This is a genomic window from Streptomyces lucensis JCM 4490 (assembly GCF_014650035.1).
Taxonomy (GTDB): Bacteria; Actinomycetota; Actinomycetes; order Streptomycetales; family Streptomycetaceae; genus Streptomyces; species Streptomyces lucensis.
In genome coordinates this window covers 1-56,001 of sequence record NZ_BMUE01000001.1, presented here as the reverse complement: position 1 = coordinate 56,001, position 56,001 = coordinate 1, and the positions used below count along the sequence as shown (strand labels likewise).

General features: G+C 71.8%; 54 protein-coding genes, 1 tRNA gene and 2 pseudogenes (1 of these 57 only partly in view). 23 read left to right on the top strand and 34 right to left on the bottom strand.

From position 1 onward, the window contains the following. From IE177_RS00290 to IE177_RS00280, 3 genes are all read right to left on the bottom strand, one after another. Positions 1-294 carry the beginning of an nSTAND1 domain-containing NTPase gene (locus tag IE177_RS00290; protein WP_229815836.1) on the bottom strand. The gene continues 3,840 nt to the left of window position 1, outside the view, so only the first 294 of its 4,134 coding nucleotides appear in the window; it begins with the start codon at positions 292-294; its stop codon lies beyond the left edge, outside the window. Next, the gene (locus IE177_RS00285; protein ID WP_190012617.1) at positions 287-604 is read right to left on the bottom strand and encodes a CU044_2847 family protein; all 318 of its coding nucleotides are present in this window, start codon (positions 602-604) and stop codon (positions 287-289) included. Before IE177_RS00285 ends, IE177_RS00290 begins: the two co-directional genes overlap by 8 nt. A gap of 330 nt (positions 605-934) precedes the next feature. Beyond that, positions 935-1,111, bottom strand: a complete 177-nt coding sequence (locus IE177_RS00280) for a hypothetical protein (RefSeq protein ID WP_190012616.1) — start codon at positions 1,109-1,111, stop codon at positions 935-937. Between the two features lie 42 nt (positions 1,112-1,153). Between IE177_RS00280 and IE177_RS00275 the strand changes: the two genes are divergently transcribed. The 3 genes from IE177_RS00275 to IE177_RS00265 all read left to right on the top strand — a co-directional run bounded on the left by IE177_RS00275 (position 1,154) and on the right by IE177_RS00265 (position 4,475). After that, entirely contained in the window at positions 1,154-2,176 is a 1,023-nt protein-coding gene (locus IE177_RS00275) for a P1 family peptidase (RefSeq protein ID WP_190012615.1), read from the top strand. Positions 2,177-2,359: 183 nt separating this feature from the next. Beyond that, entirely contained in the window at positions 2,360-3,571 is a 1,212-nt protein-coding gene (locus tag IE177_RS00270; RefSeq protein WP_229815835.1) for a L,D-transpeptidase, read from the top strand. A 157-nt stretch (positions 3,572-3,728) separates the two neighbouring features. Next, positions 3,729-4,475, top strand: coding sequence for a DUF6227 family protein (locus IE177_RS00265; protein WP_190012613.1), 747 nt, complete (start codon positions 3,729-3,731; stop codon positions 4,473-4,475). A 62-nt stretch (positions 4,476-4,537) separates the two neighbouring features. Here IE177_RS00265 and IE177_RS00260 read toward each other — a convergent pair whose 3' ends face one another. From IE177_RS00260 to IE177_RS00240, 5 genes are all read right to left on the bottom strand, one after another. Then, complete coding sequence (locus tag IE177_RS00260) at positions 4,538-4,789, bottom strand: hypothetical protein (protein ID WP_190012612.1); 252 nt, start codon at positions 4,787-4,789, stop codon at positions 4,538-4,540. 124 nt (positions 4,790-4,913) lie between these two features. After that, on the bottom strand, positions 4,914-7,067 hold the full coding sequence (locus IE177_RS00255; RefSeq protein WP_190012611.1) for a PTS fructose transporter subunit IIABC: 2,154 nt from the start codon (positions 7,065-7,067) through the stop codon (positions 4,914-4,916). A gap of 160 nt (positions 7,068-7,227) precedes the next feature. Next, entirely contained in the window at positions 7,228-8,175 is a 948-nt protein-coding gene (gene pfkB / locus IE177_RS00250; RefSeq protein WP_190012610.1) for a 1-phosphofructokinase, read from the bottom strand. Next, complete coding sequence (locus IE177_RS00245) at positions 8,172-8,933, bottom strand: DeoR/GlpR family DNA-binding transcription regulator (protein ID WP_190012609.1); 762 nt, start codon at positions 8,931-8,933, stop codon at positions 8,172-8,174. The genes pfkB and IE177_RS00245 overlap by 4 nt, the downstream gene beginning before the upstream one ends. A gap of 196 nt (positions 8,934-9,129) precedes the next feature. Beyond that, positions 9,130-10,674, bottom strand: coding sequence for an MFS transporter (locus IE177_RS00240; protein WP_373304981.1), 1,545 nt, complete (start codon positions 10,672-10,674; stop codon positions 9,130-9,132). 62 nt (positions 10,675-10,736) lie between these two features. Between IE177_RS00240 and IE177_RS00235 the strand changes: the two genes are divergently transcribed. Then, positions 10,737-11,714 (top strand): helix-turn-helix transcriptional regulator, encoded by a 978-nt coding sequence (locus IE177_RS00235; RefSeq protein WP_190012608.1) that lies wholly within the window; start codon positions 10,737-10,739, stop codon positions 11,712-11,714. Between the two features lie 173 nt (positions 11,715-11,887). Here IE177_RS00235 and IE177_RS34690 read toward each other — a convergent pair whose 3' ends face one another. Beyond that, a complete protein-coding gene (locus IE177_RS34690; RefSeq protein ID WP_444545613.1) occupies positions 11,888-12,766 on the bottom strand; it encodes a TetR/AcrR family transcriptional regulator in 879 nt (292 codons plus the stop codon). Positions 12,767-13,421: 655 nt separating this feature from the next. Then, a complete protein-coding gene (locus IE177_RS00220; RefSeq protein ID WP_190012607.1) occupies positions 13,422-14,420 on the bottom strand; it encodes a sigma-70 family RNA polymerase sigma factor in 999 nt (332 codons plus the stop codon). Positions 14,421-14,608: 188 nt separating this feature from the next. Here IE177_RS00220 and IE177_RS00215 point away from each other — a divergent pair, with 188 nt between their 5' ends. Then, complete coding sequence (locus tag IE177_RS00215) at positions 14,609-15,139, top strand: GNAT family N-acetyltransferase (RefSeq protein ID WP_190012606.1); 531 nt, start codon at positions 14,609-14,611, stop codon at positions 15,137-15,139. Positions 15,140-15,159: 20 nt separating this feature from the next. On the opposite strand, the gene IE177_RS00210 is transcribed toward IE177_RS00215, so the two are convergent. Beyond that, on the bottom strand, positions 15,160-15,927 hold the full coding sequence (locus IE177_RS00210) for a dioxygenase family protein (protein WP_190013315.1): 768 nt from the start codon (positions 15,925-15,927) through the stop codon (positions 15,160-15,162). A gap of 155 nt (positions 15,928-16,082) precedes the next feature. Here IE177_RS00210 and IE177_RS00205 point away from each other — a divergent pair, with 155 nt between their 5' ends. Further along, positions 16,083-16,592 carry a MarR family winged helix-turn-helix transcriptional regulator gene (locus IE177_RS00205; protein ID WP_190012605.1) on the top strand — a complete coding sequence of 170 codons (510 nt, stop codon included), beginning with the start codon at positions 16,083-16,085 and terminating at the stop codon, positions 16,590-16,592. Between the two features lie 75 nt (positions 16,593-16,667). Here the strand turns inward: IE177_RS00205 and IE177_RS00200 are convergent, their stop codons facing one another. Further along, positions 16,668-18,212 (bottom strand): MFS transporter, encoded by a 1,545-nt coding sequence (locus IE177_RS00200; protein WP_190012604.1) that lies wholly within the window; start codon positions 18,210-18,212, stop codon positions 16,668-16,670. 194 nt (positions 18,213-18,406) lie between these two features. Next, a complete protein-coding gene (locus IE177_RS00195) occupies positions 18,407-19,054 on the bottom strand; it encodes a TetR/AcrR family transcriptional regulator (protein ID WP_190012603.1) in 648 nt (215 codons plus the stop codon). A gap of 515 nt (positions 19,055-19,569) precedes the next feature. On the opposite strand from IE177_RS00195, the gene IE177_RS00190 reads away from it, so the two are divergent. Further along, entirely contained in the window at positions 19,570-20,787 is a 1,218-nt protein-coding gene (locus IE177_RS00190; RefSeq protein WP_373304980.1) for a M6 family metalloprotease domain-containing protein, read from the top strand. Positions 20,788-20,821: 34 nt separating this feature from the next. Here the strand turns inward: IE177_RS00190 and IE177_RS00185 are convergent, their stop codons facing one another. The 7 genes from IE177_RS00185 to IE177_RS00155 all read right to left on the bottom strand — a co-directional run bounded on the left by IE177_RS00185 (position 20,822) and on the right by IE177_RS00155 (position 29,167). After that, positions 20,822-22,072: a DUF711 family protein gene (locus IE177_RS00185; RefSeq protein WP_190012602.1), complete on the bottom strand. Its 1,251-nt coding sequence runs from the start codon at positions 22,070-22,072 to the stop codon at positions 20,822-20,824. Beyond that, positions 22,069-23,253, bottom strand: coding sequence for a cytochrome P450 (locus IE177_RS00180; RefSeq protein ID WP_190012601.1), 1,185 nt, complete (start codon positions 23,251-23,253; stop codon positions 22,069-22,071). The genes IE177_RS00185 and IE177_RS00180 overlap by 4 nt, the downstream gene beginning before the upstream one ends. Next, the gene (locus IE177_RS00175; RefSeq protein ID WP_190012600.1) at positions 23,250-23,984 is read right to left on the bottom strand and encodes a thioesterase II family protein; all 735 of its coding nucleotides are present in this window, start codon (positions 23,982-23,984) and stop codon (positions 23,250-23,252) included. The genes IE177_RS00180 and IE177_RS00175 overlap by 4 nt, the downstream gene beginning before the upstream one ends. Then, the gene (locus IE177_RS00170; protein ID WP_190012599.1) at positions 23,981-25,906 is read right to left on the bottom strand and encodes a non-ribosomal peptide synthetase; all 1,926 of its coding nucleotides are present in this window, start codon (positions 25,904-25,906) and stop codon (positions 23,981-23,983) included. The genes IE177_RS00175 and IE177_RS00170 overlap by 4 nt, the downstream gene beginning before the upstream one ends. Before the next feature lie 132 nt (positions 25,907-26,038). Beyond that, a complete protein-coding gene (locus IE177_RS00165; protein WP_190012598.1) occupies positions 26,039-26,746 on the bottom strand; it encodes a ubiquinone/menaquinone biosynthesis methyltransferase in 708 nt (235 codons plus the stop codon). Next, entirely contained in the window at positions 26,743-27,723 is a 981-nt protein-coding gene (locus tag IE177_RS00160) for a UbiA family prenyltransferase (RefSeq protein WP_190012597.1), read from the bottom strand. The genes IE177_RS00165 and IE177_RS00160 overlap by 4 nt, the downstream gene beginning before the upstream one ends. A gap of 100 nt (positions 27,724-27,823) precedes the next feature. Then, positions 27,824-29,167: a cytochrome P450 gene (locus tag IE177_RS00155; protein WP_190012596.1), complete on the bottom strand. Its 1,344-nt coding sequence runs from the start codon at positions 29,165-29,167 to the stop codon at positions 27,824-27,826. An 886-nt stretch (positions 29,168-30,053) separates the two neighbouring features. Here IE177_RS00155 and IE177_RS00150 point away from each other — a divergent pair. Further along, positions 30,054-30,126, top strand: a tRNA-Arg gene (locus IE177_RS00150). 538 nt (positions 30,127-30,664) lie between these two features. On the opposite strand, the gene IE177_RS00145 is transcribed toward IE177_RS00150, so the two are convergent. After that, complete coding sequence (locus IE177_RS00145; RefSeq protein WP_190012595.1) at positions 30,665-31,063, bottom strand: YunG family protein; 399 nt, start codon at positions 31,061-31,063, stop codon at positions 30,665-30,667. A 270-nt stretch (positions 31,064-31,333) separates the two neighbouring features. Then, a pseudogene (locus IE177_RS34685) lies at positions 31,334-31,432 on the bottom strand (tyrosine-type recombinase/integrase); the annotation flags it as partial. 156 nt (positions 31,433-31,588) lie between these two features. Here IE177_RS34685 and IE177_RS00140 point away from each other — a divergent pair. Together IE177_RS00140 and IE177_RS00135 are read left to right on the top strand one after the other, a co-directional pair. Continuing rightward, positions 31,589-31,870, top strand: coding sequence for a hypothetical protein (locus tag IE177_RS00140; RefSeq protein WP_190012594.1), 282 nt, complete (start codon positions 31,589-31,591; stop codon positions 31,868-31,870). A gap of 441 nt (positions 31,871-32,311) precedes the next feature. Then, positions 32,312-32,878, top strand: a complete 567-nt coding sequence (locus IE177_RS00135; protein ID WP_190012593.1) for a Uma2 family endonuclease — start codon at positions 32,312-32,314, stop codon at positions 32,876-32,878. A gap of 97 nt (positions 32,879-32,975) precedes the next feature. On the opposite strand, the gene IE177_RS00130 is transcribed toward IE177_RS00135, so the two are convergent. The 3 genes from IE177_RS00130 to IE177_RS00120 form a co-directional block, all read right to left on the bottom strand. Then, the gene (locus IE177_RS00130; protein WP_190012592.1) at positions 32,976-33,635 is read right to left on the bottom strand and encodes an MSMEG_1061 family FMN-dependent PPOX-type flavoprotein; all 660 of its coding nucleotides are present in this window, start codon (positions 33,633-33,635) and stop codon (positions 32,976-32,978) included. 109 nt (positions 33,636-33,744) lie between these two features. Beyond that, positions 33,745-34,506, bottom strand: coding sequence for a DUF2182 domain-containing protein (locus IE177_RS00125; RefSeq protein WP_190012591.1), 762 nt, complete (start codon positions 34,504-34,506; stop codon positions 33,745-33,747). Further along, entirely contained in the window at positions 34,503-35,117 is a 615-nt protein-coding gene (locus IE177_RS00120) for a DUF1326 domain-containing protein (RefSeq protein ID WP_190012590.1), read from the bottom strand. Before IE177_RS00120 ends, IE177_RS00125 begins: the two co-directional genes overlap by 4 nt. Before the next feature lie 212 nt (positions 35,118-35,329). Between IE177_RS00120 and IE177_RS00115 the strand changes: the two genes are divergently transcribed. Beyond that, complete coding sequence (locus tag IE177_RS00115) at positions 35,330-35,770, top strand: hypothetical protein (RefSeq protein ID WP_190012589.1); 441 nt, start codon at positions 35,330-35,332, stop codon at positions 35,768-35,770. A 490-nt stretch (positions 35,771-36,260) separates the two neighbouring features. Continuing rightward, positions 36,261-36,878 (top strand): SUKH-4 family immunity protein, encoded by a 618-nt coding sequence (locus tag IE177_RS00110; protein ID WP_190012588.1) that lies wholly within the window; start codon positions 36,261-36,263, stop codon positions 36,876-36,878. A 70-nt stretch (positions 36,879-36,948) separates the two neighbouring features. Here IE177_RS00110 and IE177_RS00105 read toward each other — a convergent pair whose 3' ends face one another. Together IE177_RS00105 and IE177_RS00100 are read right to left on the bottom strand one after the other, a co-directional pair. Beyond that, on the bottom strand, positions 36,949-38,361 hold the full coding sequence (locus IE177_RS00105) for an FG-GAP and VCBS repeat-containing protein (RefSeq protein ID WP_229815833.1): 1,413 nt from the start codon (positions 38,359-38,361) through the stop codon (positions 36,949-36,951). A 159-nt stretch (positions 38,362-38,520) separates the two neighbouring features. Then, complete coding sequence (locus IE177_RS00100; protein WP_190012586.1) at positions 38,521-39,387, bottom strand: AraC family transcriptional regulator; 867 nt, start codon at positions 39,385-39,387, stop codon at positions 38,521-38,523. 190 nt (positions 39,388-39,577) lie between these two features. On the opposite strand from IE177_RS00100, the gene IE177_RS00095 reads away from it, so the two are divergent. Then, positions 39,578-40,378, top strand: coding sequence for a CDP-diacylglycerol diphosphatase (locus IE177_RS00095; protein WP_308431534.1), 801 nt, complete (start codon positions 39,578-39,580; stop codon positions 40,376-40,378). Positions 40,379-40,503: 125 nt separating this feature from the next. On the opposite strand, the gene arsM is transcribed toward IE177_RS00095, so the two are convergent. Further along, a complete protein-coding gene (gene arsM, locus IE177_RS00090; RefSeq protein ID WP_190012584.1) occupies positions 40,504-41,403 on the bottom strand; it encodes an arsenite methyltransferase in 900 nt (299 codons plus the stop codon). A gap of 97 nt (positions 41,404-41,500) precedes the next feature. On the opposite strand from arsM, the gene IE177_RS00085 reads away from it, so the two are divergent. The 4 genes from IE177_RS00085 to IE177_RS00070 all read left to right on the top strand — a co-directional run bounded on the left by IE177_RS00085 (position 41,501) and on the right by IE177_RS00070 (position 43,614). Continuing rightward, complete coding sequence (locus IE177_RS00085) at positions 41,501-41,884, top strand: ArsR/SmtB family transcription factor (protein ID WP_190012583.1); 384 nt, start codon at positions 41,501-41,503, stop codon at positions 41,882-41,884. Beyond that, the gene (locus IE177_RS00080) at positions 41,881-42,621 is read left to right on the top strand and encodes an aquaporin (RefSeq protein WP_190012582.1); all 741 of its coding nucleotides are present in this window, start codon (positions 41,881-41,883) and stop codon (positions 42,619-42,621) included. The genes IE177_RS00085 and IE177_RS00080 overlap by 4 nt, the downstream gene beginning before the upstream one ends. 30 nt (positions 42,622-42,651) lie before the next feature. Next, positions 42,652-43,077, top strand: a complete 426-nt coding sequence (locus IE177_RS00075; protein ID WP_190012581.1) for an arsenate reductase ArsC — start codon at positions 42,652-42,654, stop codon at positions 43,075-43,077. 105 nt (positions 43,078-43,182) lie between these two features. Beyond that, positions 43,183-43,614 (top strand): hypothetical protein, encoded by a 432-nt coding sequence (locus tag IE177_RS00070; protein ID WP_190012580.1) that lies wholly within the window; start codon positions 43,183-43,185, stop codon positions 43,612-43,614. Positions 43,615-43,642: 28 nt separating this feature from the next. Here the strand turns inward: IE177_RS00070 and IE177_RS00065 are convergent, their stop codons facing one another. Further along, positions 43,643-44,053 (bottom strand): hypothetical protein, encoded by a 411-nt coding sequence (locus IE177_RS00065; RefSeq protein WP_190012579.1) that lies wholly within the window; start codon positions 44,051-44,053, stop codon positions 43,643-43,645. A 137-nt stretch (positions 44,054-44,190) separates the two neighbouring features. After that, positions 44,191-45,054 (bottom strand): hypothetical protein, encoded by an 864-nt coding sequence (locus IE177_RS00060; protein WP_190012578.1) that lies wholly within the window; start codon positions 45,052-45,054, stop codon positions 44,191-44,193. 560 nt (positions 45,055-45,614) lie between these two features. On the opposite strand from IE177_RS00060, the gene IE177_RS00055 reads away from it, so the two are divergent. After that, the gene (locus IE177_RS00055) at positions 45,615-47,837 is read left to right on the top strand and encodes a serine/threonine-protein kinase (protein ID WP_229815880.1); all 2,223 of its coding nucleotides are present in this window, start codon (positions 45,615-45,617) and stop codon (positions 47,835-47,837) included. A gap of 124 nt (positions 47,838-47,961) precedes the next feature. Then, the gene (locus IE177_RS00050; protein ID WP_190012576.1) at positions 47,962-48,849 is read left to right on the top strand and encodes a slipin family protein; all 888 of its coding nucleotides are present in this window, start codon (positions 47,962-47,964) and stop codon (positions 48,847-48,849) included. Here the strand turns inward: IE177_RS00050 and IE177_RS34680 are convergent. Continuing rightward, positions 48,734-50,128 carry an MFS transporter gene (locus tag IE177_RS34680; RefSeq protein WP_229815831.1) on the bottom strand — a complete coding sequence of 465 codons (1,395 nt, stop codon included), beginning with the start codon at positions 50,126-50,128 and terminating at the stop codon, positions 48,734-48,736. The two genes, IE177_RS00050 and IE177_RS34680, sit on opposite strands and share 116 nt — an antisense overlap. A gap of 103 nt (positions 50,129-50,231) precedes the next feature. On the opposite strand from IE177_RS34680, the gene IE177_RS00035 reads away from it, so the two are divergent. From IE177_RS00035 to IE177_RS00025, 3 genes are all read left to right on the top strand, one after another. Then, positions 50,232-51,221 carry an ArsR/SmtB family transcription factor gene (locus IE177_RS00035; protein WP_190012575.1) on the top strand — a complete coding sequence of 330 codons (990 nt, stop codon included), beginning with the start codon at positions 50,232-50,234 and terminating at the stop codon, positions 51,219-51,221. A 9-nt stretch (positions 51,222-51,230) separates the two neighbouring features. Then, positions 51,231-51,731, top strand: a complete 501-nt coding sequence (locus IE177_RS00030) for a glutathione peroxidase (RefSeq protein WP_190012574.1) — start codon at positions 51,231-51,233, stop codon at positions 51,729-51,731. 67 nt (positions 51,732-51,798) lie between these two features. After that, a complete protein-coding gene (locus tag IE177_RS00025) occupies positions 51,799-52,665 on the top strand; it encodes a MerR family transcriptional regulator (RefSeq protein ID WP_190012573.1) in 867 nt (288 codons plus the stop codon). Positions 52,666-52,784: 119 nt separating this feature from the next. Here IE177_RS00025 and IE177_RS00020 read toward each other — a convergent pair whose 3' ends face one another. The 3 genes from IE177_RS00020 to IE177_RS00010 all read right to left on the bottom strand — a co-directional run bounded on the left by IE177_RS00020 (position 52,785) and on the right by IE177_RS00010 (position 55,057). Then, complete coding sequence (locus tag IE177_RS00020; protein ID WP_190012572.1) at positions 52,785-52,976, bottom strand: DUF397 domain-containing protein; 192 nt, start codon at positions 52,974-52,976, stop codon at positions 52,785-52,787. Positions 52,977-53,165: 189 nt separating this feature from the next. Next, positions 53,166-54,023: a helix-turn-helix domain-containing protein gene (locus IE177_RS00015; RefSeq protein ID WP_190012571.1), complete on the bottom strand. Its 858-nt coding sequence runs from the start codon at positions 54,021-54,023 to the stop codon at positions 53,166-53,168. A gap of 278 nt (positions 54,024-54,301) precedes the next feature. After that, the gene (locus tag IE177_RS00010) at positions 54,302-55,057 is read right to left on the bottom strand and encodes a GOLPH3/VPS74 family protein (protein WP_190012570.1); all 756 of its coding nucleotides are present in this window, start codon (positions 55,055-55,057) and stop codon (positions 54,302-54,304) included. Between the two features lie 195 nt (positions 55,058-55,252). Here IE177_RS00010 and IE177_RS00005 point away from each other — a divergent pair. Next, positions 55,253-56,001, top strand: a pseudogene (locus IE177_RS00005) (hypothetical protein); the annotation flags it as partial.

Sequence of the window (56,001 nt, the reverse complement as noted above, 5' to 3'; positions counted from 1 at the left end):
GGTCGGCGTCTGCGGCAGCCGGACGAAGGCGACGTCCTCCTCCTCGGGCTCCCGCCACTGCTCGACGTGCCCCTCCAGCAGGTCGGCACCCGTCACACGGGGGAAGGCCACCAGTACCCGGTCCCGGTACCCGGAGCCGGCGGCCCGGACCACGTGCGCGCAGGTGACGAGGAGGTTCTCGGCCACCAGGAATCCGGCTCCCGTCACCGTCCCGTCCGGCGCGACGATCTGCGCCACCGCCATGGGCAGGTCCGACGGGGTCGCCCCCTCCAGCCAGCGCGCGGCGCTAGCCACCGTCGCCCTTCCACGACACCGTCACCTGTAGATGACAGCCGACCGTACCCTTGGTGAGCACCGCGCCCGCCGCGACCGAGAGGTCCACGCCGAACTCGACCGTGATCGCGTCGGGCCGAGCCTTCCGCAGCTGGTCGAGGGCCACCTGTGCCGCCTGCGTCACCGGCTCCAGAGCGTCCTGCAGCGTGGTCGGCGCCTGCTGGACGAAATCGCCCAGGCGCCCGGCCTTCACCGGCCCCTCCGCCCCGGCCGGCGACTCGACCAGGACGGAGCCCCCGCCCTCCAGCGGAATCCGGGTCAGGACGGTCACGACTCCTCCTCGGGTACGCGCGTGTCCATCAGGGATCCCGGCCAGCATCCGGCACCCGCGGCACATGCCGCAGTCCGGAGTGGGCCGCACGAGCACACCTCCACCCGCCCGGCGCAGCCCCCGGTCACGGAGCACGGGGTACGGGGCACGGGGCGTGGCTTGGGCGGACACCGGCCCGGCGACCGAGAGCTCGGCCGAGCCGGAGCACCGCTTCGAACCCCTACGGGCTGACCACGAAGATCTGCCGGGCCGAACTCCACGTGGCAGGCGGTTTCCCTGGTCCACCCGTCGATCCGACCGAAACCGTCAGGCCGCGCTCCACCGGAGTGCTCACAGGTGGTGGGGCGGCTTCTCGTCGAGGAAGCGCCTTAGGTCGGCGGCGCTGTCGCCGTCGGGGCGCTCGCCCCACCCGCGGTCGGTGTCGTCCGGGGACTGCCGGTCCAGCGGGTCGTCGAAGACCAGCGCGGGCTTCGGGTCACACGGCTCGGATTCGGGGGTGGCGCTCATACCCACAAGGGTACGAGAGCGCCGTGCGGTCAGACTGGCCCCATGACAGTCGACGCGCTGACGGACGTCACCGGGCTGCGGGTGGGTCACGCCACCCGCGCCGGGGACGGCTGGCTCACCGGTACCACCGTGGTCCTCGCTCCCGAGGGCGGCGCCGTCGCCGCCGTCGACGTCCGCGGCGGCGGTCCGGGCACGAAGGAGACCGACGCGCTCGACCCGCGCAACGTGGTGGGGACGGTCGACGCGGTGGTGCTGACCGGAGGCAGCGCGTACGGGCTCGACGCGGCGTCGGGCGTGATGGCCTGGCTGGAGGAACGGGGGCGGGGCGTCCCGGTCGGCACGGACCCGGCGCACGTCGTGCCGGTCGTGCCCGCCGCGTGCGTCTTCGACCTGGGGCGCGGCGGGGACTTCCGCGCGCGGCCGGACGCGGCCACGGGACGCGCGGCGGTGGAGGCCGCGGCGGCGACCCCGGCCGGCGCCCGGGTCCCCGAAGGCTGCGTGGGCGCCGGCACGGGCGCCGCGGCGGGACGGCTCAAGGGCGGCGTGGGTACCGCCAGTACGGTGCTCGCCTCCGGCATCACGGTGGCCGCGCTGGTGGTGGCGAACGCCGCGGGATCGGTGATGGACCCGGAAACCGGCGTGCTGTACGGGGAGTTGTTCCAGGGACGGGTGGACTACCCGGCGGCGCACGTGCACGAGGCCGCCCGCCGGCGCCTCGACGGATACGCCTCGCGCAACGCGCCTCCCCCGCTCAACACGACTCTCGCGGTGGTCGCGACCGACGCCGACCTCTCCAGGGCGCAGGCGCAGAAGCTCGCCGGCACGGCGCACGACGGCATCGCACGCGCCGTGCGCCCGGTGCACCTGCTGCACGACGGCGACACGGTGTTCGCGCTGGCCACCCGGGCACGTCCGCTGGACGCGCACCCCCTGGCCCTCAACGCCGTCCTCGCCGCCGGCGCGGACCTCGTGACGCGCGCGATCGTACGGGCCGTGCGCGCCGCCGAGCCGGTCGACGGACCGGGAGGGGCGTGGCCGTCGTACGGGGAGCTGTACGGCGGGTAGCGGCCGGGCCCGGCCGTGGTGCGGTGATTGTCGCGGTTCCGTCACGCGCGGGGTGTTCCGGGCAGCCTCATGTCGCAGTTCTGTCACGCGGGGGGAGCTCCAGGGAACCCCGCCGGGCGCCGGGGCCCTCTTCCCCCACGCAGCGGAACGGATCACCCACTCTTCACGAACCTGGAGCAGCCCGTGACAAGGCCGGACATTGCAGCGCGGCGCGCACTGGGGGCCTGTGCCGCCCTGATGGTCGGCGCCCTCACCCTCACCGCCTGCGGCGGCAGCGCCGACGCCGACGACGGCAAGGGCGGCGGCAACCCGAGGACTTCCACGGCGAAGATCGTGATCTCGTCCAAGGACGGCGCGACGGACGCGTCCATCAACGCGACCGGGGTGAAGGTCAGCGACGGCAGGCTGACCGACGTGAAGATGACCGTGGCCGGGTCGGGGCAGGCCGTGCCCGGGACCACGTCGGCGGACGGGCACAACTGGAAGCCGAAGGAGCAGCTGGAGCGCGGGACGAAGTACCGGATAGCCGCGACCGCGAAGGACTCCGCAGGGCGCACGGCGGCGGCCAACTCCATCTTCACCACCGTCACCACGGCCAACAGTTTCATCGGCACCTACACGCCGGACGACGGCACGACGGTCGGGGCCGGCATGCCGGTGTCCTTCACCTTCGACAAGTCGATCACCGACAAGAAGGCCGTGCAGTCGCACATCAAGGTCGCCTCCAGCAGCGGCCAGCAGGTGGCCGGGCACTGGTTCGGGGACCGGCGGCTGGACTTCCGGCCGCAGGAGTACTGGAAGGCCGGGTCCAAGGTCACGATGCGGATCGACCTGGACGGGGTCGAGGGCGCGAAGGGCGTCTTCGGAGTGCAGAAGAAGACCGTGTCCTTCACGGTCGGGCGGTCGCAGGTCTCCACGGTCGACGTCAGCACGCAGACCATGACGGTGGTGCGGGACGGCAAGACGCTCAAGTCGGTGCCGATCTCGGCGGGCAGCCCGGAGCACACCACGTACAACGGGCAGATGGTGATCTCCGAGAAGTTCGTGCAGACCCGGATGAACGGCTCGACGGTCGGCTTCGGCGGTGAGTACGACATCTCGGACGTGCCGCACGCGATGCGGCTGACGTCGTCGGGAACGTTCATCCACGGCAACTACTGGTACAGGAAGGACAACCCGCCCTTCGGCCGGGAGGGCACGAGCCACGGCTGTGTGGGCCTCTCCGACGTGCAGGGCGCCCAGGGCGCCACGTCGGCCAAGTGGTTCTTCGACAACTCGCTCGTCGGTGACGTCGTGGTCGTGAAGAACTCGCCCGACAAGACGGTGGCGCCGGACAACGGCCTCAACGGCTGGAACATGTCCTGGAGCGCCTGGACCGCGGGAAGTGCCGTCTGACCGGCGGCTTTTGACGGAACGCCGGGCCGCGCGGGAACTTCTCGCGCGGCCCGCGCGTTTTCCCGCCATACGTTTTCCCGGTTCCCGGGCATGATGTCCGACCGAGGGGCTACGGTATGCACCCACTAGGTGACATGCAGCAACGCCGGGAGAAGCCTTGAGCGTTCCGTACGAGACGGCAGCGTACGAATCGGCCCAGTCGCCCGAGTCTCCGGAGGAGCATCTCGCGCGACTCCTCGGCCGTGCCCTGAACTCCTTCGAGCTGCCCGACGACGTGGTGCGGCGGCTCGATCGCGCGCTGGCGCACACCAGTTCGCTGCACTCCGCACACCACAGCGCGGGGCTGCACCGCGAGACGTACCGGCACACCTGGCTGCTCGCCGACGGATCGGCGGTCACGCTGTGGGAGCTCGTGCACAACACCACGCCGGACGGCCCCCCGGAGCACGAGGTGTACGTCGACGAGGAGGAGGTGCAGGCCGCCACTGCACGGCTCGGGCTGCCGCCGGAGACGCCGGACTTCGAGCTGCCCGCGCTGATGCGGCTGTGGGCGATACCCGAGCCCCGGCACGTGTTCGCCTCCGACGACTCCGCCGACCACGCGCGCCGGCTGCTGCGCCGCGCGGAGAACCCCGACCGGCCCGGCGCGGAGACGGCGGCGCTGCTGGCGACGGCGACCGCGCACGGGATAACCCAGGCGTTCGGGCGGCCGGGGCGGGCCGGACGCGTGGGCCTGAGCTACGCGTTGTACGAGCACGCGTTCCTGCTGCCGGACGGCGGTGAGGTCTCCCTGTGGGAGGTCGAGCACACGGCGACACCGGACGGACGGCACATGTGCGAGGTGTACATGTCGGAGGTCGCGGCTCGGGATGCCATGGAACGGCGGGCGGCCCGGCACGGCTAGCGCGGCGGGCGGCCGGTCCCGTCCCCGTCAGCAGTCAGCCACCAGCCGTCAGCCACCGGCTGTCAGCCGTTGGCGAGTCGCCGGACCAGGCCAGCGAACGCGTCCTGTTCCGCGGGCGTCAGCTCGACGGACTCCAGGGCCGGACCCGACCGGCCCTGGCGCGGCAGGGCCGACAGGGGCCTCGCGCCGCGCCGGAGGGCGGCCCGCAGGCCGCTGCGGCGCAGCAGGCGCAGTACGACGGCGGCCCAGACGGCGGCCGCCACGGCGAGGACGACCACGCCGATCAGCTGGAGAACCGGGGCGTACGCAGGCATGCACCCAGTACACACCACGGTCCGGGACTTCGGTCCCGGACCGTGACGTATCTCGCAGGTGCCGTGAACAACTCACAGCGAACCAAAGGGACAAGGCGCCGGTGATGCGGTGCGGCGGCGCCGGTCAGGCCGCTATCGGCTGCTGCGTCTCCTTCCGCGGAGCGGGCGCGCCACCGGCGGGGTCGGTGGCCGTGGTCCCGGGGGCCCGCCTGCGCATCCCCTTGAGGAGGACCACCAGGGCCGTGGTGACGCAGACGCCGGCCGCGATGGCGACCAGGTACAGGAACGGGTTGCCGATCAGCGGGACGACGAAGACGCCGCCGTGCGGGGCGCGCAGGGTGGCGCCGAAGGTCATGGACAGGGCGCCGGTGAGCGCGCCGCCCACCATCGCGGACGGGATGACCCGCAGCGGGTCCGCCGCCGCGAACGGGATGGCGCCCTCCGAGATGAAGGAGGCGCCCAGGACCCAGGCGGCCTTGCCGTTCTCGCGCTCGGCCCGGGTGAAGAGGCTGCCGCGCACGGTAGTGGCCAGGGCCATCGCCAGTGGCGGGACCATGCCGGCGGCCATCACCGCGGCCATGATCTTCATGGCGGAGTCGCCGGGGTCGGAGACCGCGATGCCGGCGGTGGCGAAGGTGTAGGCCACCTTGTTGACCGGGCCGCCGAGGTCGAAGCACATCATCAGGCCGAGCAGCGCGCCGAGCAGGACGGCGTTGGTGCCGGTGAGCCCGTTCAGCCAGTCGGTGAGGCCCTTCTGCGCGGTGGCGATGGGCTTGCCGATGACGACGAACATCAGGAACCCGACGATCGCCGAGGAGATCAGCGGGATCACCACCACCGGCATGATGCCGCGCAGCGGGGCCGGGATCCGCACCTTCTGAATGCCCATCACGACGCCGCCGGCGACCAGACCGGCCGCGAGGCCGCCGAGGAAGCCCGCGTTGATGTCGAGCGCGATCGCGCCGCCGACGAAGCCGGGGACGAGGCCCGGCCGGTCGGCCATGCCGTAGGCGATGTAGCCGGCCAGCACGGGGACGAGGAACTTGAACGCCACGCCCCCGATCTGGAAGAGCAGGGCTCCCCAGCTGCCGGACTGCGTCCACACGAAGTGGTCCATGACGGACGGCGCCTTGTTGACCTGCCAGCCGCCGATCGCGAAGCCGAGGGCGATGAGCAGGCCGCCCGCGGCGACGAACGGGACCATGTAGCTGACGCCGGACATCAGCCAGGTGCGCAGCTTGGTGCCGTAGCCCTCGCCGGCGTCGCCCGCACGCTCGACCGGCGTGCCGCCCGGTGTCTCGGACGCGGCGGTGGCCGGTGCGGCGGTCTCGCCGCGGGCCGCCTTCTCGCGGACCTCGGTGATGAGGTCGGCGGGGCGGTTGATGCCGGCCTTCACCCCGACGTCGACGGTCGGCTTGCCCGCGAAGCGCTCCTTGTCGCGCACGGGGACGTCGTGGGCCAGGATCACGCCGTCCGCCGCCGCGATCACGGCCGGGTCCAGCCGGGTGAACCCGGCCGAGCCCTGCGTCTCGGCGACCAGCTCGACGCCCGCCTCGCGGGCCGCGTTCTCCAGGGACTCGGCCGCCATGTAGGTGTGCGCGATGCCGGTGGGGCAGGAGGTGACGGCGACGACGCGGAAGGGGCGCCCGCCGGAGCCGGCGCCCGGCGTCTCCCGGCCGTCGACGGCGGTGTCCGGCGTCTTCCGATCGTCGGCGGCGGTGTCCGGCGTGGGCGCCGTGCTGTCCGCCGCGGCGCCGGCGGAGGCCGCCACCGGTGCCGCGGCGGAGTCCTGGGAGGCGTCGGCGGAGGGTTCCCGCGCGTCCTCCCCCGGCGGCGCCTCGTCCCCCCGGATCAGCGCGGCGGCCGTCTCCGGGGTGCTGGACGCGCGCAGCTCCGAGGTGAACCCGGCGTCCATCAGCTGGCGGGCCAGCGAGGAGAGGATCGTCAGGTGGGCGTCGTCGGCGCCGGCCGGGGCCGCGATCAGGAAGACCAGGTCGGCGGGGCCGTCCGCGGCGCCGAAGTCGATGCCGGCCGCGCTGCGTCCGAAGGCGAGGGTCGGCTCGGTGACGTGGGCGCTGCGGCAGTGCGGGATGCCGATGCCGCCGTCGAGGCCGGTCGGCATCTGCGCCTCGCGGGCGGCGACGTCGGCGAGGAAGCCCTCCAGGTCGGTCACCCGGCCCTGGGTCACCATGCGCTCGGCGAGGGCGCGCGCCGCCGCTTCCTTGGTGTCGGCGGACAGGTCGAGGTCGACCAGGTCCGCGGTGATCATTTCGCTCATCGCGGGCTCCTCTGCGCGCGTATCGCCCGGGGGGAGGGGTGGGCGGGGGTGGGGACGGGGGTGCGGCGGGGGAAAGCGGTGGGTGTGGAAAGGCGCCGCCGCTTCCGGTGCGCGTGGGCCATGCGGCACCGGAGGCCACGACCGCGCCGGTTCAAGGCGTTCATGACACCGGCTCCTTCAGCGCGCGCTCCAGCGGGATCTCCGCGGTGACCGTGACCGCGGCCGCGTCCAGGTCGGCCGGGGCCGGCATCACGCTGCCGGGAAGCCGGACGGCGGCGGCGCCGTGGGCGACGGCACAGGCGAGGGCGTCCGGGCCGCTGCCCCCGGCGATCAGGAAGCCGGCCAGCGTCGCGTCACCGGCGCCCACGTTGCTGCGGACGGCGTCCACGGGTGCGCTGCCGTACCAGGCGCCGGTGTCCTCCACCAGGATCTGGCCGTCGGCGCCCAGGCTCGCGAGCACGGCTCCCGCGCCCATTCCGCGCACCTCCTCGGCCGCCTTGAGCGCGTCGCCCACGGTCGCCAGGGAGCGCCCGACCGCCTGCGCGAGCTCCTCGGCGTTGGGCTTCACCACGTCGGGTCGCGCGCGCAGCGCCTCCAGGAGCGGACGCCCCGAGGTGTCCAGGGCGATGCGCGCGCCACCGGCGTGCGCCCGGGTGACGACGTCGGCGTACCACGAGGGCGCGAGGCCCCCGGGGAGGCTGCCGCAGCACGCGATCCAGTCGGCGTCGCGGGAGTGCTCGCGCACCGTCTCCAGGAGCAGTTCCTGCTCCCGTGCGGTCAGTTCGGGCCCCGGCGCGTTGATCTTCGTGAGCACCCCGTCGGCCTCGGCGAGCGCGATGTTGGAGCGGGTGGCGCCCGCGATGGGCACCGGCGCGACCTCGATGCCCTGCGCGTCGAGCAGGTCGGCGACGAACACGCCCGGCGCACCGCCCAGGGGCAGGACGGCGACCGTGCGCCGTCCGGCGGCGGCGACGGCGCGCGAGACGTTCACGCCCTTGCCGCCGGGATCCATGCGCTCGGTCTCGGCCCGGACGACCTCGCCGCGCTCCAGGGCGAGGACCTCGTAGGTGCGGTCGAGGGAGGGGTTGGGGGTGACGGTGAGGATCATGCGCGCACCACTTCCGTGCCGCCGGCCTCGACGGCGGCGGTGTCCTCGGGGCTCAGCCCGCTGTCGGTGATCAGCAGGTCCACGTCGTCCAGAGAACCGAAGCGGGCGAAGTGTTCCTGGCCGTGTTTGGAGGAGTCGGCGAGCAGGACGACTCGGCGGGCGGCGGCGACGGCCGCCCGCTTGACCGCGGCCTCGGCGAGGTCGGGGGTGGTCAGGCCGTGCCCGGCGGAGAAGCCGTTGGCGGCGACGAACAGGACGTCGGCGCGGATCTCGCCGTACGCGCGCAGCGCCCAGGCGTCCACGGCGGCGCGCGTGCGGTGCCGTACGCGCCCCCCGACCAGGTGGAGCTGGATCCCCGGGTGGTCGGCGAGGCGGGCGGCGATGGGCAGGCTGTGGGTGACGACGGTGAGGGAGGCCTCAAGGGGTATCGCGGCGGCGACCCGTGCCACCGTCGTGCCGGCGTCGAGGATCACCGTGCCTTCGGCCGGCAGTTCGGCGAGGGCCGCCTTGGCGATGCGGTCCTTCTCGTCGGCGGCGGTGGACTCGCGTTCGGCGAGGTCGGGCTCGAAGTCGAGGCGGCCGACCGGGATGGCGCCGCCGTGCACCCGGCGGACGAGGCCGGCGCGGTCGAGGGCCTTGAGATCGCGGCGGATCGTCTCCGCCGTGACCTGGAACTCCTCGGCCAGCGACAGCACGTCCACCCGGCCGCCGTCCCGCGCGAGCCGGAGGATCTGCTGCTGCCGTTCCGGTGCGTACATGTCCGTTCGCCTCCGCCTCGACGCCCGACCGATTCCGGACGATGCCCGAACGTGTGGTTTCACTGGCGAGGCTACGCCGCGAGTTCCGGAAAGTAAACGGGTTCGGGCATGAACGGGCACGAACGGGCATTCGGTGCTGTCCGGACGGCACAAGGGCCCGGTACCTGTCGGTACCGGGCCCCGGGGACACACCCGGTCAGGACGCCAGCGCGGGCTCCTTCTCCGCCTCCGGCAACTCCGCCCCGGCCGCGCCCTCCACATGCTGCGCCGGCCACTTCGGCAGGGCCGCCATCAGCAGGAAGATCACGCCCATGATCCCGGCGACCCACCACAGCGCGTGCTGGAAGGCGTGCACGAAGGCCGGGCCGACCTGGGCCCGGGTCAGCCGGTCGCCGATCTCCCCGTAGAACACCACCGACACCAGTCCGAGCCCGAGCGCGTTGCCCATCTGCTGCACGGTGTTGATCAGGCCGGACGCGGATCCGGCGTGCTCGCGCGGCGCCTCCGAGAGCACCGCGTCGGTCAGCGGGGCGACGATGAGACCCATGCCGGCGCCCATCACGACCAGCGGCAGGGCCATCTGCCAGGGGGCGATGCCGAGGCCGTAGCGGTGCGCCTCCCACAGGTAGACCAGCACGCCCGCGCCCATGATCAGCGCGCCCGCCTGGAGGACCTTGCGGCCGTAGCGCGGGACCAGCTTCTGCACCGACATGCCGGCGGCCGTCGACACGGCGAGCGAGAACGGCACCCCGGTCAGTCCGGCCCGCAGTGGGCTCCAGCCCAGGCCGATCTGCATGTAGAGCGTCCAGACCAGGAAGAAGATGCCGAGCGCGATGCCGAACACGGTCTGCACGGCGATACCGGCGGCGAAGCTCTTGACCCGGAACAGGGACAGCTCGATCAGCGGCGAGCCGTCCCGGGCCGCCTTGCGCCGCTCGTACGCCACCAGCGCCGCGAACACGCCGAACGCGCCCGCCATCGAGAGGTGTCCCCACAGCGGCCAGCCCAGCTCGCGGCCGCGGGTGAGCGGATAGAGCAGCATCAGCAGGCCCAACGTGACCAGCGCGACGCCGACCAGGTCCAGCTTCAGTGCCCGCGGCGCGCGGGACTCGGTGATGAAGCGGCGGCCGAGCAGCCAGGAGACGACGCCGACCGGCAGGTTGATGAGGAAGATCGGCCGCCACTCCAGGCCGAACAGGTTCCACTCCGTCAGCAGCGCGCCGAGCAGCGGGCCGCAGACCGCGCCCAGGCCGACGATCGCGCCGAACAGGCCGAAGACCTTGCCGCGTTCGTGGGCCGGGAAGGTGGCGTGCACGATCGACAGCACCTGCGGCACCATCATCGCCGCCATGCCGCCCTGCAGGATGCGCGAGGCGACCAGCATCTCCGGGTTCACGGCGAAGCCGCACAGGGCGGAGGCGAGGGTGAAGCCGCCGATGCCGAGCAGGAACAGCCGCTTGCGGCCGTGGATGTCGCCGAGCCGCCCGCCGGTGATCAGGCCGGCGGCGAAGGCGAGGGCGTAGCCGGCCGTTATCCACTGGATCTGGCTGACGGACGCGTGGTCGGTCCGCTCGATCGACGGGATGGCGATGTTGACGATCGTGACGTCGACCAGGTCCATGAAGGCGGCGGTCATCACGATCGCCAGGGCGAACCAGCGGCGGCGGTCCGCCGGGGCGGCCCCGGTGCCGCCGGTGTCCGTGGCGGGCCGGACGGAGTGGGTCTGTTCCGTGGAGGTCATGCGTCCACGCTAGGACCCGATTAGGTCAGATCATGTCCTAGTTCTCCGGCATCCTCGTACGCATGACGACGGACACCCCGGCCCGGCTCCTGCAGCTGCTCTCCCTCCTCCAGACCCCGCGCGAGTGGCCCGGCGGCGAGCTGGCCGACCGGCTGGGGGTGTCGCGCCGTACCGTGCGGCGGGACATCGACCGGCTGCGGGAACTTGGCTACCCGGTGCAGGCCACGAAGGGCGCGGACGGCGGGTACCGGCTCGCCGCGGGCAAGGCCATGCCGCCGTTGGTGCTGGACGACGAGGAGGCGGTCGCCATCGCGGTGGGCCTGCGCGCCGGCGCCGGGCACGCGCTGGAGGGCGTGGACGAGGCGTCGGTGCGGGCGCTGGCCAAGCTGGAGCAGGTGCTGCCGGCCCGGCTGCGGCACCGGGTGGCCACGCTGCAGGCCGCGACCACTGCGCTGACCAGCGGGGACGGGCCGAGCATCGCGCCGGAGACGCTGACCGTGATGGCCTCGACGGTGGCGGGGCGGGAACGGCTGCGGTTCGCCTACCGGGACAAGGACGGCAGCGAGTCGCGCCGCCTGACCGAGCCGCACCGGCTGGTGTCGACCGGGCGGCGGTGGTACCTGGTCGCGTACGACCTCGACCGCGCGGACTGGAGGACGTTCCGGGTGGACCGGGTGAGCGCGCCGTTCCCCACCGGAGTCCGTTTCGCACCACGGGAGTTGCCGACGGGAAGCGCGGCCGAGTACCTGCGGCGGTCCATCCACCAGCGGCAGGAGACGTACGAGTTCGAGGTGCGGTTCGCCGCACCGGCGGAGCGGGTCGCCGCGCGGCTGCCGGCGTGGGTGGGGCCCCCGCGGGACGACGGCCAGGGCGGCTGTGTCCTGCGCGGCACCACCGGCGACCCCATGGAGTGGCTGGCGGTACGGCTGGTGATGGCCGGTCACGAGTTCACCGTACGGGCGCCGGAGGAACTGGCCAGGTGCGTCCGGGAGTTGGGCGGTCGGCTGAGCCGAGCCGGGGCTGAACCAGGCGGGGGCTGAGCCGGTCGGGCCGGTCAGCCAGGCCGGGGGCTCAGCCAGGCGGGGGCTGAACCAAGCCAGGGCTGAACCAGGCGGGGGCTGAACCAAGCCGGGGCTGAGCCGGTCGGGCCGGTCAGCCGGGCCGGGGGCTCAGCCAGGCGGATGAGGCAGGCCGGGGGCCGAGCCGGGCGGGGTCAGTCCCCGGCCCAGCCGAAGTCCCGCAGCGCGCGCAGGTTCCGCAGCGCCAGGGCCGCCGGGCCCTCCGGTCCGGTGGGCGGGGACGCGCCTGCGGCCCAGGACTGTACGGCGACGCGGACGGCGGCGTCGGCCACGGCCGCGGCGAAGCGCAGGCGGGGGGCTACCGGCGCGGCGGGCGGGGGCGACGGGGACGGTGGCGGTGGCGGTGGCGGTGGCGGTGGCGGTGGCGGTGGCGGTGGCGGTGGCGGTGGCGGTGGCGGTGGCGGTGGCGGTGGCGGTGGCGGTGGCGGGGAAACGTTGTCGTCCCTCTCGCCGGCGCCCTCACCGGCGCCGGAAACGGCGGCCGCGCCGGCACCGTGGGGTCCGGCGGTCCGGGTCTCCCCGGCGGAGGCCAGCCGGGCCGCGAGGACCTCCCCCAGCGTTCCTTCCGAGGCCTGGCACACCTCCGCCCAGACCCTGCCGAGCGCGGGGCTGGTGCCCGCGAGGCGGATCAGGGTGCGCACCCATTCCCAGGACGCGGCGGAGATCCCGGCCCCGGCTCCGACGGTCTGGTGGACGGCGTGCTCCAGCGCCTCCAGGACGGTGAGGTGGGCCGGGGCGGACCGGACCGCGTCCGCCCAGCGCTGGGCGCCTGCCGCGTACAGCGGCGCCACCGCCTCCTCCTTGGTGGCGAAGTAGCGGTAGAACGTGCGCGGCGCGATGCCGGCGGCCTGGGCGATGTCCTCGGCGCGGGTCGCCTTGAGCCCCCGGTGGACGAAGAGTCCGGCCGCCGCCCGGGCGATCTCCATCCGGGTCTCTGCCTTTCGGCGTTCGGTGAGGGAGAGCTGCGCCGAGGCTGGAAACGACTGGTGTGCGGAGCGGCGGGTGGAGCTCATCCCGGCAGGCTATGCCCATGTGGCAGAATCTGCCATCCGGCGGTTCACCCCGTGGTTCAGGTACGGGGTGGGCCGCCGCTGCCGTGTGTCCGCTCACGTGCTCAGGGCCTGACTGTCCCCCGGCCACCGTCGTCCCGCGGCCGGACGCAAACAAGCCGGGCCCCGGCGCCTGGGGGGGTAGGCGCCGAAGCCCGGCTCTGGAAGGTCCCGGCGCCGGGGGGGATTGCGCCGGGACGTGGCTCACGTGGGCCGGCCGGTGTTGTCGGCCGGTGGGGTCGGCCTGGTGGGATCGGCCTGGTGGTGCGATGGTGCGGTCCGGCGGTGGTGCGGTGCCGTCGACGGCGGCCGGTCGTGGGGTGGTGTGACCGGTGGTGCGCTGTGGTGGCCGTTGGTGACGGCGAGTACTGCGTGAGGTGGGGAGTGCGGTCCCGGGGCCCCGATCCTGGGCCCGGAAGGGTTGTTCCCTGCGGCCAGGGACTTGAAGCGACCGGACAGCGCCGTGTTTGCGCCGTCTTTCGCCACAGGCGTGCGCACCGCGCGGACTCCCTCGGCCGACCGCGCGTCCGCGCGTCCGCGCCGCGGGGGCCCGTCTCACGGGCCCCCGAGTCACGGTCGCCGTCGCGGCCCCGCGCCGCGCCCCCTCATCCCCGGCCCGTCACGCCGCCGCGTCGAAGCCGGTGTCGCGGGCCAGCTTCTTCAGTTCGAGGAGGGCGTGCTTCTCGATCTGGCGGATGCGCTCGCGGGTCAGGCCGTGCTCCTTGCCGACCTCGGTCAGGGTGCGCTCGCGGCCGTCGTCTATGCCGTACCGCATCTTGATGATGGATGCCGTGCGCTGGTCCAGGCGGCCGATCAGGTCGTCCAGTTCCTCGCTGCGCAGCAGGGTCATGACGGACTGTTCGGGGGACACCGCCGAGGTGTCCTCCAGCAGGTCGCCGAACTGGGTCTCGCCCTCGTCGTCCACCGACATGTTCAGCGAGACCGGGTCGCGGGCCCAGTCGAGGACGTCGGTGACGCGCTCCGGGGTGGAGCCCAGTTCCGCGGCGATCTCCGCGGGCTCCGGGTCGCGGCCGTTCTCGCGGTTGAACTCGCGCTGTACCCGGCGGATACGGCCCAGTTCCTCCACCAGGTGGACGGGGAGCCGGATCGTACGGGACTGGTCGGCGATGGAACGGGTGATGGCCTGACGGATCCACCAGGTCGCGTACGTCGAGAACTTGAAGCCCTTGCGGTAGTCGAACTTCTCCACGGCGCGCACCAGGCCGGCGTTGCCCTCCTGGATCAGGTCGAGCAGGGGCAGGCCGCTGCGGGGGTAGCGCCGGGCCACCGCGACGACCAGTCGGAGGTTGGAGCGGATGAAGACGTCCTTGGCCCGCTCGCCGGCGGCGACCAGCGCCTCCAGCTCGTCCCGGGTGGCGTCCGTCTTGCTCTCCTCGTACCCGTCGAGAACCTGTCGCGCGAACACACCCGCCTCGATGGTCTGCGACAGCTCGACCTCCTTGGCGGCGTCGAGCAGCGGTGTGCGCGCGATCTCGTCGAGGTACATGCCGACCAGGTCGCGGTCGGCGATCTCGCCGCCGTGGGCGCGAACACTGCTTGCCGAGTCGACCGTCTCGCCGGTGGCGGACTGACGACGGGCGACGGCACGGGTTGCCATGCGTGCTCCCTTGCGATGGTGGGCTGACGGGTGGTCCTGAACGCTCGGCACTTCGGGACTGTCTTCGGACTCTCTCCGAGTGCCCTGCATCCGAGGGAAACAACGACTGGAATCCGGACAGAATTCCCAACCCGCCCCCCAATTTTTCTGATCATGCAGTACCCTGTTCCGCCACACGGGGAGGACCAATGCCGCTCGGACATACGGAAGTGCAGGTCAGGCCAGGAGTCGAGGGGGATCTCGGCGCCCTCACGGCCCTCTACAACCACTACGTACGTGAGACGGCCATCACATTCGATACGGCGGTCTTCGGTACGGAAGAGCGCCGCCCTTGGCTGCTCTCCCACCCGGAAGACGGCCCCCACCGCCTGATGGTTGCCACGGAGACGGGCCCGGACGGCGACTCACAGCGAATCCTCGGGTACGCCACATCCAGCCCTTACCGGCCGAAGCCCGCGTACGCCACCTCCGTGGAGACCTCGGTGTACGTCGCCCCGGACGCCGGCCGCCGCGGGATCGGCACCCTGCTCTACGGCGCCCTCTTCGCGGCGCTGGCCGACGAGGACCTGCACCGGGCCTACGCCGGGATCGCCCAGCCCAACGAGGCCTCCGAGCGACTGCACGCCCGTTTCGGCTTCCGGTACATCGGCACCCACCGGGAGGTGGGCCGCAAGTTCGGGCGCTACTGGGACGTGGCCTGGTACGAGAAGAGCCTCTGAGCCGGGCCGGGCCCGGCCGGTCAGCCGAACTGCAGCGACCGCTTCGCCAGCCCCATCCAGAACCCGTCGATCACCGACCGCTGGGCGTCCAGCTCGCCGCCCGCCTCGGCCGCGCCCATCGTGACGAAGAGCGGGGCGAAGTGCTCGGTGCGCGGGTGGGCGTAGCGGCCGGCCGGGGCCTTGTGCAGGAAGTCCAGCAGGAGGTCCCAGTCGCGGGCCGCCAGGGCGCGGCGGCCCCAGTCGTCGAACTCGGCGGACCAGCTGGGCACGCCGCCGCCGGTGTGCCGCAGGGCGGCCAGGTTGTGGGTGAAGAAGCCGGAGCCGACGATGAGCACACCCTCGTCCCGCAGCGGGGCGAGCTTGCGGCCGATGTCCATCAGGCGGACCGGGTCGAGGGTGGGCATGGAGATCTGCAGGACGGGGATGTCGGCGGCCGGGAACATCTCGACGAGGGGGACGTACGCGCCGTGGTCGAGGCCGCGGTCGGGGATGTCCTGGACGGGGGTGCCGGGGGCGCGCAGCAGCTTGCGGACGGAGTCGGCCAGCTCGGGGGCGCCGGGAGCGGCGTACCGGACCCGGTAGTAGTGCTCGGGGAAGCCCCAGAAGTCGAACACGAGCGGGACGGTCTCGACGGCGCCGAGGGCGAGCGGGGCCTCCTCCCAGTGGGCGGAGACCATGAGAACGGCCTTGGGGCGGGGCAGGCCGGCCGACCAGGCGGCGAGCTGCCCGGGCCAGACCGGGTCGTCGGCGAGCGGCGGGGCGCCGTGGCTGAGGTACAGGGCGGGCATGCGCTCCGGCAGGGCGTCCTGGGAAGGGTCCACGGGGGTGACGGAGGACATGTCGTGGCTCCAGACGATCAGATTGCTTTAACTCTCAAGCTCTCACCACGAGCGTACGCCCGACTTGTTCAAGTTTCAAGGAGATGGCTCGTACAGTGGAACGCATGAACACCGCACCGGACTCCGCCGCGGGGCACCGCTGGCTCACCGACGAGGAACAGCGCGTCTGGCGCGCCTACCTGCACGCCACCACCCTGCTGGAGGACCACCTGGACCGGCAGCTGCAGCGCGACGCGGGCATGCCGCACATCTACTACGGCCTTCTCGTCGGTCTCGCCGAGGCGCCGCGCCGCCGGCTGCGGATGACCGAGCTGGCGATGCGGGCGAAGATCACCCGCTCTCGGCTGTCCCACGCGATCGCCCGGCTGGAGAAGAACGGCTGGGTGCGCCGCGAGGACTGCCCCTCCGACAAGCGCGGCCAGTTCGCGGTGCTCACCGACGAGGGCGTGGAGGTGCTGCGGCGCACCGCGCCGGGCCATGTCACCGCCGTGCGGCAGGCGCTGTTCGACCGGCTCTCCCCGGAACAGCAGAAGGCCCTCGGCGAGATCATGGAGATCGTCGCCGAGGGCCTCCAGCCCGACGAAGCGGGTGCGGATCTGCCCTGGCTCCGCTGACGGGGGACGGTCGCCCGGCTCCGACCCGTCACCTGCGGCCGGTCAGTGCGCCACCACCGGCACCGGCTCGGCCGGTCAGTGCGCCACCACCGGCACCGGCACCTCGTCCTCGACGCCGTCGCCGTCGCCGGAGATCACCGCGGTGAGGTCCGGCCGGCCCGCGTTGACGAAGGTGAAGGCGATCAGGGAGGCGAGACCCAGGATGCCGACGGCGAACCAGATGGCCGCGCTGTAGCCGTGGACCATGCCCTGGAGGTGGACCAGCTGCTGCTGCGGCTTGGCGGCCGCCCCGGCGATGTGGTCCTTGATGTACGACGTCTGCGCGGACGCGGCGATGGTGTTCAGCAGGGCGGTGCCGATCGCACCGCCCACCTGCTGCGAGGTGTTGACCATCGCGGAGGCGACACCGGCGTCCCGGGGCTCGACGCCCTGGGTGGCCAGGGACATGGCCGGCATGAACGCCGTACCCATGCCGAGGCCGAGCAGCACCATCGCGGGCAGCAGCAGCGCCAGGTAGGAGGAACCGATCTCCAGCTGGGTCAGCAGCAGCATGCCGAGGCCGGCGACCAGGAAGCCGGGGCCCATCAGCAGCCGGGCCGGGACCCGGGTCATCAGCCGGGTGCCGATCTGGGTGGAGCCGGTGATCATGCCCGCCACCATCGGCAGGAAGGCGAAACCGGTCTTGACCGGCGAGTAGCCCTTCACGACCTGCAGGTAGTAGGTCAGGAAGAGGAACAGTCCGAACATGCCGATGATCGCGAGGCCGAGGGAGAGGTAGATGCCGCCGCGGTTGCGGTCGGTCACGACGCGCAGCGGCAGCAGCGGGGCCTTGACCCGGGACTCCACCAGGGCGAAGGCGGTCAGCAGCACCGCGGAGGCGATGAACATCGACACTGTCACGCCGTCGCCCCAGCCGTCGGACTCGGCGCGGGTGAAGCCGTAGACGAGCGCGACCAGGCCGAGCGTGGAGAGGATCACGCCGGGGATGTCGAGCGGGGAGCGGTTGCGGCCGCCCTCCGGCTCACGGATGACGAAGTAGGCGCCGGCCGCGGCGACGACGGCGAACGGGACGTTCACGAAGAAGGTCCAGCGCCAGTCCAGGTACTCGGTGAGGAACCCGCCGAGGATCAGACCGACGGCACCGCCACCGCCGGCGATCGCGCCGTAGATGCCGAACGCCTTGGCGCGCTCCTTGGCGTCGGTGAACATCACCGCCAGCAGGGACAGGGCGGCCGGGGCGAGCAGGGCGCCGAAGACGCCCTGGAGGGCGCGGGCGCCGAACATCATCGCGCCGGTGGTGGCGGCGCCGCCGAGCGCGGAGGCCGCGGCGAAACCGGCCAGCCCCGTCACGAAGGCGCGCTTGCGGCCCCACAGGTCGGCGATGCGGCCGCCGAACAGCAGCAGACCGCCGAAGGCGAGGGCGTAGGCGGTGACGACCCACTGCCGGTTGCCGTCGGATATGCCGAGGTCCTGCTGGGCGGAGGGCAGGGCGATGTTCACGATGGTGGCGTCGAGGACGACCATCAGCTGGGCGAGCGCGATGAAGACGAGCGCTTTCCAGCGGTTGGCGTCGGCGCTCGGAACGGCGGCGCCGCGAGCCTTGAGGGATGTTTCGGACATGGAGGTACCCACTTCGGGACTTCGTGACGGAAAAATGCCGAGAAATCGTTGGAGAACGGAAGGTGGAGCGAAGGCGAGGAGTCGGGGAGATCGGAAGGTCGGAAGGTCTGGAGGTCGGAAGGTCGAAAGGTCGAAAGTGGAGGTCAGGAAGGGCGGGCCGGTCGCCGGTCATCGCTCCGGCCGGCCGCCGCCGGTCAGCAGGCGCGCAGCTCCTCGATCGTCACGGCCGTGCCCGGCAGGGCGGAGCGGGCGGGCGCCCGCAGACCGTCGAGGAACAGCTGGAGGTGGCGGTGGACGAAGCGGTCGCCGCGGCCGCAGTCCGTGCCGGCCGGGGGCCGGCTCAGCTGGGACACGACGATCAGCAGGTCGCCGACGCCGACGTCGGAACGCAGCTGGCCGGCCGCCTTCGCCCGGCCCATGACCTCCTCGACGAGCTGCTCGACACGCTCGCGGGAGGCCTCCAGGTCGGGGTGGTGCTGGTCGAAGGTGTCGGAGATCATCGGGCACAGCGCGCTGATCCGCTCGTCGGCGGCGGTGTGGACGAAGTGCTCCAGGGCGGTGAACGCGTCCCCGGTCTCCGTGAGGGCCGCCTCGGCCGCCTCGGCCGTCCGGTCCATGACGGAGCAGACGACCTCACGGACGAGGGCCTCACGGTCGGGGAAGTTGCGGTACACCGTGGCGTTGCCGACGCCCGCCCGGCGGGCGACCTCGTCGAGCGGCACGTCCGGGCCGTGCTCGACGAACATCTCCCGGGCGGCGGTCACGATCCGCTCCCGGTTGCGCACGGCGTCGGCTCGCGGCCTGGGCGCCTTGCGCGGTGCGGGGGTGGTCGCGGTCGACACGGCGTACTCCTCGAGGTGTTGGGGGCGATCCGGGGACTGACTCCCCGTTTCGCTCGGACACAGGGCTAAACGGGGAAGTCGTCCCCGGTTATTTCCCGCACCCGGTGAGAACCGTTGTGATCTGAGCCACACTCACCGGCGTCTTCGATTCACCCCTTCGCGGACCACCGTTCCCACGTTCGGTCTCCGTCAGCGCGCGCCCGCCACCCCACCGACCCAGGGTGATCGCAAGGGTGCAGCCAGGAACCGGCGGCTGCCGTGGAGCGAAGGGTCCATGCATGCAGCCGCAGCCGCCCCGCCGCCGCATACGCTCCCGCCGCACAGCGCGCCGCACCCCCCTGAGTGGCATACGCCCGGACGGCATACGCCGGGACGGCACGGACTCGGACGGCATACTCCAGGACCTCCCTGACCCGGACCGCTCGCGCCTTCACCGCATACGCCTTCACCGCATACACCCTCACCGCATACGCCCTCACCGCGTACGCCTGCGCCGCGCGACCGCACTCGCCTCCGTGACGGCACTGATCCTCACGGTCGGCACCTCGGCCGGATCCGGACACCTGAGGGCGCCGGCCGCCGCCGGCCCCACCGGCCTGGCGCGCTCCCCCCTCGTCTCCCCGTGCCTGGTCCGCGGCGTCCGGGAGGTGCAGATGACCGAGGGCCTCCCCACCCCCCGCGGCTACTCCCGCTCCACGGGCACGGTCCACGCCCTCACCCTGATGGTCGACTTCGCCGACGCGCCCGGGCAGGGCAGCGCCATGGACCGCTTCCACGAGTTCTTCCCGCAGACGCAGGAGTGGTTCCACGCCGCGTCGTACGGCCGGCTCGACTACCGGCCCGAGACACCCGTCACGAACTGGCTGCGCATGCCGAAGACCTTCCGGGAGTACGGCATAGAGCGCGGAGCCCCCTTCGACCCCGGCTACCGGCAACTGGTCCAGGACATCGTGGCCGCGGCCGACCCGAAGGTGGACTTCCGCTCGTACGACCTGCTCAACGTGCTCGTCACCCCGAACGCCGGCCCCTCCGCCCTCGACACGGTGCTGTCCGTGACCTTCGCCGGGAACGACGACGCCCCGGTCGCCGACGGCGTGCCCGTCGCCAACGCCTCCTTCGTCTACTCCCGCCAGGACGACGGCTCCGGCTCCTACGCCCGCACGGGTTACCGCGTCCTGCCGCACGAGAACGGCCACACCTTCGGCCTGCCCGACCTGTACACCCAGGAGGGCGGGGGCACGGTCGGCCACTGGGACATCATGAGCGAGGACTGGGGCGCCAACAACGACCTGCTCGGCTGGCACAAGTGGAAGCTGGGCTGGCTGGACGTCACCCAGGTCGGTTGCGCGGCGACCCGGGGCAGCGTCGAGTTCGTGCTGACGCCGCTGTACAAGCCGGGCGGCGGGAAGCTGATCCTCCTGCCCATCGACGCCGAGAGCTCGTACGCGCTGGAGCTGCGCACGCAGGGCGGTAACGACGAGGACGTGTGCCGGCCGGGCGTCCTCATCTACAAGATCGACGCGTCCGTCGACACCGGCCGCGGCCCGATCACGGTCTACGACAGCCACCGGGGCACCGGCGGCTGCACCCACAGCCCCAACGTGCACACCGAACTCTCCGACGCCCCCTTCTCCCCCGGCGAGACCTTCAAGGACCCCCGCCACGCCATCATGGTGCGGGTGCTGGGCGAGGACGCGGAGGGGAACTACCGGGTGCGGATCACGCGGGGCTAGCGCAACGGGTGCCACGGGCGCGCCGACCATCGCGCTACCGGCGCAACGGGCGCAATGGGCGGGACGGTCCCCCAGGGGGCGGGCCGGCGCGCCGGCCCGCGCACCGCCCCTGAGCAGTGGGGTAGTCGATGTTGATGATCTGCTCCGCCCTGAACTCCGTACGGTGCGGATCGGCGCCCGGCGGTGCGAGCATCAGCCTGGCGGACAGCGGCTTGCTCCAGCGCGCGGACAGGGCCGCCATGTCCGCGATCATGGCCACGACCTCGCTCTCCCGGGTCGAGGCGGGCAGGGGGACGGTGTCCATCCCGGCACCGCACACCGACGAGTACGCGAGCACCGAGTCACTGTCGATGCGTCCCTGCTGCCAGGCCAGCGCGAGCACCCGGTCCTCCAGTACCGGAAGCATCAGGCCCGCGTACCCGACCAGGGGCCGGCCGACCGAGCGGATACCGGCCGTGACCGCCGCGCAGGCCGCCATCGTGCCCGGAGAGCCGAACCGGACGCCGCCGACCGTCTCCAGGAACTCCCCGATGCTGGCGTCCGGGGCGCAGGCCGGGGACGGATCGAAGCCGTGGAACAGCAGGCCGCGGCGCTCGCAGGCCGGTCGCAGCAGGTCCTCGAGGGGGGCGAGCTGCTCACGCAGGCCGTTCCGGGTCAGTTCCGTCGCCGCGGTGAGGTCACGCGGAGCCGCCTCCCGGGCACGGGCCAGCAGGGGGCCTGCGGACTGCAGTCCCACGCTCACCCCGGCGGCACCCCCGTCGCTGTACGAGCCGGGGAACAGCGGAGCGTTGGCGCCCAGATGGGCGACTGCCGCGAACCGGAAGTTGGCCTCCGCGTCGCGGCTCGCCAGCTCGCGGACCACGGCTCCGCTGAAGGCGACGGCGGCGTGGTCCACCTCGCCGCCGTCGGCGACGACGGCGGCGAGGAACAGCGACGGGTACGCGACCAGTACGTCGGCGACGTGGGAGGGCTCCAGCTCCACCAGCGCGGAAGGCCGCAGGGCGCCCAGCGAGGCGCTGCCCACGCCCGCCCGCCGGCAGCCCTCGACGAGGCCGGCCGCCCGCGCGCGCAGCTCGCCGTGGCCGAGCGGCCGGCCGAGTGCGGGGCTGGAGAGGCGCACCGTCTGCACCTCGTACCCGGCGCCCGTGATCTCGTCGCCGATCGCCAGCGCCCGCTCGCCGTACCGGCCGATGCCGGCGGCGTCGGCCCCACCGTCCCGGAACAGCTCGTCGGGGAGGCACAGGGTCACGGCCCGCACCGGGGACGCGGTCGTCGTTCGTGTCATGCGTGCAGCACCACCGGCAGTTCGTTCAGTCCCCAGGTGAAGTTCGACCCGTTGTAGCGCGGCTCGCCCTCCAGCGTCATCGCACGCACCATGCCGCGCAGCGTCCGGAGGTACGCGGCGATCTCCAGCCGCGCGAGCCGGCTGCCCAGGCACATGTGGCGGCCCGCGCCGAAGCTCAGATGGCGGTTCCCGGCCCGGCCGACGTCGAAGGTGTCCGGGTCGTCGAACACCTCCGTGTCACGGTTGGCCGAGCCGATCCAGGTCACGACGCGCTGGCCGGGCTCGACCTCGACGTCCCCGACGGTCAGTGCCTCGGTGGCGGTCCGCAGCACGTGCATGCCGGGCACCGACCAGCGCAGCGCCTCCTCGGTGGCGACGCCCGGCTCGACGTCCCCCCTGAGGATGCGGTCCCACTGGTCCGGGTGCTCCACCAGCTGAAGGGTGAGCGCGGCCAGCGTGAAGCGGGTCGTCTCGTTCCCGCCGGCGAGGATCCCGCTGAAGTTGAAGACCAGTTCCTCGTCCGTCAGCCCGGTGCCGTCGGCGTTCTGCGCGGTGAGGCCGCTGATGAACTCGTTCGCGCCGGTCCTGCGGTTCTCGCGCACCATGTCGCTGAAGTACTTGAAGATCTCGCCGTTCGCGGTGATCCGCCGCACCTCGGAGGGCGACTCGAACGCCTCGGTGGTCTTCCTGCCGATCCACTCCCAGTCGTCACGAGGCAGTCCCATGATGGCGCAGATGACGTCGGTCGGGATGCGTTCGAGCTGCCTGATCAGATCCGGACCGGGCTGCGTGACGGCCGTCGCGACGACGTCGGCGACGACCCGCTCCACGTAGTCCTCGGCCCTGGACAGGACGTCGTTCGAGAACGGCTGGATGAGCACGCGCTTCATCCGCGTGTGGTCGGGCGGGTCGGCGACGATCAGCATCCTGTTCGCGACGGCGTCGACCGCGCGGCCCGTCGAACCGAGCCGCATGCCCTTGGCCGAGCTCATCCGCGTGCTGTCGCGGTGCACGGAGACCACGTCGTGGTACCGGGTGACGCTCCAGAACCCCTCCGCCTCCCCGGCGGGATGCTGCCAGGACACGGGGTCGTTCGCCCGGTACCAGGCGAAGACGTCGTAGAAGCCCGTGCCCTCGAAGAGACCAGGCTCGAACAGGTCGGGCGCCGTCCGCCGCGTCATCCGCGCACCGCCGGGTCGTGAGCGGCCCCGGGGACGGCGTCGCCGAGCATGCCGACGAGGGCGTCCGGGTCCATGAACGCGTGATGGTCCGCGTCGATCACCTGATGTCCTTGGTAGTCGGCGGCCGCCTCGCGCCACCGGGTCATCTGTGCGGCGGTGACGACCGTGTCGCGGCGTCCCGACACCGATCGCAGCGGGGTTCGGGCCAGCGGCCTGGAAGGGGCCCGGTAGCCGGCCGCGAGGCGCAGGTCCGCACGCAGGGGTACGAGGGCGTAGCGGGCGAACGCGGACTCGCGGACCGACGGGTGGAGGAGGTCCGTCAGCTCCGCCTGGGGCGGGTCCGCGGCCAGGAAGGCGCTGAAGTGTTCGGGCGACCTGGCCGCGGCGACCACCAGCGAGCGCGCTGGGATGCCTGCGGATTCCATCCGCCTCGCCACCTCGTAGGCGATGAGCGCGCCGAGGCTGACGCCGAGCAGCACCAGCGGCCGCCGCCGCGCGTACGCGCGCAGTTCCGCGCTGATCCGGTCGACCACCTCGGCCAGGCTGCCGGCCGCCGGGTCCGCCAACCGGTCCTCGCGCCCCGGCAGCTGCACCCCCAGCAGGTGTGTCCCGGGCGGCAGCGCCAGGGCGGTCGCGCGCAGGCGCAGGCAGCCCGCGCCCGCCTGCGGGAACACCACCGCGGTCGCGGCGGCGCCCTCCTCGGCCTCGGTGAAGGAGCGCAGGTAGCTCATGCCGCCCTCGCTTCGTCGATCCGCCTCGCGAGCGCTTCGGGGGTCCTGGCCGTGAGGACGTCGATGATCGAGACCGTCAGCCCCAGCTCCGTCTCGATCCGGGAGGCCAGTTGGGCGGCGAGCAGCGAGTGCCCGCCGATGGCGAAGAAGTCGGAGTCCCGGGCGACGGCGTGTCCGAAGACGCCGCTCCACGCGTTCAGGACGTGGTCCAGGACGGGGTCGTCGGACGCGGATGCGCGGCTGCCGGTGCCGACGCGCTGCCCCGCCGGTCCGGCACCACTGTGCTGCCCGGCCCGTTCACCGTCACCGTGCTGCCCGGCCCGTTCGCCGTCACCGTGCTGCGAGGCCCGTTCACCGTCACCGTGCTGCGAGGCCGGTCCCGCGCCGCCGCGCGGCCGGGCCGGTTCGGCGTCGCCCAGCGCGGCCACCTCGCGCCGTGCGACCTTGCCGGTCGGTTCCAGCGGTATCCCGGTGATGCGGTGCATCAGGGTGGGGCGCAGTTGGCGCGGCAGCCGTGCGCCGAACTCGGTGGTGAGCCGCGTGCGCAGGCCGTCGTCGAGAGCCCGGCCGGAGGACGTCCGCAGGCCGATGGCGAGCGTGGCCGGCTCGCCGCGCGTGTAGGCCACCGCGCCCTCGATGCCGGGCACCTCGCAGGCGATGTTCTCCAGCTCCTCGAGCTCGATCCGGAAACCCCCCACCTTGACCTGGTTGTCGGCCCGGCCACGGATGCCCAGCCGGCCGTCGTCACCGAGCACCCCGAGGTCTCCCGTGCGGAAGTGCCGGGCGCCGTCGAGGTCGACGAAGCGGTCCGCGCCCGGCGCGCCCGTGCCGGCGTACCCGAGGGCCACTCCGGCTCCGCCGATCAGGATCTCGCCGATGACGCCGGGCGGGACCTCGTTCAGGTCGGCGTCGACGACGGTGACCGTGTAGCCGGCGAGCGGACGGCCGATGGTGCGGGGATCGTCACCGCGGGCGGTGTCGGCCATGGTGGCGGCGATGGTGGTCTCGGTCGGCCCGTACACGTTGATCACCCGGTCGGCCATGGTCCGGAGGCGGTCGGCCAGGGAGTCCGGGCAGCGTTCGCCGGCCACCACGGCGACCTCGGCCCTCGGCAGCCCGGTGAGCGTGGCGTACAGCGAGGGTGTCATGCAGAGGTGGTCGATCCGCTGTGCGGACAGGGCCTGTTCCAGGTCCCCGAGGGCCGGGTCGAGCGCGACGCAGGTGACGCCGTTGACGAAGGGGGTGAGGACCGACCACAGCCAGCCGTCGAACCCCGGGGAGACGACCGAGACGGCCCGGCCGCCGGGCCGGTACCCGAGCGACTCGGCGTTGGCCAGGAGGTTCCCCAGGGCGGTGGAGCCGACGCGCACGCCCTTGGGGCGGCCGGTGGTGCCCGAGGTGTAGACGACGTACGCCTCCGGCTCGCGCCCCTCGTCGGCCCACCCGTTCCAGTCGGGCCCGCCGTTCCAGTCGGGGCCGCCGGGCGGCAGGCCGGCGCCGGCTGTCTCGGAGCCGTGCGTCTCCACCAGCTCCAGGCCCAGTGCGGCGGCGTCCGGTTCCGACGACACGAGCACCTTGCACCCGGCGTCGGCCACGATCCAGCGCAGACGCTCGGCCGGGTGCCGCTCGTCGAGCAGGACTGCCGACGAGCCGTTGGCCCAGATCGCCAGCAGGCTGCTGAGCGCGTACCGCGACCGGCCCGCCATGAGGGCGACCCGATCGCCCGCACCGGCACCGGTCCGCTGGAGGCGGTCGGCCAGGGCGTGCGTCGAAGCGGCGATCTCCTTCCAGGTCAGCCCCGCTCCGTCGGTTCCGACGCAGCCCGGCCGGTCGGGGTGCTCGGACACCCAGCGTTCCAGCGCCTTCCTGGCGTGCGTCGCGTGAGAAACGGTCGCGTGACTGCCCGGAGCGGGCCTGCTCATAAGATCTCCCCCTGATTTCACCGGTCCGCTGCCGGTGCGCCGGTCACCGCTGGTTCCCGGTGCGCCGGTGCGCCGGTCACCGCTGTGCCGGTGTACCGATGTGCCGTGTGCCGCCGCTGTCCGGCGTCGACGTCAACCGGCCTTGGTGGCCCACAGGATGACGTTCGTGCCGAAGAACCTCTTGCGCCACCCGATGTCCTTGAACCCGAGCCCGCGCAGCACGCCCGCGATGCCCTGCGGTGACGCGAAGGCGCGGGTGCTGGACTCGAGATAGCTGTAGGACTTGCGATCGCGCGCCACGACCTGCCCGAGCAGCGGAACGATGACGCGCATCCCCCACTTCACGACGGGCTTCACCAGACCGCTCGGGGGACACGTCTCCAGGATCACGAGGCGGCCGCCGGGCTTGAGGACACGGTGCTGTTCGCGGAGCACTCCGTGGAGGTCCTCGACGTTCCTGAGGAGATAACCCTCGGTGATCCCGTCGAAGGACTCGTCCCCGAACGGCAGGACGGCCGCGTCCGCGTGCTGCCAGCGCACCGCTCCGGCCCCGGGCTTGGCCTTCGCCCGGCGCAGCATCTCCTCCGAGAAGTCGGCTCCCGTCACCGTGACTGTGGGGTACCTGCGGGCCGCCTCCAGAGCGATCACGCCCGTCCCCGTGGCCAGGTCCAGCAGCTGTCCGCCCGGGGCGGGCGCGACCCGTGCGGCGACCTCCCGGCACCACTTCTCATGACGCCCGAGCGTCATGACGAAGTTCATCCGGTCGTAGTAGCCCGCGATCTTCTGGAAGATCCCGTGCACTTCGGTGCTCTTGCCACGACGCGTGCGGTCACTCGTCACCTGTTCCGCCCTCCTCCACCGGAAACACCCACCGCCGAATCAACCTGGGTGATGTGGTGACTCACCCGGGAGTCCGAACCGGACAGGTCCGCACCGGCCATGACCGCGACGGCGAGGAACCCGATCAGCGCCGTGCCGACCGATGGCCGCATCGCGAAGAGCAGAAGGCCGAGAAAGACCACGGACACGTACATGTCCCGTTGGCCGACCAGGTTGTACTCGATCGGCGTCCGGGCCCGGACCATGGAGATCATGTTAGCCACGGCCGGAATGACCATGACGCCCGCGTAAACCGTCCGGTCGGGCATGTCGGTGAGCAGAACGAGCACCGGGAACGCGGCGTACACCAGGGTGGTCGCCCCCGCGGCGACCCATGCGCCGGCGAGCTGCGAGGGCAGGAGCGCCGGGATCGTCCGCAGCCCGGCCGCCTTGTCCCCCTCGTAGTCGGGGACGTTCTTCATGATCCCCTTGGCGAAGTACCAGAAGAACAGGAACGCCCCGAGGACGACCGGCCGGGACGAGTCGTAGTGGGGGATCTCCCACCACGAGTCGCCGAGCAGCGCACCCGCGATGTACGGCTCCGTGACCGCCATCGAGAAGACCGCCATGCCGACGACCGGACGGCCCTTCAGACGGAGCCTCGGCGAGGAGTAGCCGAGCACCAGGAAGACGCTGAAGACCCAGAGGAGGGTCTGCGCGAACGAGATCACCAGCGAGAGCAGCAGCATGACGCCGAGGCTCCCGTACAGGACCCGCTGGAGCAGTCCCACGCCCGCCGCCTCCACCAGCTTCAGCCGGCCCGGCACGTTCCTGCCGTCCTCCACCAGGTCGGTCACGGCGTTGTGGGCGTTGGCGGCCAGAGGGGCGAGCACGTGGAAGAGGACGCCGAGGAGCACCACGAGGTCGAGGCGGTGACCGGCCATGACCACGCCCACGCAGTAGGAGAGCGGGCTGACCAGGAGTGTACGGGGACGCACGTTTTTGACCACAGCCGCGAAACGTGCCGTGCGCTGCATTTGCCGAACCTCTCTCATGAAAGTCGGGCCGCCTCTGGCGGATGTGCACCCGAAGTGGACGTCAGATGCGTGTGAGGGTCAGCGCGAAGCCGGCACGGGGCCGCAGAGTGAGCATCGCCTTGGGCTCGGGACCGGCGGAGTCCCGCTGCGAGATCTCGAACCTGTCGAGAATGCCCGCCAGCAGCATGCTCATCTCCATCATGGCGAAGCCCTTACCGATGCACATGTGCGCGCCGGCCCCGAAAGGAAGGAACCTGCCTTTTCCGGGGACGCCGTTGGCGAAACGCTCAGGAAGGAATTCGTCGGGCCTTTCCCAGACGGCCGGGTCCCGGTGGATGGCGGCCACGTTGAGCATCACGAAAGCGCCCCCGGGCACCTGGGACGAGCCGATGAGGGTGTCCTTCCTCACCTGCCGGGGAATGGTCGGAGACGGCGGGAAGAGCCGCATTCCCTCATTGATGACACATTCCAGCAGCGTGCTCCCCTGCCGTTCCCCCGGGGCGGACGACTCGGCCGCACGCACCTCTTCCCGCACGCCGCGCTGGACGTCCGGATAGCAGGCGAGCAGGTACAGGATCCACGTCAGCGCACTGGCCGTCGTCTCGTAGGCGGCGACGAAGGTGGTCAGCACCTCGTCCCTGACCTCTACATCGGTCAGCGGCTCGGCGGCGTCGCCGACCCTGGCCTCCAGCAGGATGTCCAGGAGGTCGCCGTGCTGCTCGCCGGACACGCGCCGTTCCCGGACGATGCGGTGGACGAGGCCGTCCAGGCCCCGCATGGTCGCGGCGAAGTCCCGGTTGCGCCGGGTGGGCACGCCGACCGGCAAGGAGAGCGGCATCCGCAGCCGGCGCTCGACGAACTCCAGGAGGAAGGAGATCGTCTTCGGGGTGAGCACGGCGGACACCTCGTCGCCGGACCGGCTGAACATGCACCGGGCCACGATGTCGAGGGCGAACGACAGCATGTCCTCGTGGACGCGCAGCTCGGTACGGTCGCGGCCCTCCCAGCGCCCGATGTGCTCGCCGATCACATCGGCCATCTTCTGCCGCATGCCGGCCAGGCTGGGGCGGCTGTACATGGGATGGAGGGCCCTGCGCCGCTGCAGCCACTGGTCGTGGTTCGGGTTGCTGATCAACCCGTCCCCGAGCACCAGCCGCAGGGGGTTCTCGGCGTTCGGCTTGCCGAACGTGTGGATGTCGGAGAGAACGACGTCCGCCGCGGTGCTCCGGTTGACGAAGACCATGCGCTTGGGACCGACGGAGAAGTACGACAGCTCACTGCCGTCCAGGGCGGCGTACTGGATGGCGTTCAGCAGGTCCGACCGCAGCCGGAGCAGGTCGCCGATCCCAGGCAGGCGCCTGGGCGGCACGGCCGGAGCGGACAGCACGCCGCTGTCGTGCCGCACCTGCCTGACGGGTAGCGTACTCGCGGCAGTCCCTGCCATCCCGGCCCCCTGATCGAGTCAGTACGTCATGCCTGATGCCGGGACCATTTCCGGCCGACGCGTGAATACGACGACCGGAAACCTCCCGGATGAAAGCGCCGGACACAAAGCCCGCCCCGCAATACACCGGCCGGACCGGCCGCCCTCGCGAATGCGGCCGCACCCTCAGCCACTTATCAGTCCTATTCGCACGGGCTCCGGGGGAGCAAGCGGATGGCAGGAAGGTGACAGATGATCCCGTAATTCCGCCGACGGGCTTTCTTTCTGATGCTCCATCACGGCAGGCGACGCCGAGCCACCCGCATCACACCGCACCCGCCGGCACCCTTCCGGGACGTAGTCCTGGTGAAGCCGAGCGAACGAGCCCGAACGAGCCGCACGGCGGGCGGACTGGAGCGGGAGGAGGTAGGGCCACCTCAAGGCCCCGAGGCCGTGCGCCGGGCAGCGGCGGTGACCGGATACCCGGAAGCACCGGACCCGCGCGGGCGCGGAGACACCGACTGCCCCGCACCGGACCCCACCGGACGGTTCGCCGGTAAGGGCGCCCACCTGACCCGACTCGCCCACACAGCGCGGCAGCGGGATGCCACACACCGAACGAGATCACCGCCGCCGGCCCCGTCCGAGGCATACGGCACCAGCCTCCCGGCTTCGCCGCCCTCCCGCCGGGCGAGAGCAGGGCGAACGAGCGCACTGATCACGGCCAACGACGCGGATCCGCCCCACCCGCTACACTGTCGGCGGTGGCCCAGACCCCACAGGTCTGCCCACCAAAGCCTGTCGGCAGCGAGTCCGCGCCCACCACGTCCCAGGACCGGGTTCCGGAAACGCCTTCTGACAGAACCCCGCCTTCGTAGCTCAGGGGATAGAGCACCGCTCTCCTAAAGCGGGTGTCGCAGGTTCGAATCCTGCCGGGGGCACCGAGAGAAGAGCCAGCGTGGGAGGAATCTCCTCCCGGGCTGGCCCTTCGTGTGTCCGGGGTCGTGCAACATGCGTGCCACTACGTGGAGGAGTCCTGGTCCGGAATGGGCTTGGCCTTTGACACGAAGAGGCTCAGCCGGAAGGTAGTCGGTTGCGTCAGGCGCCCACAGAGCCTGTCCACACGCATCGCAGTCCAGTCGATCTTCATGTCCGGCGCTCGGAGACGGCGGACATGAGCGTGCCAGGCCGCCTCGTCCTGGGTTTCGAAGAGCACCTCCCAGCGGCCCGCGTCAGGCGCGAAGCGAGCAGCAGCCCGCTGCAACTCGTTCCGCTGCTGACGCCTTCTCTTACGCTGCCCTGGCATCGGCCCGGCATCGCCAGCTTCGTCCATGGCAGCAAGGCCACTACTGTCCCCAAGCCCGGAGGCCTATCCCCCACCCAAGGGCATGCAAGTCGCTGGGTTCACTTTCGAATCGGTCTCCGCCCACCTGGGCTCACCGGAGGCTCCAGCCTGCGGTAGACCGACTGCCGGCCTTCTCAGACGGGCTCCGGAAGCGGACCGAGATGCTTGATGACACGCTCACGCAGCAGGAGGTACTCCTCCCAGCGGCGGGGCAGCGGGCCGGGCGGGCGCTTGACGACTCGGGCCGCCGTGACGGTCTGTCCGTGCTGGAACTGCTCCCGCGTCAGGTCAAGTTCCACACCGCTGGGCAGCCGGTTCCACCAGTGGAAGCCATGCTGGGTTCCGTCACGGTGCACCTCACCCACTATGAGATCGCCGCCGAAGACATCGTTGACGATCAAGGCCGTGATGTCACAGTGTCCCCAAGCCGGGTTGCCGGGCTGCCAGTCGGCCTGGTCATCGGGCGAACAGGTGTCGGCGGCCCAGCTGGCGCGCAGCGCCTTGTCGAGATCGACCAGGTTCCAAGGGATCATGCCGCCAGCATCGCAGCCGCCACTGACAACGGGACGGCGCCGTCGCTACGACCCCCGGCTTCTCTCCAGCTCATGCGAGCCGCCGGACAAGGGACGAGAATTTCAACCGGACAGGGAGACCGACTGTCCGCCAGCAAGGACTTGAGTTGTCCGCTCACCCGGATGTCCCACTGGCCGCGGACACGGCTGACACCAGCGCCTGACACCAACAAACAGCGGTCGAGGCCGGACCTCGCTGATCGATCGGTCGAGGCGCAGGGACGGTTGATCTACGGCCCCCGCGACGCCGGCCGCCGTCAGCCACGTCGCGCAGCCATGCCGCGCATCGTGCAGCCGGACCACCCGCAGCACCGCATCGGCCGCAACCCGCGGTGCTGGGTCTGCTGCCGGGCATCGCCCAAATCCACGTCGGACCAGCGTAGACGCGTGGCGCGGGGGCTGTAATGTCACGTCGCCGTCCGGCGTGGATCCGGCACGCAAGGGGGGACTGTGTTCTTGCTCTGTCTCGCGACACTTCTCGGACTGATGGCGTCGGTCGCCGCCGTCCTCGGCATCGCTGCGATCACTCGCGGATGGATGCTCCCCAAGGTCCGACCGGGGATCGCGCGCCCTCGCCTCTACGGCTGGGGGGTGTTGCTGTTCGCCTTCGGCATGTGTCTGATGGCGATCGGCACGGAGGTGCTCACCGGCACGTTCCATCTGTTGGGAAGACCGGCTGGGTTTCTGGCGCTGCTGCTTGGTTCCCGAGTGATTCGGGCGAGCCGGCATCCTGAGGCCGCCGCTCTGCAGGACCTGGCCGAGTTCTAGCCGGGTTCGACTTCGGAACGGGCGGGGTGTGAGGCGTGGCGCACCGGCTCGACCGTGTGAATGGTTTCGCTTGATCACGGCATCGGTAAGGAAGCCGTCTGGAGCTACGGCACGACATCGGAAGGCTGCTGCAGGCCCGGGGCCGGGCGGTTGAAGTCCGGCAGGTCCTCGAACCGCTCCATCAGAGCATGTGCATGATGTTCGGCCTCGACGGCGAGATGACCAGTGATGTCGCGAGGCACTCGCCGTGATCCGCCTCGGCCTCGACGGTTCGGCTCCCTGAACCCGGTCATCGCTCCGATCCCCGGGTGACGAGTCCGCCGCGCTGGTAACCGCTCACCGGAAGGAGACGTGAGCGAGATCAGCGTGCCGGACGGATGGCGGACAGTACGCTGAATCCAGCGGGATCGGGCCCGCGGCACGGCGTCCGGGAGGTGCCTCATGACGGCCGAGATGGTGGCCCCGGCATGGATGCATGAGCAGATCACGGCGGAGGAGTACGACTCCTGGTCCGAGGAGCAGTGCGCCGGTATCGAGATCGTGGACGGCATGGTCGTCGTGAGTCCGAGCGCGTCCAAGCGGCACAACCGGCTGGCTCGGATTCTGGCGAACGCCCTGGATGCCGCGGCGGGCCCGGAGTGGAACGCGGACACGGACTTCGACGTACGGCTTCAGGACGTCCCGCTCACCAATCGCCGCCCGGACGTCGTCGTGTACCGCGCGGACACGATCGACATCACTCCCACCCGCCCTGAGCACGTGCTGCTGGTCGCGGAGGTGGTGTCGCCGGGTTCGGAGACCACCGACCGGATCGTGAAGGTCGACCAGTACGCCAAGGCAGCCATCGGCTTCTACTGGCGGATCGAGCAAGCCGCCACAGGCGTCCCTCTCGTTTACACCTACGTTCTCGACCCCGCGACGAAGACCTACCGGGACGGAGACGTGTTCACCGGCGTCCTCAAGGTGGCGGCCCCCTTCCCGGTGGAGATCGACCTCGGACAGATCTGACCGCGGTCCCCTGCGTGGTGACGCACAGGGGGATGGTCGCCGGGTCCCAGGCGGCATCGGCTCGGCGGGCAGGTGGCGGTCGTCGGACGGCCCGTTGCTACTCGTACCGGTACCTCAGCGAGTCCGCCTCCGCCTGCTCGATGTCGGCGATCGTCAGCTCCGGCATCCGCAGCTGGGCCAGCGTCACCTCGGCCGACGTCGGCTGGGCGTCCGCCGGCAGCCACTGTTCCGGCTTCCAGGCCCCGCTGCGCAGCAGCGACTTGGGGCAGTGGGGGTAGACCTCCTCGATCCCCAGCACCAGCGCGCTGGCCGGCGGCTTGCCCACGGCGGTCAGCTGGGAGAGCAGCTCCGGACTGGTGGAGACACAGGCCCTGCCGTTCACCCTGAGCGTCGTGGTGCGCCCCGGAATGACGAACAGCAGCCCGGCCCGTCCGGTGGCGATGACGTTCTGCAGGGTGTCCAGACGCTTGTTGCCGGTCGCGTCCGGTATCGCCACCGTCCGTGCGTCCAGGACGGCGACGAACCCGGCGGGGCCGCCGCGCGGGGATACGTCACAGTTGCCCTCGGCATCCGCGCTGGCGACCAGGACCAGCGACGAGCAGCCGATCAGCCGCCGCGTCTGCTCGGTGAGTTCGGTCATCTGCTTGCGTACGGCCGTGTCCTTGGGCAGTTCGTAGACCCGGCGCAACTCCTCCTGGTCGGACACCGCGTCGAGGCGGAGCGAGTCGAAGGCACTGCCGGCGAGGGGTGTCGTCATGTCCCTGACCCTAGTGGCTCACCCGTGATCGGCCTTGGTGGTCGGTGAGTACGGGACATGGATGCACCGGCGTGGCTGAGGCCGGTGGGTGATCAGCGAGGCATACGCGTCACATCCCTGTCATGCCTCCTCCACCGGTGAGGCCCGGAGCCAGCGCCGGCATCCAGAAGACGGCTACGGCCAGGGCGATCGAGGTGATTCCCACGGCGCGGGCCAGCAGGCGGCCGGCCGGGGCGAGCTTCTCCGCGGTGATCACGATGGTCAGTACCACCATGGCCCATACGTTCATCACACCGAACGCGGCCAGGAGCACCATCAGGGACCAGCAGCAGCCCAGGCAGAAGGCCCCGTGGTGGGCTCCGGCGCGCAGGTCGCGCGAGCGGGCCGGGTACGAGGCGTAGCGCAGCATGAGCCCGATCGGCGAGCGGCACCTCGCCAGGCAGCGGTCCTTGAGGGGCGTGAGCTGGTAGACGCCGCTGGTCGCGAAGACGGCGGCGGCCACCGCGGTCCCCGTTGCCGCCGGGAGGTTCGCCGCCCTGCCCAGGCCGGCGGCCAGCGCGTACGCCGGCAGTCCGGCCGCGGCCCAGACGAGGAGGTAGGCGGCCGTGAAGACGACCATGCGCGGCGCACGGTGCTCGTTGACGGTGCGCGCGTACAGGGCGGCGACGGGCGCCGTGGCGGGCAGCATCATCGCGGCCATCATCAGCGTCCACATGGCCAGGAAGACAGGCAGGCCCAGGCCCATGGTGCCCGGCGTCACCTGCATGCCTCCCCAGCGTGTCACCACCCAGACCCAGGCGGCAGCCGCCGCGGCCAGCAGCAGTCCGGCGGGGGCCGCCCTGCGGCGGACGGTGACCAGCCAGCCGGTCACGCCGACCACGTGAAGGGCGCCGAGTGTCCGTTGCCGCCGGAGAAGTCCCAGGACCGGCCGTACACGCCGTCGCCCGTCGCGCGGGTCGACTTGGCGATGGTCAGCGTGCTGTTCACCGGATGGAACATGCCGGTCAGTCCCATGATCGGGCCGTCCTCGCCGAACTGCGGGGCCACCTGGTCCTCGATCTCGATGTCGATCGCGCCGCCCACCCGCGCGGCGTGGCGACGGCCGTCGTCGCGGTAGTCGATGGGCACGCGCTCCACGCCGAGGACCTCGCCGATGAGCGGGGTGAGCGCCGCCATCGGCCCGCCGGCCTGGCCGGAGAAGACCTTGCCCAGCGCCTCGGCCTGGCCGTCGTCGGCCGAGGCGTCGAGGTACAGCGCCACCTGCCAGCCGCCCTCCGCCATCACCCGGGGCGCGTCGATGAAGACGGCGACGTTGCGGTCGGAGACGTCCACGCCGTCCACGTCCCCGCTGTCCACGTGGAACGCGAAGGTCACCTGGCAGCGCTCGTGGTCGGCCGGTGCGGTGAGGCCCGAGGTGGTGCAGGGGCACACCACGTCACAGTTGCAGCTCTCCAGATACGTGCCGTTCAGGTTCCAGGGCATGGCTCCTCGCCTCCCTTTTCCGCGTCCTCCTCGGTGGAGGGACCTCGTCGAGAGGGTCCGTTACGTCCCGGTGCCGCTCTTTTCCAGGCTATTCCCGACGGCCCCCGTCGCGCAGATCCACCCCGTCGCGCAGATCCGGCGACAGCGGGCCGGCCGTAGGTGCCTAGGATCGAACCACGACGGCGAAGGGGGCGGGCGATGAACGGTCGATCATGGAAGTGGGCGCTGATATCCGCCTCGATGTGCTGTCGGTGGCCGCGTGTGCGGGATGGGGCGGCTATCCGCACGCGAAGAACGTCCGCACCTCTCAGCTCGTGGGCACCTGGCGCGATCGCGACTGCGACACCACGTTGACCCTGCACGCGGACGGATCGGCGTCCGTCACCGGCATGCCCACCGAGATGGCACTCGACCACAAGGTCAAGCACAGGCTCAGCGGGGACGGCACCTGGGAGATCGGCGAGTTCGGCAGCGAGCAGCAGCTCGAAGTGGCCGTGGGGCACGTGCACACCTCGTTCGACCTCTACCGGAACGAAGGACGCCTGCTGGTGGGCCTGATCGTCGGGGACCCCGACGACATGAACCGGTGCGTCATGAGCAGACACTCGAAGACGGCGGCCGATGCCCCGACCGCCGCGGTGGAGCGGACGTAGGCGAGGTGCTGCTCGGACGCACGCCCTCCCCATGCCCTCATTCGACCGTGTGTCCGTGAGGGATGAGGGGGGTGGGGTCTGGGGCTTGCGAGAGGGTCCCGAGGTGGCTCCCGGGGACCTTTGTGCCCACCCCCCTTGACCGCGGACCTCGAAGGTTCTCTGACCGGTCTCTCTCCACTCGGCAAGCTAACAGGGGGCACTGACAACGACCCGGTGGCAGGCGGACGGCGGGCGCTCTACCTGCGGCGGCGGACGTACCAGCCCACGGTCAGCACCACCAGGAGCGACAGCACGAACGCCCAGACCGTCGTCGTCGTGTCGTATGACGTGTACAAGAGGGCCAGCATGCATGGACGGATACCCGGCCCGGACGAGGCAAGTCCCGCACCACGGACGTCCCGGCCGAGTGGAGAGCGGTGGGGAATCGCCGTAGAGTCCCACGGCGTTCGTCCAGCGACGGTGTGCAGCGACGGAGTTCGGAGTTTCGGCAGTGCTTTTCGACGTCACCCGCGGTGAGCTCGTCGGCTTCTTCGGCGAGGACCGGCTCATGACCCTGCCCGGGACCTCCTTCCCGGCCTCCGCCGCGGATACGGAGGGCGCCCGCTTCCTGCAGACCGTCGGCGTCCCCACCGGGACGCTGTGGCTGCGTGAGCCCGACGAGGGCGACGGACTGCTGCCCCTCGTCCAGGACGTCGTCGACGCGGAGGTCTTCGAGGATGCGCCCGCGGACGCGGGTGGATGGCCCGTCATCGGCTGGCTGCTCAACGCCCACCTCGCCCTCGACCCCGGTACCGGCAAGGTGCACGCCTTCGACGCCGACGAGGAGAGCGCGCGGGAACTCCACCGGGACGTCTCCTCCCTCGTCCAGGTGACCCTCCGGTTCCAGCGCCTGCTGGAGGAGTTCGCCTTCAGCGGCGACGAAGCCGACGAGGAGGCCGACTTCGAGCGCCTGGATCGCGAGGTCGAACGGATCCGTCAGGAGACGAGCAGGATCGACCCGCTCCCCTTCCAGGACGACGAGACCGTCTGGTCGGTGGTCGGCGACGAGATCGCCGCCGGCCAGCGTTTCAGGGGCGACAGCCCGGGAGCCCGCTCGCTCCACCGGTGACGGGTACGGGTGATCACCGGTCGACGACACCCCGTGCGGGCAGGCTCGCGTCGTACGGTAGACCGTGTCGTCAGCGGCCGAAGACATCCGCGAACTTGCGCCCCTTGGGCACCGGGTAGCCGAAGTCCGTCGGGTTGAAGGCGGTCGCGTACGACGTCGTCAGGCCCGAGGTCACGCCGCGCAGGACCCACGCCGACCCGTCGTCGTACCCCCCGGGCACCACATCCTCGCCGAACGCGCCGATCGCCAGGTCCGCCCTGCCGTTGCCGTTGATGTCGCGCAGCCGCAGCGAGGAGCCGAAGTGGTCACCGGCCTCGGCCTTGCCCGGCACACCAGGCGTGGCCTGGTGGAAGGACTGGGCGCCCTTCGTGGTCAGTCCGGCGGAACCGCCCTTGAGGAACACGACGTTGCCGACGCTTCGGTGACCGTCCACGCTCTCGTACGTGGCGCCGACCGCGAGGTCCGCGTAACCGTCGCCGGTCGCGTCGCCCACCGCCAGTGCGGCGCCGAACTCGTCGCCGGCCTCGTCGGTCCCCGGCACACCGGTGGTGGCCTGGGTGTACGTCCGGCCCGTGGCGGGCAGTCCGGCCGCCCTGCCGTACCGCACCGTGAACGAACCGCCCTCGGCCACGTCGGTGTTGCCGGTGACCAGGTCGTCGTACCCGTCGTGGTTGATGTCGCCCGCCGCGACGGCCCGGTCCCACGCGGCGCCTGACGGGGCGGTGCCCTCGGCCAGCACCGAGTAGGAGTAGCCGATGTCACCGGGGCCGCCTCGGAGCACACCCAGGTAGTTCCCCGTGCCGTCCGTGCGCCGGCCGTACAGGACGTAGTCGCTGCCGTCGGTGCCGGAGAAGTGTCCGGCGACCACACCGTCCAGGTGTACGCCCTCGGGCAGGAAGCTCACCTCGGGCGCCAGCGCGCCGTCCTGGGTGGGCTTGCCCTCGGCGTACCACCAGAAGGTGTCGGCCCCTACGACGACCAGGTTGCCGGCGCCGTCGCCGTCGAGGTCGGCGAAGGCGGTGCCCGTGCCGAAGCCGTCGGCCTCGGCGTTCGGTGCGGTGAGCACGGTGCCGCCGGACGTGAACGGGCGCGCTCCTCCCCAGACGACGGTCACCGAGCCGTTCGGCTTGCCCGTGATCTGCTCGTAGGGGGCGCCGACGATCAGGTCGGCGTAGCCGTCGCCGTTGACGTCCCCGCTGGTGACGTTCTCGCCGAACTGGTCGCCGGACTCCGAGGTCCCGGGAACACCCGGGGAGTTCTGGGTGATGTTCACCGACCGGGCGGGGCTGACACCGGAGGACGAGCCGAAGAGGACGGTCACCGTGCCGCCGCTCTCCTTGGGTGTGCCGATCGCCAGGTCCCGGTACCCGTCGCCGTTGAAGTCGTCCCACAGCCGGGACGGCGCCGCGGTGGCAACGGGGGCGGTCAGTCCCGCGACGGCGAGGCCGGCGGCCACCACGACGGCGAAGGTACGTATGCGCAAGGTCATGCTCCCTGTCAGAGAACCGGGCTTCAGCGACGTACGACACGCACGCCGAACAAAGGGTTGTGCCCGGCGGAGCGTCGGATGAACGTGCGCCGAAGGCCTCGGCGTCCCCGGCCGGTCGGGCAGGGGCCCGCGACGCGTGGGGTCAGGCCGTGTTCAGGTCCGGTCCCTTTCCACCGGAAGCCACAGCTCGGCGTCGGTATCGCTCCCGTCCCGGCACGGGCGGGTGCGCAGGATCTCGGGGCCTGGGCGGGTGCGGTACGGGTTGGACGGGAACCACTGCTTGTACGCGTCCGCCCACAACGCCTGGACGGCCTCCGGTGCCGGTCCGGAGGTGGAGAAGACCGCCCAGGTGCCGGCCGGGACGGCAAGCGCCGTGGTGCCCTCGGGGGCGGCTGCCGATGTGATCACCCCTTGGTGGTAGTCGAGTTCGGTGCCCTCCGCGCGGCCCGGGTCCAGGTCGTCGCAGACCGCGACGATGCCCTGCGGCTCCTGGTCCGACAGCTTCGCCAGGCTTTCCAGGGCCTGCGGGTCGATCCCGCGGACGAAGTCGACGATGGCCTGGTTCGGTCCCGAGTGCACCAGCGGCACCCGGGCCTTGAACCCGATGACCCTGAACTCCTGCTTGTCCACTACGCGGTAGCGCATGCTGCTGCTCCCTTCGACGGTGAGGCGGAAGGCCAGCCGGGGCTGGGAGACGAGCGCGGCGCCGGTGCGCCGGGCCTCACCCGGCCCGATGCCGTGCATGGCGCGGAACGCCCGGGCGAACGCCTCCCCCGAGCCGTAGCCGTAGCGCACCGCGATGTCCAGCAGCGACTCCCGCCCATCGAGCACCTCGGCGCCGGCGACGGTGAGCCGGCGGCGCCGGACGTACTCCGACAGCGGCATGCCCGCGAGCGCGGAGAACATCCGGCGCAGGTGGTACTCCGAGGTGGCCGCGATGCGCGCCAGCTCGGTCGCGTCGACCTGCTGGTCGAGACGGCTCTCCACGTACTCCAGGGCCTGGTTGAGACGCTCCAGCACTCCCGGCCTCCTTCCTCTTTCGCGGTCACCACGCTAGGAAGCAGGGTCCCCGCCCGACCCGACATCCTGTGCCCGATCGGATCGGGTACGACGGGTCTCCGGTGGGAGAAGATCCGCCGACTCGCGGACGACGGCCGACCGATCTAGCGTGAAGAGGAAGCGGTCTCCGCAGGGCAGCGAGGTACGGGCCATGCGCAACCCCGAGGAAAGCACCGGAAGGCAGACGTCCTTTTCGGGCATGTTCCCGTGTCCGGACCCTTCTGCCGAGTGCGGCCACCGGGAGGACCACGGTCGCGACAACTTCCTTCTGTGGGAGAAGGTCCTGGTCTCCGTCGGGGTGCGGTTGCCGCCTCCGAAGGTGGACTGTCTGAAGAGGACCGACAACTACGTGGTACTGCACGGCTCGCCCGAGACGAATCACAATTACATACTGCTTCCCACCTGTCGTGTGGCGGGTATCGAATGCCCCTACATATGGGGTCCGCCTGCTTACCCGTTCTACTGGAACGACGCTTGGAGCGAGGCCCAGGTCTCGGGTGCCGCCCAGGTGATGTACGCGGACATCGGCCTGGGGGTCAACTCGAAGCCCGCCCGGACGCAGGACCAGCTGCACATTCACATGGCCGGCATCCTGTCAGGAGTGCAGGGCCAGCTGAACAGCCATGAGAAGGCGGGACGCATCACGAGCGACCCGAAGAAGTGGCAGCAGCAGATCGTGCCGGTCGAAGGCTTCGACCACCAGAAGAGGCAGACCGCCACTCGTTACTACCGGGCTCTCATCTTCACCAGCAAGGCCGACTTGAACCAGAACATGTTCGAGTTCCTCGGCAGGCACGTTCCCGCGGCGCACGCGGACAAGGCGGCGCAGACGGTGATCGTGACGCCGAGGAACGCGGGCGGGTTCTACGTCCTGAACAGCGACCCCGCGGTCAGCGGCGGGGGGACCGGGACCTGTGATCTGCTGCTGGTCTACGACAGGCCCGACCGGTAGCGGTTCGCCGGTCGCGGTCGTTCGGACGGGAATCCGGTCAGGGCCGTCGTTCGGACAGGGCCAGCGCCACTAGTCCGGCCGTGTGCAACGGCACGGCCGTGTGCCTCCCACCAGGGACGGCGGCCTCAGCCCTGGCACCCGCACCCCGCCGCCGCCTTCGCCTCGCCGACGGTCAGGGCCGGGTCGGCCGGGGATTCGCTCCCGGTGCAGCAGGCGTGGACTCCGCAGCACGCGCCGTCCGGGCCGGCGGTCCCGGAAGGGGTGCCCGCCGTCACCGGCTTGGTGGCGCGGACGATCGCAGAGTGCATCCCGTCCGCGACCGAGTGGGTCGGGGTGATCTCGATGTCCGTGAATCCGGCGGCCGCCAGCCCCGCGCGGTACTCGGCGAAGGACAGGGCTCCGGCGATGCAGCCGACGTAGTCGCCGCGCTCGGCGCGCTGTCCGGCGCTGAGGTCGTCGTCGGCGACGACGTCGGAGACGCCGATACGACCGCCGGGCCGCAGGACGCGGAACGTCTCGGCGAACACGGCCGGCTTGTCGACGGACAGGTTGATCACGCAGTTGGAGATCACGACGTCGACGGTGTCCGCGGGCAGCGGGATGGCCTCGATGGTCCCCTTGAGGAACTCCACGTTCGTCGCGCCCGCCTTCGCGGCGTTGGCCAGGGCCAGGGCCAGCATCTCCTCGGTCATGTCCAGCCCGTACGCCTTGCCGGTCGGGCCGACGCGGCGGGCGGAGAGCAGGACGTCGATGCCGCCGCCGGAGCCGAGGTCGAGGACGCGCTCGCCCTCGCCGAGCCCGGCGACCGCGGTGGGGTTGCCGCAGCCGAGGGAGGCGGCGACCGCCTCCGCGGGCAGGGCGCCCCGCTCGTCGGCGGCGTAGAGGGCGGATCCGAAGTGCTCGTCGACCTCGACCGGCTGGGGCCCGCAGCAGGCGGTGTCGCCTTCGGTGACCTTCACGGCCGCGGCGGCGTACCGCCGGCGGACGGTCTCACGCAGATCGGTGTGCTGCTGGTCGTTGTTCATGACTGGACTCCTGGGTGAAGGCCTGTATCGACGGGCCTGTATTGACATTCGTTGATGCAACCTTGCGCCTTGCATCGAGAAACGTCAACATAGAGGCATGTCGAAACAAGAGCTCGAGGTGATCGGCCAGGACGCCGCCTGCTGCCCGGAGGTGTCCGCGGCGCCGCTCGACGAGCGGCGCGCCGCGGAGCTGGCCAAGGTCTTCAAGGCACTCGGTGACCCGGTCAGGCTGCGGTTGCTGTCGATGATCGCCTCCCGCCGGGGCGGCGAGGTGTGCGTGTGCGAGATGACGCCGGCGTTCGACCTGTCGCAGCCGACGATCTCGCACCACCTCAAGCTCCTGCGCCAGGCCGGCCTCGTCGACTGCGAGCGGCGCGGCACCTGGGTCTACTACTGGGCGCTCCCGGACGTCCTGGACCAGCTGGCCGCCTTCCTGTCCACGCGGCAGACCGCGGCAGCAACCGTGGGAGCCACCGCGTGACCCCGCCGCTGGGCCGACGGCTCGCCGCCGAGGCCGTCGGCACCGGTCTGCTGGTCGCCGTCGTGGTCGGTTCGGGCATCCAGGCGACCGAGCTGTCGCACGACGCGGGTGTGCAACTGCTGGCCAACTGCCTCGCCACCGTCTTCGGCCTCGGCGTGCTCATCGCCCTGTTCGGGCCGGTGTCGGGGGCGCATTTCAACCCCGCCGTCACCCTGGCCGCCTGGTTCACCGGTCGCCGTGACGCCGACGGCCTCGCCGGACGGGATGCCGCCGCCTACGTCTGCGCCCAGGTCGCCGGGGCCGTCGGCGGGGCGGTCCTGGCCCACGCGATGTTCGCCGAACCGCTGGCCTCCCTGTCCACGCACGACCGGTCCGCCCCGCATCTGCTGCTCGGTGAGGTGGTCGCCACGGCCGGGCTGGTCCTGCTGGTCCTCGGCCTCGCCCGCACCGGCCGGCCGACGCTCGCACCGGTGGCCGTGGCCTCCTACATCGGGGCCGCCTACTGGTTCACCTCCTCGACCTCGTTCGCGAACCCGGCGGTGACCGTCGGCCGGGCCTTCACCGACACCTTCGCCGGTGTCGCCCCCGCCTCCGTCGCCCCGTTCATCGCCGCCCAGCTGGCCGGGACCGTGCTCGGGCTGGGCGCCGTCGTCGCCGTGTACGGCCGTCCCGTCCGCGCCGCGGAGGAGATCGCGGTCCCACACGGCGAACGCGCACCCGAAGCCGCCCCCTCCTGACCCACCCCGCTCCCCAGGGAAGAAGCCGCCATGACCGCTCCCGCCGCCCCACGCCCCTCCGTCCTGTTCGTCTGCGTCCACAACGCCGGCCGTTCCCAGATGGGCGCCGCCTTCCTCTCCCACCTCGGCCGCGACCGGGTCGAGGTCCGCTCGGCCGGCTCCGCGCCCGCCGACGCGGTCAATCCCGCCGTCGTGACGGCCATGGCGGAGGTGGGCGTCGACATCTCCGCCGAGACGCCCAAGGTCCTCACCACCGAGGCGGTGCGGTCCTCCGACGTCGTGATCACCATGGGGTGCGGTGACGCATGCCCCGTCTTTCCCGGCAAGCGGTACCTGGACTGGCGGCTGGACGACCCGGCGGGCCAGGGGACCGACGCCGTACGCCCCATCCGCGACGAGATCGAGCGGCGCGTGCGCGGCCTGCTCGCGGAACTCGGCGTTCCCGCGGCGCCCTGACCCGCACGGCCTCCGGCGCGAGGCCTCCCACACCTCGCGGAAACACGGTGGCCGGCCGACGGGCCGTTCGGTACGTTGCCCCCATGACCGACAGCCGAAGGGGCAGTGCCGCGTAGGCGCCCGTCCGCCCTGCGGGGCGACCGTCCTGCCCGCCGTGCGAGGCGGCGACGGTATCCGAACATCGACCACCTGTCCGGCTCCTGCACGGCCGATCTGCGGCGGCTGGAGCGGTCCCGCTTCTGGCCCGAAGCCACGGAAGAGGCGTTCTGGCACTGGCGGACCCTGGCCCACGGGCCGCTCGGGCAGCTCGGGCAGCTCGTGGACCAACTCGCCGGTCCTGGCTGCGGCATCCTCGAATGCGGCTGTTACGGCGTCGACTTCCGCGGCCACCTCGAAACCGTGCTGCACGCGCTGCCGAAGAAGAGCGCGCGCGAGCTGCGCGTCCTCGTGCGGGCCCTCGACGGGAGGATCCTGTCGAGGGCCCGGGTCGTCGCGGCCCACAGCCCCGACGTGTCGTGGTGGCGTGACCGGCTCTAGGGGACTCCGTCCGGATCAGGCCGGGCCGTCACCCCGTGCCCCGCCGGCCGTCTCGGCTCACGGTCACGGAGGCGATCACCAGGGAGGCGACTGATGTCGCGGCGAGACTTCCCAGCATGACCAGGACCACGCCGACCATGAAGAGTCCACTGGCATCGTCCGACCAGTCGAGGTAGGCCGCGACCGTCAGGCCCGCGCTGGTGCCGAGCACCGCGCCCGCCCGGTGGCCGCGGGACGCCGCCCAGTACACGGGCGCCAGCAGGGTCAGCACCAGCCCGATCACCTGCCACGCCTCGTACGGGCCGGTCGTCGTGCCGTCCGGGTGCACGTCACGGTGCTGGTCCCAGCCCAGCCAGGCGGCCCACACGGCCAGCGCCACGCCGGCCGGGGCGAGGGCCGGCAGCAGCCGGCGAACGGGTTCGAGGGGTCCTTGGCTCATGCCCCCACGCTGTCGCCTCACGCCGTCACCGGCCAGAGCTCATGTACTCAGCTCCGTCCGAGTACATGAGTACCGAGTGCATGAGCGGGCGGCGGGCGGTGGGCCGGCCCCACGGGACCGGGCCGGGCCCTTCTCCGTCAGCCCACGCAGTTCGGGACCGGGATGTCGCTGCCGGCGCAGTTGGTCGGGGAGTTGTCCCTGACCCGGGTGGACATCAGGGTGACGGTGCCGCCGGTGTTGAGGACGCCGCCGGGCGCGACGTCGGCGGTGTTGGCGTTGACGTTGCTGGACGTGATGAACGTCGCGCCGCCTCCGACGTTGGCGACGCCTCCGGCACGGTGGGCGTCGTTCTCGTTGACGTTGGTGCGCGAGATACGCAGGGTGCCGTCGTTGGCCGCCCCTCCACCGACGCCGCTGATGGCCGTGTTGCCGATGATGCGGCTGTCCATGACGGTCATGTCTCCGTCGTTGGCGACGCCGCCCCCGTTCACGTTGGCGGTGTTGTTCATGATGGAGGATCTCTCGATCCGGGTGACGCTCCCCTGCCCGCCCCCGATCCCGCCGGAGAAGTTGGCGTGGTTGCGGACGACGGAGCTGCCGATCACTCTCAGCCTGCCGCGGTTCGCGATGCCGCCGCCGAAGTCGGGGGCGTCGCCGTTGGTGATGGTGGCGTCCGAGAGGGTGAGGAAGCCGCCGGGGCTGACGGAGAGGATGCCGAAGGCGGCCGTGGACGAGCGGGTGATGGTGCTGTGCCGGGCGTTGACGACGAGCGTGCTGGTGATGTCGGGCAGCGGCGCGGTGAGGGAGTAGAGGCAGCCCGGCGCCAGCACCAGGTTTCCGCTCCCCGAGGCGTTGGCCGCGGTGATGGCGGCGGACAGGGCACTCGCGCTGCACGGGACGTTCGTCTGGGCCGATGCGGGGGTGGCGGTGGCCACGACCGTCGCGAGGGCTCCGACGCACATCGCCTGGGCGATGAGCGCCGACGGCTTACGGATGAACATGGGCAGGTGGCTCCTTCGGAAGTCCGGGATTCCCGGGGTCGCGGATTCACGGATTCACAGGTGCTCCCGTACCGGAGCCGGCGGCGCCGTATCTTGGGGGAGCTGTGTGAATGCCTCCCTCGTCGACACGCGGTGGTTCCCGGTCCGAAAGGCTGATCCGCCCGGACGGTGTAGCGGTTTCCACCCGACGGCCGAGGCGCTGCGGACGGGGCACCGCGCGGGTACGCCACACCGCACGCCGGGCAGGCCGCCACACAGAGCGCCGCACGGCCGCCACACAAAGCCCCGCACGCAGAACCGCACGGCCGCCGCACAGAGCCCCGCACGGCCGTTACGCAGGACGCCGGCCGAGGACACCGGGCAGAACGACGACCGGACAACGACCGGAGGACGACCGGACGAGCACCCCACCGGCTGACATCATCGGTACGTACTTCCCGAACCGCCCCCGCCATGGGACCGTTTGGTCCAGAATGGCACGTTCGCGCAGGGCGTGCGGGCCCATGCGGACAACGGCACGAACGGGGGACGTACATGGGGAGTGACGCCGCTTGGCCGGGATGAAGCTGTACTCACTCACATCCGACGATCCGCGGCAGCTCGGCCCCTACCGGCTGCTGCGGCGGATCGCCACCGGCGGCATGGGGCGCATCTATCTCGCCCGGCAGGAGGCTCCGGGGACTCCCCCCGACGCCGTCGGGCCCACCGGGACCGTGGTGCGGCGCGGCCTCGTCGCGGTCAAGACGCTCCTCGCCGAGGGGTTCGTGAGCGGGCCGGACCGGGAGCGGTTCGCCCGCGAGGTGGAGCTCGCGGCGCGGGTCGACAGTGCGTACACCGCCACGGTGCTGGACGCGGACGCGAAGGCGGAGCGGCCGTGGCTCGCCACCGAGTTCATCCCGGCGCCCAGCCTGGCCGAACTCACGGTCAGCGCCGGGACGTTACCCGCCGACGCGGTGCGCTGGATCGCGGCCGGGGTCGCGCGGGCGCTGGTCGAGCTGCACGGTCTGGCGGTCGTCCACCGGGACGTCAAGCCGCTGAACATCCTGCTGCCCGAGGACGGCCCCCGGCTCATCGACTTCGGCATCTCGCACGCCCACGACCACACCAGCTCGACGACGACCATCGGCACCTTCTCGTTCACGTCACCGGAACAGGCGTGCGGCAGGAAGTCCACCGCGGCGTCCGACATGTACTCCCTGGGCGTCACCCTGTTCTACCTCGCGGTCGGCCGCCCGCCGTACGAGCAGACCGACCACTCCATCGGGATCCTCGCCCTCGTCCAGCGCGCCGAACTCGACACGAGCGGGTTGCCGCCGGAACTTGAACCGCTGGTCCTCCCCCTGCTGGACGTCGACCCGGAACGGCGTCCGGCTCCGTCCGACGTGCTGCGGGACGCCCTCGCCCACCTCGGCCGGGCGCCGGTGGAACGGGGCGCCGAGCGGTGGCTGCCGAGGGCGTGGCACACGCTCATCGAGGAGTACGCGGCACAGGGACGCCAACTGCTGGACGGCGCAGTGGACTTCGAGGCTGCCGAAGCCCCGACCCAGTTGCGGCCCGGGGGCACTCCGGAGGGCTCGGACGAGGCGGTCAGCGAGATGCGCGCGCAACTGGAGGCCCTGCGCATGCAGCGGGACGCCCTGGTGCGGGCGCAGGCCGAGGAGCAGGCGGAGGCGGAGGCGCGGGAGCTCGCGCACCGGGAAGCGGAGCAGCGCAGGCGCGAGGAACGGGCGCGCAAGGAGGAGACGGAACGCGGGGACCGGGAGCGCAGGGAACAGGAGAGGGAGAGGAAGGAACAGGAGAAGGCCAGGAAGGAGCAGGAGAGGAAGCGGAAGGAACGCGAGCGGGTCGAGAAGGAACGCAAGGAGCGGGCGGAGGCGGAACGCAGGGAACGGGCGGAGAAGGAGCGCGAAGAGCGGGCGGAGAAGGAGCGCGAAGAGCGGGCGGAGAAGGAGCGCAAGGAACGGGAACGCAAGGAGCGGGAACGCAAGGAGCGGGAACGGGCTGCGCGTGAGAAGGCCAAGGCCGCCGAGAAGAGCACGGGTGCGGGCGTGCTCGTGGGCGCGCTCGTCATCGGTCTGCTGATCTGGCAGCCCTGGAACAGGACGGACGACGACACGCCGTCGAGCCGGCCCACCTCGCCCTCCACCTTCGCCGGCGGCGGCACCAGCGGCTACACCGGTTCGCTGGGCGGCAGTTCCACGGGCGGTTCCTCGGGCGGCGACTCCTCCGACAGCAAGCCCGATCCCGACCCGGAGACCAGTTCCCCCGAGCCCGACCCCACCGAAGAGGCGTTCAAGGCCGTGTCGCCCGGGGACTGCCTGGACGTCGTCGACACCGGTTACGGCGGCCGCACCCGGTACGACTGGAGCGAGGACGAGCCGAACACGGCGCTCTGCGGCTACGGCACGCGTGTGAAGGTCACCGGCACCAGCGGCGACTGCCCGTCCGGCGTGGGCAAGGCCACTTGGTCGTACTACTCCACCGGCAGCGGCGAGCGGACCGCCCTGTGCCTCGCGGGCCAGTACCACCAGGGTGACTGCCTGCTGGCCAAGCACGAGACGAACAACGTCATCAGCAGCATCGCGATGCTGTCGGCCCCGAACTGCACGGACCGCAGGGTTCCGATCGCGTACAACGAGATCCTGGTCGTCACGGACCTCTACCGGGCGACGCCGGGCGCCGGCGCCGAGGTCTGCCGGCACGGGCAGTACGACCGCAACACCTACTGGTCGACGAAGGTGGACGACGGCGCGACGCTGCTGTGCCTGAAGGCCTACGACTGAGCCCGCCCGCCGCGCGCGTTTTCTTTACGTTTCCCTGACGCGCGGGGCGGATCCACGGCCCCCGGACCCGGTGTCCTCCCCGTTGTCCGCAACGGACGGAAATCGCGTGGGAGATGGGAGTGCCATGGAAGGCACCGTCGTCGCAGTGGTGGTCGTGGTTCTGCTTCTGCTGCTCGTGCTCAAGAGCGGGATGCGGGTCGTCAACCAGGTGGAACGCGGGGTCGTTTTCCGGCTGGGAAAGGCCCTGCCGAGCTACCGGCAACCGGGCGTCACCTTCCTGATCCCGTTCGCCGACCGGATGCGCAAGGTGAACGTGCAGGTCGCGACCATGCCCGTGCCCACCCAGGAGGGCATCACCCGGGACAACGTGTCGGTGAAGGTCGACGCCGTCGTCTACTTCCGGGTGACCGACCCGGTGCGCGCGGCCATCGAGGTGCAGGACTACGTCTTCGCCGTCGGGCAGGTCGCCCAGTCCTCCCTGCGGTCCATCATCGGCAAGAGCGACCTGGACGACCTGCTGAGCGACCGGGAGCGGCTGCACGAGGGGCTCGCGCTGATGATCGACAGCCCCGCGGCCGGGTGGGGCATCCACATCGACCGCGTCGAGATCAAGGACGTCCAGCTCCCGGAGTCGCTGAAGCGGTCGATGTCGCGGCAGGCCGAGGCCGAGCGGGAGCGGCGGGCCCGGGTCATCACCGCGGACGGCGAGTTCCAGGCCGCGCAGCAGCTGGCCAACGCCTCGCGGATCATGTCGGACACGCCCGAGGCCATGCAGCTGCGGCTGCTGCAGACCGTCGTCGAGGTGGCCGCGGAGAAGAACTCCACCCTCGTCATGCCGTTCCCCGTCGAACTGCTGCGGTACTTCGACCGGGCCACCCAGAAGATCGACGCCGGGATCAGGACGGAGACCGTCCCGGCGCAGCCTCCCGCGCCGACGGCGACGGCGACGGCGACGCAGGCTCCGGCCCCGGCTCCGGAGACGACCGCCCCGGACTCCGCCGAGCGGCCGTAGCCAGCGTCAGCGTCACGCACGCCGAGCCCGCCGCCATCACGGTCATCGCCGCGGCGGGCGAGGTGAGCTGGGCCACCGCGCCGGCCAGCGTCGCGCTCACGCCCTGCATGGTCAGCATGCCGGACGAGTGCAGTCCGAGGGCCTGCCCGGTGAGCTCGCCGGGGGTCAGCTCCATCAGCCGCTCCTGCTGGATCAGGCTCGCGCCGAAGCCGGCCGAGGCGAGCGTCACGCACACCGCCGCCACCGACAGTGGCGGGTGCGTGACGAACAGCAGGTACGGCGTCGCCAGCAGGAGCAGCAGCGGGGTGGCCAGCCGGCGGCGCACCGCGGGCCGCAGCAGCCGGCCGACCGTCACGTCCCCGGCGAACATGCCGAACGCCCCGCAGGCGAACAGGGTGCCCGCCGCGTGCGGGGCGTAGGACACGTAGAGGGACTCGCAGCCGACGACCATGCCGTTGGGCAGCCACAGGCCCAGGAAGGTCAGGCGGCGCGGCCGGGAGGACCACAGCTGGGCGTTGGCGCGCCAGGTCGCCGACGCGGAGGGACGGCCCGTGGCCCGCGGCGCCCGGGTGGACAGGCCGAACCGCAGAACGAGGGCGGCCGTCAGGTACAGGCCCGCGGCCAGCAGCAGGCAGGTGCGCGCGGGGAGGGCGGTCAGCAGGACGCCGCCGGCCGCGTACCCGGTGATCTGCGTCAGCCCGCTCATCATGTTGAACAGCGAACGTCCCGTGAGGTAGCCGCCCTTGGTGGCTTTGGCGTCCTCGGCATCCTTCGCCTTCTCGGCATCCTCCGCGTCCTCCGCGTCCCCCGCGTCCTCGGCGTCCTCGGCGTCCTCGGCGTCCTCGGCGTCCTCGGCGTCCTCCGCGTCCTCCGCGTCCTCCGCGTCCTCGGCCAGGATCTCGTTCAGCAGCCCCCAGCGGACCCCACCGCCGAGGGAGGCCACGAGGCCCAGCGCGAGGACGACGGCGAGGACCCCGCCCACGGGCAGACCGGGCAGCGCCTGCGCCGCCGTACCGGCCGCGAAGGCCAGCGAGATCACCGTCAGGGTGGTGCGCGGGGGCAGCCGGTCGGCGCCGGAGAGCAGGAACGTCGCGCCCAGCATCTGGGCGAGCGACGAGCCGAACATGCTGACCGCCGACAGCAGCGGGGAGCCGGTCGCCCGGAACACGAGCGTGCCGAGGGCGAGCCCGCCGACCGTGCCGGCGGCGTTCTGCGCGGCGGCGCCGAGGAAGAGCGGGGTGAACTCCGGTGTGCGCAGGAGGGATCGGTAGCTGGGCATGTCCGGAGTCTCGGGCGGCGCCTTGCGGGGCCGGTACTGTTTCGCCGTAACGCGAAAGGTCGCGAGAGGCCGGGAAAGCTCGTACTGCCGTGGGGGGACCCGTATGGGGTGGTGGCGGCTCAACGCGGACACCCTGGCCCGCAGCCGGTTCGTCGTCTCCCCGCTCGCCGAGACGTTCGCCTGCCTGAAGCTGCTGCACGCGGGCGAGGGCGCCCATCCCGGGGAGCAGCGGTGGCTGCGTGCCCACCTGCCCGGCTACCGGGCCAGGCTGGCCGCGGACCCGGTGGCGGCGCGGCTGGTGCCGGCGGGGCTCGGCCGGGACTGGATCGCCGACTTCCTGACGCCCGCACCCCGTGCCGGCGAGGGGTTCGCCGACGAGGTCGCCCGGGTGCGGGCGGTCCCGCCCGCCACGGCCCGCGCCCATCTCAGCACGTCCCTGGCCGGTGGCCCGCTCCCGGCCGAGCTGGACCGCGACGACCTGCCGGAGCGGGCGGCCGTCCTGCTGGAATGGGTGTGGCGGGAGACGCTGCGGCCGTACTGGGAGCGGCGCCGGCGGGTGCTGGAGGCGGACGTGCTGGCGCGGACAGAGCAGGTGAGCCGGGGCGGCTGGGCGAGCGCGCTGGACGCGCTGCGGCCGGGGCGCACGCGGTGGCTCGGCGGGGACCGGCTCCAGATCAACCTGCACGAGTACCCGCCCCGTGAGATCTCCGGGGCGGAGTTGGTCTTCGTGCCGATCACCCCGCAGCGGCACGGCTGGGTCGCCTGGGAGGAGCGGGAGCGGTACGCGGTGGTCTACCCCTGCGCCGGTGTGCTCGCCGGGGACGGCGGCCGGGCCGTGTCCGCCGGTCTGGGCGCGCTGCTCGGGCCGGGGCGGGCCGCGGTGCTCGTGCTCCTGGGCTCCCCCATGAGCACCACCCAGCTGACCGCCGTGACCGGGCAGGGCCTCGGCTCGGTGGGCCGGCACCTGAGGGTGCTGCGGGAGGCGGGGCTGGTGGACCGGCGGCGGGCCGGGCGGTCGGTGCTGTACGTGCGGACGGCGGCCGGTGACGTTCTGGTCGAGGCGGGGCGGGGCGACGTGACCCGGCGCGGTTAGCCTTCGTGCATGACGACTACCGACCACAACGTGCTGGACGTCGAGATCGGGGCCCTCACCGGTGGCTCCGCCGACCTTCCCGGCTATGCCGGCAGGCCCGTGCTCATCGTGAACGTGGCCTCCAAGTGCGGGCTGACCCCGCAGTACTCGGGCCTGGAGAAGCTCCAGGAGCGGTACGCCGAGCGAGGCTTCACCGTGCTGGGCGTGCCCTGCAACCAGTTCCTCGGGCAGGAGCCCGGCACCGCCGAGGAGATCGCCGAGTTCTGCTCGGCGACGTACGGCGTGTCGTTCCCGCTGACCGAGAAGGTGGAGGTGAACGGCGAGGGCCGGCACCCGCTGTACGAGCGGCTCGTGGGCTTCGCCGACGCCGAGGGCCACACCGGGGACATCCGCTGGAACTTCGAGAAGTTCCTGGTCGGCCGGGACGGCAGGGTCGTGGCGCGCTTCTCGCCGCAGACCGAGCCGGAGTCGGCGGAGGTCGTGGCCGCCATCGAGGCCCAGCTCGGCTGACCCCGCTTGACCTTGTCCCTGGGGCAAGGACGAACGTCCTTCCCACCGGGCGGAGAGGAACCGCCCGGTGACGGAGGATGGCATCGTGCGACGGGAACTGCTCACCATCGGCGCGTTCGCGGCCCGGGCCCGGTTGTCGGCCAAGGCGCTGCGCCTGTACGACCGGCTGGGTCTGCTGACGCCGGCGTACGTCGACGAGGTGAGCGGCTACCGCTACTACCGCGCCGACCAGGTCGAACGCGCCCGGCTGGTGGCCCTGCTGCGGCAGCTGGACATGCCGCTCGCCCGGATAGCCGAGGTGACCGGGGCCGAGGGCGTCGAGGCCGCGGACCGGCTCGCCGCCTACTGGGCGGACGTGGAGGCCCGGGTGGCCGGTCAGCGCACGCTTGCCGAGTACCTCCGTGGACGACTGTCCGGGAGGAGTTGCGAGATGTACGAGAAGTTCGTGGTCGAGACCGTGGACGTGCCGGAGCGGCTGGTGATCACCGAGACGCGGCACACGCTGGCGGACGAGCTGCCCGCGTGGATCGGCGCGTCGCTGGGCCGGCTGGAGGGGGCCGCCAAGGAGTGCGGCGGCGTGGCCGGGGCGCCGTTCGTCGTCTACCACTCCGAGGTGTCGATGGAGAGCGACGGGCCGGCCGAGTCCTGTGTGCCGGTGGCGGACGAGTCGGCGGCCCGGGCGTGGGCCGAGCGGCAGGGCCGGGGCCGGGAGACGCGGGTGCGGGTCGAGCCCGCGGCGCGGCTGGCGTACACCCGGATCACCAAGGCGCAGGTGGCGCATCCGCAGATCCTGACCGCCTTCGAGGCCGTGGAGCAGTGGATGGCCGCGGAGGGGCTGGAGATGGCGGGTCCCTGCCGGGAGATCTACTTCGCGGACTGGGACGCGGCGGGTGCGGAGGATCCGGTGTGCGACGTGGCGTTCCCGGTGCGCTGACCGGGGCCGGTCAACAGGGCGGTGGGCCCTCTCGGCAAGGACGGCGACCGGTCGAGAGGGCTTCCCTGGTACTGCTGGTGTCGATGCTGGTGTCGCGTGACGGGTAAGCGGAGGACCGCTTACGCCTTGACCGAGGCCACGAAGGCGTTCCACGCGGCGGTGGGGAAGGCCAGGACCGGGCCCTCGGTGACCTTGGAGTCGCGGACGGCGAGTTCGGCGGCGGTGGGCGACTTGACCTCGACGCAGGCGCCGTTGCCCGCGGAATAGGAGGACTTCATCCACGTCTCCGAAGCGCCCTGAATCAGTGCCATGTCCACTCCTGTTGCGAGTTGCAGTAGTGCGGTTCACGCCAACCGTGTCGTCTGATTGGCGTGATCGACGCTACCGGGCAACCGGCCTCACAGGAGTAGTCGTTCACTCAACCGGATGGCATATTCCAGGCGGGACTTCCACTGGAGTGGACCAACGGTGTAGCATCCGGCGCCCCCTGGGGCACCGGCTCACTCGGCGTACTCTTTCGCCGTTTCCGCGATGAACTGCCGGGATTGCTCCACATTGAGGGACTGTGCCCGCAGATGCTCGTACATCACGGCGTACTTCTGCACGTCCTGCGCCTTCTCCAGGTACAGGTCGCTGGTGACGCCCTCCAGGTACACCACGCTGGAGTCGGCCGCGTCGGTGAACTCCAGGATGGCGTACTGGCCGTTGAGACCCGGATGCGCGCCCACCTCGAAGGGCAGCACCTGCACGGTGACGTGCGGCAGCTGGGACAGCTCGATCAGGTGCTCCAGCTGCTCCCGCATCACCAGCTTGCTGCCCACGACCCGGCGCAGCGCGGCCTCGTCCAGCACCACCCACAGCCGCAGCGGGTTGGTCTCGGCGGTGACGCGCTCCTGCCGGCGCATGCGCACCTGCACACGCTTCTCGATCTCCGCCGTCGACGTCTCCGGCAGCGCACCCTGCACCAGGGCCTCCGCGTAGGCGCGCGTCTGCAACAGACCGGTCACCAGCTGTGGTTCGTACACCCGGAGCGACTCGGCGTCCGTCTCCAGGCCGATGTAGACGCTGTACGGGATGTCCCCGAACGTGTGCCACCAGCCCTGCTGCCGGGAGTCCCGGGCCATCTCCATCAGCGAGTCGACGATCCGCTGGTCCTCGACCTCGTACACCCCGCACAGGTCGCGCACGTCGCGCTGGCTGATGCTCCTGCGGCCGTTCTCCAGCCGGCTGATCTTCGACTGCGACACGAGCAGCCGCTCGGCCACCTCTTCGGCCGTCATGCCCTTGAGCTCACGGAGCCTGCGCAGCTCCTGGCCGAGCCGGCGCCGCCTGACAGTGGGATTGACATTGGACGCCACGGGACGCGCACCTCCGGCTGCCTGCCTGTTACTTCACAACACTTTGCGTATCTGCTGTTGAGCAGACTGCCACCAAGGTGTCTTCTACCGCTGGCAAACGGTGGATATGCGGCGCGCAGGCGTCAGTTCGGGCATCAATTGCGCGAACGAGTGCGAACCCGCGCGCGACGGGGCCGTCCGGTGACGCGGCCGAGCGGGGCGGCGAGGTCATGGGGACCTCGCCGCCCCGCTCGAACCAGCGACTCCCGAAGCGGTTCCGTGGGGACCGGGATCGCGGCTCAGTGGGCCACGGCGCGTGCCATGGACCCGCGGTGCGGCTGCATGGGAACCCCGCGTGCGGGTTCCACGGCGGGCCTGCCTCCGGGCGCGGCCTGCCGGCCGGCCGGGGCCGGCCCGCGGCGCGGTTGTGCTGCCGCGCCGCTCTGCACGTCCATCACGGCGTGCGCGACGAGCCCGCCCATCGGATCGTGCCGGATCAGATCCCGCAGCCGGGACCTGGACGAACGCCCCTCATTTCCGGGGTACAGATGCTTGCCGAGTCCGACGGCGTGCGCCAGGGCGGCGAGCGCCGCGGTCCGCGGGTCCGGCGGTACGCCGGTGCGGATCGCCGAATCCAGCCGGGCTCGGATCTCCCGGCTGATCTCGTTGTCCGTCGCCTGATAGCGCGTCGTCGGCAGCACCCCGCACATCTGACCGGCGACGGCATGCACCATGCCGCACCGCTCCAGATGCGAGAGGTACGTCTGACGGAGCCCCAGCCGGGGCCCGCCGATCCAATGGACGGCACGCACGGGAGCGCCACGCCTTCGCAGCAACTCAAGTGCGCAGTCCAGAGTCGGATCTCCTGTCGGCCGTGGCACCACCACGGCGATACGATCCCCGTCTGGGGCTATCCGTCCGGCCAGCGCCAGCTCCACTAGCTGTGCTCCGGCCAGACCGAGGTCGAGCGACTGCGGCTGCGCAGTGGTACCCGTGGCCGGGTCCAATGCCAGCAGCAGAAGCTCCTCCGGAAGTGTTCTGCGGCTCCTGCCCATCCATGCCTCCCCGCGTGGATGAATGACAGGGTGACCCCTCTCACATTGGTCTGTCGAGGGTGCGTGACCGGTTCGTAAGGGAACCGGCAGGTATGTCGTTCTCGTCTACCGCAGGGGCCAAGCCCTCACACAGGACACTGGTACATGGTTCGGACAGGGTGCGCGAGCAGGCGTGCGGCGCAGGAGGAGGCATCGGTGGCGGGCGAGTCCCCCGACAGGTCGAAGCAGCGCGAGTCGTCGGCGGAACCGACGTCGGGGAGCGCGAGTTCGGTTCCCGAGGCGCGTGATCCGCGTCTCGCGGTAGCCCGCGAAAAGGATTCCTCGGACGGCGGCAGTGGCGGCACGGACACCGCGACGCGGGTCCTGTCGGTCCGCGACGTCAAGAAGCGGGCGTCGGACGCCGATCCGGCGAAGCCGAAGAATCCGACGCCCACGAGGAGTTCCGCCGACGACGCCGCGGAGCCGCACGGGATCTCGGACTCCGCGGAGCCCTCGGACTCCCCGGAGGCCGCGGAGTCCCCCGAGGCGGACACGGCCGCGGAGGACACCGCCCTTCGCGACGCGGTCTCGGCCTGGGTCCGCGGCGCGGACACGAAGAAGAAGGACGAGACCCCGAAGGCCGACACGACTGCAAAGCCTTTCGAGGAGCGCGAGCCGACGACCGAGGAAGAAGCAGAGGGAGAGGGAGAGGCAAAGGCGGCCGCGGCGACGGACACGGCCCCGAAGGCCGACATGGCCGAAGCGGACGCGAAGCCCGACCCGACCGAGAACAAGGACGAACCCGAGGCCACCGAGGCCAAGAGCGAGGCCGACGACGCGGAGACCGCCGAGACCGCCGACGCCAAGGCCACCGACGCTGCCGAGGCTGCCAAGGCCGCTGAGGCCGAGGCCGCCGAGGCCGCTGAGGCCAAGGCCGCCGAGGCCGCTGAGGCCAAGGCCGCCGA

Coding starts and splice junctions, on each gene's coding strand:
- IE177_RS00280 (WP_190012616.1), bottom strand. CDS start 1,111: ATGAGCGCCACCCCCGAATCCGAGCCGTGTGACCCGAAGCCCGCGCTG.
- pfkB (WP_190012610.1), bottom strand. CDS start 8,175: ATGATCCTCACCGTCACCCCCAACCCCTCCCTCGACCGCACCTACGAG.
- IE177_RS00130 (WP_190012592.1), bottom strand. CDS start 33,635: ATGACGACACCCCTCGCCGGCAGTGCCTTCGACTCGCTCCGCCTCGAC.
- IE177_RS00120 (WP_190012590.1), bottom strand. CDS start 35,117: ATGCCCTGGAACCTGAACGGCACGTATCTGGAGAGCTGCAACTGTGAC.
- IE177_RS34690 (WP_444545613.1), bottom strand. CDS start 12,766: ATGAGCTCCACCCGCCGCTCCGCACACCAGTCGTTTCCAGCCTCGGCG.
- IE177_RS00275 (WP_190012615.1), top strand. CDS start 1,154: ATGACAGTCGACGCGCTGACGGACGTCACCGGGCTGCGGGTGGGTCAC.
- IE177_RS00115 (WP_190012589.1), top strand. CDS start 35,330: ATGGAAGTGGGCGCTGATATCCGCCTCGATGTGCTGTCGGTGGCCGCG.
- IE177_RS00030 (WP_190012574.1), top strand. CDS start 51,231: ATGACGACTACCGACCACAACGTGCTGGACGTCGAGATCGGGGCCCTC.
- IE177_RS00095 (WP_308431534.1), top strand. CDS start 39,578: ATGCGCAACCCCGAGGAAAGCACCGGAAGGCAGACGTCCTTTTCGGGC.
- IE177_RS00200 (WP_190012604.1), bottom strand. CDS start 18,212: ATGTCCGAAACATCCCTCAAGGCTCGCGGCGCCGCCGTTCCGAGCGCC.
- IE177_RS00035 (WP_190012575.1), top strand. CDS start 50,232: ATGGGGTGGTGGCGGCTCAACGCGGACACCCTGGCCCGCAGCCGGTTC.
- IE177_RS00010 (WP_190012570.1), bottom strand. CDS start 55,057: ATGGGCAGGAGCCGCAGAACACTTCCGGAGGAGCTTCTGCTGCTGGCA.
- IE177_RS00140 (WP_190012594.1), top strand. CDS start 31,589: ATGGCGTCGGTCGCCGCCGTCCTCGGCATCGCTGCGATCACTCGCGGA.
- IE177_RS00245 (WP_190012609.1), bottom strand. CDS start 8,933: ATGTACGCACCGGAACGGCAGCAGCAGATCCTCCGGCTCGCGCGGGAC.
- IE177_RS00170 (WP_190012599.1), bottom strand. CDS start 25,906: ATGAGCAGGCCCGCTCCGGGCAGTCACGCGACCGTTTCTCACGCGACG.
- IE177_RS00235 (WP_190012608.1), top strand. CDS start 10,737: ATGACGACGGACACCCCGGCCCGGCTCCTGCAGCTGCTCTCCCTCCTC.
- IE177_RS00260 (WP_190012612.1), bottom strand. CDS start 4,789: ATGCCTGCGTACGCCCCGGTTCTCCAGCTGATCGGCGTGGTCGTCCTC.
- IE177_RS00075 (WP_190012581.1), top strand. CDS start 42,652: ATGACCGCTCCCGCCGCCCCACGCCCCTCCGTCCTGTTCGTCTGCGTC.
- IE177_RS00220 (WP_190012607.1), bottom strand. CDS start 14,420: ATGGCAACCCGTGCCGTCGCCCGTCGTCAGTCCGCCACCGGCGAGACG.
- IE177_RS34680 (WP_229815831.1), bottom strand. CDS start 50,128: ATGCCCAGCTACCGATCCCTCCTGCGCACACCGGAGTTCACCCCGCTC.
- IE177_RS00085 (WP_190012583.1), top strand. CDS start 41,501: ATGTCGAAACAAGAGCTCGAGGTGATCGGCCAGGACGCCGCCTGCTGC.
- arsM (WP_190012584.1), bottom strand. CDS start 41,403: ATGAACAACGACCAGCAGCACACCGATCTGCGTGAGACCGTCCGCCGG.
- IE177_RS00060 (WP_190012578.1), bottom strand. CDS start 45,054: ATGTTCATCCGTAAGCCGTCGGCGCTCATCGCCCAGGCGATGTGCGTC.
- IE177_RS00175 (WP_190012600.1), bottom strand. CDS start 23,984: ATGAGCTACCTGCGCTCCTTCACCGAGGCCGAGGAGGGCGCCGCCGCG.
- IE177_RS00020 (WP_190012572.1), bottom strand. CDS start 52,976: ATGGCACTGATTCAGGGCGCTTCGGAGACGTGGATGAAGTCCTCCTAT.
- IE177_RS00050 (WP_190012576.1), top strand. CDS start 47,962: ATGGAAGGCACCGTCGTCGCAGTGGTGGTCGTGGTTCTGCTTCTGCTG.
- IE177_RS00145 (WP_190012595.1), bottom strand. CDS start 31,063: ATGATCCCTTGGAACCTGGTCGATCTCGACAAGGCGCTGCGCGCCAGC.
- IE177_RS00255 (WP_190012611.1), bottom strand. CDS start 7,067: ATGAGCGAAATGATCACCGCGGACCTGGTCGACCTCGACCTGTCCGCC.
- IE177_RS00135 (WP_190012593.1), top strand. CDS start 32,312: ATGACGGCCGAGATGGTGGCCCCGGCATGGATGCATGAGCAGATCACG.
- IE177_RS00180 (WP_190012601.1), bottom strand. CDS start 23,253: ATGACGCGGCGGACGGCGCCCGACCTGTTCGAGCCTGGTCTCTTCGAG.
- IE177_RS00055 (WP_229815880.1), top strand. CDS start 45,615: ATGAAGCTGTACTCACTCACATCCGACGATCCGCGGCAGCTCGGCCCC.
- IE177_RS00205 (WP_190012605.1), top strand. CDS start 16,083: ATGAACACCGCACCGGACTCCGCCGCGGGGCACCGCTGGCTCACCGAC.
- IE177_RS00185 (WP_190012602.1), bottom strand. CDS start 22,072: ATGACACGAACGACGACCGCGTCCCCGGTGCGGGCCGTGACCCTGTGC.
- IE177_RS00215 (WP_190012606.1), top strand. CDS start 14,609: ATGCCGCTCGGACATACGGAAGTGCAGGTCAGGCCAGGAGTCGAGGGG.
- IE177_RS00065 (WP_190012579.1), bottom strand. CDS start 44,053: ATGAGCCAAGGACCCCTCGAACCCGTTCGCCGGCTGCTGCCGGCCCTC.
- IE177_RS00210 (WP_190013315.1), bottom strand. CDS start 15,927: ATGCCCGCCCTGTACCTCAGCCACGGCGCCCCGCCGCTCGCCGACGAC.
- IE177_RS00240 (WP_373304981.1), bottom strand. CDS start 10,674: ATGACCTCCACGGAACAGACCCACTCCGTCCGGCCCGCCACGGACACC.